Consider the following 57,671-nt stretch of genomic DNA (forward strand, 5'->3'; position numbering starts at 1 on the left):
CCCACATCAGAGTGGGATGCCGGCTGGCTGTATATATATCTATTGTATAAGGGGAGACTTCTAGGCTAGACGATCAGTTGCCTCAAACAGGCAGCTAGGAGCCGAACATCACGAAGCCCCTTCTGGTGAAAGCGAATATGTACCTCGGGCTGATGCAGGTAAAGGTAGCCGAAGAGTTCGCTGAGCTTCGGATACATAGCCTCCCCCGAACTGCTTCGCTTGAAGCCCAAGACACGACCACGCTCCATCGTGCAGAGCTGAGGGAGCTTCTCTAGCGAAGTCGAAGGAAGCCCCACAGCTTCCAGCTCCGAGAGGAGAAGCGTCCTATGAAAACGAACGTTGTGCGCTACGAGCACCTTCACCTCACGGACTACCCGAAGGAAGCGCTCAAGGACAAGGCGAAGATCTTCCCCCTCAGCCTCCATCTCTTCGGTAGAGATCCCGTGCAGGCTTGTAGCCTCCGCTGTGATCGGCGAAGTGCGACGAATGAGGTGCGTCTCCTCCGAGAGACAGGCACCCGCAGCATCCAGCACCTGCCACGAGAGCAGGATCAGAGGTGAGAGCGTCATCTCCTCTCCTACCTCTTCTCCGTGGAGTACATCCTGCGTCTCCGTATCGAGGACGAGGTAGTGAGGCTGTGCTCCCTCTGGCGCTGGAGAGTCAAAGAGCGGGGAAGAATCGACATCGACCTCTACGACGACAGGTGTCTCCTGTCGCCGTAGAGGTCGATAGCTATGTGCCGAGCGGAGAAGCTCCGTACGGCGCTGAAGTCCCCACCTCAGCAAGAGCTGCACCAACACCAGCACTAGGGGAAGGAGCAGAAGAAGAAGTGGGGCAAGACGCATGGTCGAGCTTACTTCTTAGGGAAGAGGAAGGCTCGGCTACGCTCAGCACCTTCCTTCGCCCAGTCTTCGGGCAGGATACGCCAGTTCTTGGGATCCACGGGACGTACCGATCCGTGGCGACGGAAGAATTCCGCTAGGTAGTATGTCTGGTCGTGCGAAGTAGCTCCGACGATGCGCTTCGGAAGGTCTTCCTTGGGGATGCCAGCTCCTTGCGTAAGCATACCGCCTGCACCACCTGCTCGGTAGGAATTGACGGCTACACGATACTTGCGATCAAGATCAAAGGGTTCGCTGTGCCCGGTGAGACGCAGGATGGTCACACGCTGACCTTCGGGCTTCGTCAGATCCACGACATAGTCGATCCCTTGAGCCGCACTGTAGTTGTAGGGCGGGACGAAGGTCTTGTACTTATCCGTGACCTTAGCTCCTGGACGAAGACGGATCAGGGGATCTTCCGAAGAAGTCATCCCGTTCATCCAGCCGGCATAGGAGTGCTCCAGATAGCCACGTAGCTCGTGCCCCGTCAGCTCCATCGCATAGATGAAGTTGGAGAAGGGACAGAACTTGAAGAGGTCACGTATGTAGACCTTCCCAGCAGGGAGCACCGCCGAAGGCTTCAGCGGAGCAGCTAGCGAGACTTCGGCATTGATCGCCTCTAGCTGCATCCGATGGATGACATCCATATAGGGGCTCGTACCAAAGAGAGCGTCTTGACCACGCACTTCTCCCTCCAGCGAACCTACTTCACTCGAGACGTATTCCTTCACCGCAGCTTCCTCACGAGCAAAGTGACGGAGGAAGGCAGGGTCTGGCTCTACCCCATCCAGTGAGATGAACGAAGGAGAAAGGCTCTTCTCGATGACCTTATCCCCTTGCTTACGCACCGTAATCTTGATATCGGCGACACGCTCAAGGTGGTTGGCAGGGTTGATCAGCAGGACGGAGTCTGTACGCCCCTCGGGACGGATCCACTCCAGCTCCTGACGATGGTCATGCCCAATCAAGAGCAGGTCAATACCTAAGGGACGATTTGCCAGTGCCCGACCTGCATTCTCTAGATAATCGGGATTGTCATTCTCCAGCCCCGAGTGCATCAGGACGACGAGCAGATCTGGCTTCTCCTTCTGCTGGATGAAGGGCACCCAGTAGTCGGCAGACTTCAGAATATCATCGAAGCGCAGTCCTTCCCAGAGATGAGCGGGCACCCACTGAGGGATAGCCGGTGTAGTGAACCCAAGGACAGCCACACGAAGTCCCGCACGAGTGAAGACATGGTAAGGCTTGAAGTACGGCTGTCCCGTCTTCTCGGAGAGGATATTAGCTGCGATAAGGGGGAACTTACATTCCTTAGCCCACTTATCGAAGACGCTGTGCCCAGGCTCGATGTCGTGATTGCCCATGGCTACGGCATCATAGCCAAGGTAGTTCATCGCTGAGGAGATGATGTGTGGCGAGAGCGTATCTACATAGTTGTAGTAGTAGGCAGGTGGCTCTCCCTGCAGCAGGTCACCCGCATCCAGCAGCAGTGTCTCGGGATCGGTACGACGCACCTCACGCAGCACGGTCGATAGACGAGACATGCTCCCCGTCCCAGCTCGGTCATTGAGGAAGTCATAGGGGAAGATATTCCCATGGACATCGGTCGTATGCAGGATACGCAGGTGATGCTGGGTCGTGGGCGGCACCTTCTTCTCAGCGTGGAGCGTGGTGCCTGCAAGCGCAAAAAGAAGCATCCCCACCCACATGATGGGGCGGAGGATGCCTATAACTTGAGTATGATTCATAGTGAAGCTAGAGAGGTTACTTGACTTCGCTCCCTGGGGCGACTGGCCCTGCGGGAGAGATGACACGTAGCTGACCTGTAGCAAGGTCTTCAGCCGAGAGGATCATCCCCTGCGACTCGATCCCACGGAGCTTGCGGGGAGGAAGGTTAGCGATAAAGCAGACCTGCTTACCGACAAGTTCCTCTGGAGCGTAGTGCTGAGCGATCCCCGAGAGGATGGTGCGCCCACCAAGGCCATCATCCAGACGGAACTGCAGGAGCTTATCTGCCTTGGGCACCTTCGTGCACTCTAGGACGGTACCCACACGGATATCGAGCTTCGTGAAGTCCTCGAAGGCAATGTCGGGAGCTACGGCAGCAGCCTTCGCTTCTGCAGCCTCGGCGGCTTCGTTAGCTTCCTTCGTAGCTTGCAGCTTAGCGATCTGTGCTTCGATGACTTCGTCCTCGATCTTCTCGAAGAGGAGGCTAGACTCACCCAGCTGATGCCCTACGGCGAGCAGGTCGGAGCGACCCAGATCCGACCAAGCGGGCAGAGCGATCTGAAGCATCCCGAGGAGCTTGTCGCTGCTCTGTGGGAGGAAGGGTGCGAAGGCAATAGCGAGGTTGGCAGTGATCTGCAGGGAAAGGTTGAGGATCGTAGCCACACGGGGCATATCCGTCTTGGCGAGCTTCCAAGGCTCAGTGTCTGCGAGGTACTTATTCCCCAGACGAGCCAGATTCATCGCTTCCTTCAGAGCTTCACGGAAGTGGAAGTTATCCAGCTCCTTCTCGATCGAAGCTCGCACTACGCTGAGTTCAGCCAGCGTCTCCCGATCGAAGTCCGTCAGTTCACCAAGGGCAGGCACCTTACCATCGAAGTACTTCTCGGTAAGGACAAGCGCACGATTGACGAAGTTCCCGAAGACAGCGACGAGCTCATTGTTATTGCGTGCTTGGAAGTCCTTCCACGTAAAGTCATTGTCCTTGGTCTCGGGAGCATTGGCCGTGAGGACATAGCGAAGGACATCCTGCTTACCGGGGAGATCCTCAAGGTATTCATTGAGCCAGACCGCCCAGTTGCGGGAGGTAGAGATCTTGTCACCTTCGAGGTTGAGGAACTCATTAGCGGGGACATTCTCGGGCAGGATGTACGAACCTTCGGCACGAAGCATCGCAGGGAAGACGATGCAGTGGAAGACGATGTTGTCCTTGCCGATGAAGTGCAGCAGACGGGTATCTTCGCTCTTCCACCACTTCTCCCAGCTATCGGGGAGCAGCTCCTTCGTATTGGAGATGTAGCCAATAGGCGCATCGAACCACACATAGAGCACCTTGCCCTCTGCTCCCTCTACAGGGACGGGGATCCCCCAGTCGAGGTCACGGCTCACGGCACGAGGCTGGAGCCCTCCGTCGAGCCAGCTCTTACACTGACCATAGACATTGGTCTTCCATTCCTTGTGCCCCTCGAGGATCCATTCACGCAGGAAGGCTTCGTGCTTGTCAAGCGGGAGGTACCAGTGCTTCGTCTTGCGAAGCTCTGGTGTTGCTCCAGAGATAGCACTCTTGGGGTGGATGAGGTCGGTAGGATTGAGCGTCGATCCGCAGTGCTCACACTGGTCGCCATAGGCATGCTCGTGCTGACAGCGGGGGCAAGTACCCGTGATATAGCGGTCAGCGAGGAACTGCTTTGCCTCGGGGTCATAGTACTGCTCGCTCTCCTCCTCGATGAAGCCCCCCTTGTCATAGATCGTACGGAAGATCGCAGAGGCATGCTCACGATGCGTCTGGCTCGTCGTACGTCCGTAGGTATCGAAGGTGATCCCGAAGTCTGCGAAGGACTTGCGGATGATGGCATCGTAGCGGTCTACGACATCCTGAGGGGTAATACCCTCCTTCTTAGCCTTGATCGTGACGGGGACACCATGCTCATCGCTCCCGCAGACGAAGAGCACCTCTTCGCCCTTGAGGCGCAGGTAGCGAGCATAGATATCGGAGGGTATGTAGACACCAGCCAAGTGTCCGATATGCACGGGTCCGTTGGCATAGGGCAGGGCGGCGGTGATGAGGGTACGTTTGAAGTTCTTCTTCATCCAGTCTTTCTATATCTAATAATGAAAGGGAAGGGTAAGGCTAGATGCCCTACCCCTCTCCTTACTTGGTAGTGTTACTTATCCTTCTTGATGAGGTACTGCTGCCAAGCCCAAGCCGAGCGCAGGGTATCGGCCAGCGACTCCTTAGCCTCCCAGCCTAGGACGGTATTGGCCTTGGTAGGATCAGCCCAGACCTTCTCGATGTCCCCTTCTCGGCGACCGACGATCTTGTGGGGCACCTTCACTCCAGTGACAGCCTCGAAGGTACGGATGAGCTCCAGCACGCTGACACCACGACCTGTACCGATGTTGAAGGTCTCCATAGGTTCGGCACCAGACTTCTCATCGAGCATACGCTCGATCGCTACGACGTGTGCCTTCGCTAGGTCTACGACATTGATGTAGTCACGGATGCAAGAGCCGTCGGGGGTGTTGTAGTCATCACCGAAGACACTTAGCTGCTGGCGTAGGCCTGCGGCGGTCTGCGTCAGATAGGGGATGAGGTTCTGAGGCACACCATTGGGCAGCTCACCGATGAGGGCTGATGGGTGTGCACCGATGGGGTTGAAGTAGCGCAGGCGAATGACCTTGTAGGGGACACCGGCATAGACCACGTCGCTGAGGATCTCTTCGTTGATCTGCTTGGTATTGCCGTAGGGAGAGAGGGCGACCTGAATAGGAGCCTCTTCGGTGACGGGCAAGATCTCTGGCTGACCGTAGACGGTGCAGGAGGAAGAGAAGACGATCCCCTTCGTACCGTGACGCTGCATGGCCTCTAGGAGGACGATGAGCGAGAGGATATTATTCTTGTAGTAGTGCAGAGGCTTGTGTACGGACTCACCTACGGCCTTGCTTGCTGCGAAGTGAATGACCCCCTTGATCCCAGGGTGCGTCTTGAAGATGTGCTCGATGACCGCTTCGTCATTGCAGTCTGCTTCGTAGAAGATCGGGCGAATACCCGTAATTGCCTCGATCCCGTCGAGGACTTCGATGTTGGAGTTGGAGAGGTTATCGATGCTGATGACTTGGTAGCCTGCCTGGATAAGCTCTACCGTGGTATGGGAGCCGATGTAGCCCGTCCCACCTGTTACGAGAATGATTCCTTTCATGATCTTCTTCGAGTGATCTATTATAGGGTAGTATTAATGCCTTCGATGTAGCTAAGCAGTTCGTCCCGCCCGAGCTGTTGCTCCGAGGAGGTGACGAAGATCGGGGGGAGCTCCTCCCATTCCTCGAGGAGGCGAGCTTTATAGGCTTCGAGGTTAGAAGCCAAACGCCCCTTGGTGAGCTTGTCCGCCTTGGTGAAGACGAGGGCAAAGGGTACACCCTCTTCGCCCAGCCATTGGATGAACTCCAAGTCGATCTTCTGTGGCTCGTGACGGGAGTCAACGAGTACAAAGAGACAGATGAGCTCCTTGCGCTCCAGCGTATAGTCCTCGATCATCTTCTTGAGCTTCTCCCTGCCGTCCTTACTCAGGCGGGCATAGCCGTAGCCTGGCAGGTCCACTAGGTACCAAGCATCGTTGATGATGAAGTGATTGATGAGCTGGGTCTTCCCTGGCTTCTGCGAAGTCATCGCCAGTCCTTTCTTCCCCGTGAGCATATTGATCAAGGAGGACTTCCCCACATTGGAGCGCCCGATGAAGGCATACTCAGGTAGACCCGTCGTGGGGCACTTACTGACCTGACTATTGCTGATGACGAACTCTGCCGATTTGATGACCATAAGCTACTGACTATACGATAGGATGAGCACAAAGATAAGGCTTCGGAGGCAAATAGCCACCGAAGCCTTTTTTGATACGCTACTGACGCATGGATAGCGACCTATGGTAGGTCGTCTCAGAGACCTACTGTGGGTCGTCCTTGCGACCTACCGTGGGTCGGTTCGCCGACCTACAGTAGGTTTTTCTTGTCCCCTGCAGTGGACCTTACTTGGAGGCCTTTCGGACGACCTCGAGACGATCACCCGCCTTCAGCTGGGGAAGGTGCAGGCGACCCGCACGAAGGAGCTTCTTCGGAGCGAGCACTCGACCATTGAGGCGAAGCTCATAGCCTCGCCCCTCGCTGGGGAGGAGAAGCACATGGCGGTAAGGGCTACCAGCTACGAGCTCGAGGTGCTCCAGCTGGCCTGCTCGCCAAGCGAGGGAGCAGACAGCATTCCCCACGACACGTAGGCCTTCGATCTGCCCCGTCTGCCAAGCCTTCGGCAGGGCAGGTAGCGGATGAAGGACACCCGCTTCGCTACTGAGGAGCATCTCCATGATCCCCGAAGCTCCACCGAAGTTACCATCGATCTGGAAGGGAGGATGCGAACTGAAGAGGTTGGGATGCGTCCCACTACCATAGGGGTGGCTGGTCTTCGGATCGATCGCACCCACAGGACGAAGGAGCATATTCAGCACCTCATACGCCCCTGCTGCATCACCGAGACGAGCATGGAAGTTCACCTTCCAGCCCATTGACCAGCTGGTACTGCTCGAGCCACGTGCCTCAAGCGTCTTCCTTGCCCCTTCAGCGAGCTCGGGTGTTTCACCCGGTGTGATCTCGCTGGCGGGGAAGAGCCCATAGAGATGGGAGACATGACGGTGGTGCGGATCGACTTCCTTGAAGTCCTCCATCCACTCCATGATACGGCCGTCGGGGCCCAGCGTCGTAGGCTTCAGCCAGCGAAGCGCCGTAGAGAGGCTATCGACGAAGGTGCGGTCTCGCTTGAGCAGGAGCGCTGCCGCACGGGTATTCGTGAAGAGCTCACGGAGGATCTGATTATCCATCGTCGAGCCTGCAGCGACAGCTACCTCCTGCCCCTCGGGGGTGTAGTAGCTATTCTCGGGCGAAGTAGTCGGTACGTTGACGAGGTAGTTCGTCTTCGGATCTCGGACAAGGGTCGTGAGGAAGAAGCGAGCAGCACCCTGCATCACGGGATAGATCCGCTCGAGATAAGAGCGATCTTGGCTGTAGCGATAATGATTGAAGAGATGCTCACAGAGCCAAGCGGCGGAGGTATTCGTAGCGCCCCAACTGGGGTGCTCCCCTGGGGCGGTGAACTGCCACACATTGCCCAACACGTGCGTCACCCAGCCCTCAGCGCCGTAGAAGGTGCGGGCGGTCTTCTCTCCCGAAGGGACGATACTCTCGACCCAATCGGTCAGCGGACTGACGGTCTCAGAGAGGGCTCCCTTCTCTGCGGGCCAATAGTTCATCTGCAGATTGATATTCAGATGATAGTCGCCATTCCACGGAGCTTGGATCGTCTCTGTCCAGAGACCTTGCAGGTTGGGAGGCAGAGCTCCTGGACGGGTGCTGGAGATGAGGAGGTAGCGCCCCAGCTGGAGGTAGAGACTCGCTAAGGCAGGATCCGCCTCGGGGTGCTCGTGGTAGGCCGTGAGGCGCTGATCGATGGGTAGCACACTGCGAGAGGCATCCCCGCCATCTAGACGCATCTGCACCCGATCCATACGGCTGGAGAACTGACGCTTATGCGCCTCATAGATCTTCTCCTCGCCCTGAGCTTCGGCCTCGAGCAGCTGCTCTACGCCAAGGGCTACGAGCGCAGCCCGCTTATTATAGTAGTTGGTATTGTGTGTGATGTAGAGGTTCACCTTGGGTGCATCGACGATGAGCAGTTCGCCCTCACGAGTGATGAGCTTCCCCCCTTGGGGTAGGACGGGGCGCACGACGATGGCATAGCGAAGTCCCTTGCCCCCACGACCATCGGGGAGCTGACCGGAGAGCATCAGATAGCCCGCTCCTACCCGACACTGCCCGTGCTCAGGACGGCTAAGGGTGAGGCGGAGGGTATCACGTCTGGACTCCTCGCTGTGATTGGTGAGGCTCACGACCTGCACATCCCGTCCGAAGGCGCTGTAAAGGCGCTTGGAGCGGTAGGGGCGATCAGCGACTTCAAAGGTCTCCTTACTCACCCCTTCGCTGAGGCTGAGGCTTCGGCGATAACGGCTAGGGGAAGGTGCCTGTCCCCACGTGAGGTGGAGGAAGCCCCCGACTTGGTAGCTCCCATAGGGGACATTCGCCCCATTACCTCGGCCACTCCCCTCTCCTCCACAGACGAAGGTGCGGTAGATAAGATCTTCAGCCTCCTTAGCCTTCCCCGCAAGGAGAAGCTCACGAATGGCGGGCAGATGCTTGACAGCTTCGGGATTCCAAGCGGTCGAATCCACCGACCCACTCCACATCGAGCTCTCATTGAGCGTGATCTTTTGGGTCTGGATACCGCCATCGGAGAGCATCCCGAGGCGCCCATTGCCCAAGGGGAGCTCCTCCATCATATCCCGAGCGGGACGATCGAAGAAGTATGTGAGCGCCCGTCGGTAGCTGCTATCGGGACGAAGAGTGGGCTTCGTCCGAAGGGCTGAAGTAGGGCTAGCGAGCAGTTCGCCACTCATCAGAAGCGCCACGGGCAGAGCCCAGCGCAAGAAAGTCATAAATCGCATCTCAATAGCTTAATACGTACATGGATATACGACCACCACGTACGGGGGCAAAGATACGGCAATTCATGTGCCCCGCCGAAGGAGGATCAGCCCCCCTCGAAATATGCGGTAGCGATAGGTCGCAGGGAAGGGGAAAATAAAACCTACGGTAGGTCGCCTTACCGACCCACGGTAGGTCGTTGATGCGACCCACAGTAGGTTCCAAGAGCGACCTACCGTGGGTCGTTTTTGCCCCCCACTGCGAGCTTGGCGAAAACACAGCTGGGAGGCAGGTTTTTGACGGGTCGAAGGGCTAGATAGAAAAGTAGCAGAAGCCCCGACATCCGCAGACGGATATCGGGGCTTCTGTAGATGGATAGGAAAAGGAGGGAGACGCTACTTCATCAGCAGGTCGTAGAGGCGACGCATCCCTTCGGTCGCACCCGTCTCGAAGTGGATGAGATCGGGGCGGTAACTACTTCGCACGGGCTTGGGGTCGATGCAGTAGACGGGCGCACGATGAGGCACATAGCCTAGGAGCCCCGCAGCTGGATAGACCTCCAGCGAAGTACCGATGACCAAGAAGAGATCCGCCCGCTCCGTAGCTTCGATTGCGGGGATCATCTCGGGGACTTCTTCACCAAACCACACGATGAAGGGACGGAGCTGATAGCCGTCGGGGGCTAAGTCCCCCACATGAAGCTCCAGCGTCGCTCCCTCGGCGGGATAGGTCACACGAGCATTGTGCACGGAGCGATTCTTCATCAGCTCGCCGTGCAGGTGGATGACGTGGGTACTTCCCGCCCGCTCATGTAGATCGTCCACATTCTGCGTCACGATGGTTACCCGATAGCGTTGCTCCAGCTGGGCCAGAAGGCGATGCCCTTCGTTGGGCTGAGCCCCGACGAACTCCCGACGGCGCATGTTGTAGAAGTCCAACACCCGCTGGGGATCTTGCTCCCAGCCCTCGATGCTGGCGACCTCCTGCACATTGTGCCCAGCCCAGAGGCCGTCACTGTCACGGAAGGTCGAGAGCCCACTCTCGGCACTCATCCCCGCCCCCGAGAGGACGACGAGATGAGGGCGCTGATCCTGAGAGGCGTTCATCGCCGTGAGACGAGCGAGAGCTCGTCGATGAGGCGAGGACACTCACCGAGCTGGTCGATGAGCAGGAGCACGTAGCGGATATCACAGATGATGCTACGCTGATAGGAGGGCAGATACTGGATGTCGCCACCGACACCTTCCCAGTTGCGGTCGAAATTGATCCCGATGAGATCACCGTACTTATTGAAGACGGGACTACCGGAGTTTCCACCCGTAGTGTGGGTAGTAGCGGCGAAGTTCACGGGCATCTCATAGGCACCAGCAGCGTTCTTGAAGGCCCAGCGCTGGCCAGCACCATAGAGCTGCTTAGCGTAGATCTCCTTGAGGCGGGCAGGAACGGCAAACTCCCAAGAAGTAGGATCTTCCTTCTCCATCACCCCACGGAGCGTCGTGGGCACTTGGTATTCCACCCCATCGACGGGCGAATAGCCACGGACATTACCGAAGGTGAAGCGCAGGGTGCTATTGGCATCGGGCCAGAGGTTCTCTGCACCACGCTGTGCAAGGACTCCACCGACATAGGTCCGACGAGCCAGATCAATAGGATTGTCGAAGGCACGTAGCGCCTTGGTGAGCTGCTCCCGCTTGGTGCGCACCGAAGCGGCGAAGCGGGACATCAGATCCGTGGTGAGGACGACCTGCTGCTCCTTAGGACTGAGCTTCTTGAATGCCTCGAAGCCTTCGGGGGTGGTGAAGGTAGACTGAGCGAACATCACATCGACATAGGACTCGACCGAACCGAACTGATCGATCCCTTCGGCGATCGCTTCAGGCCAGTCCTTACGATCGATCTGACGGGTATATTCGGCGAGCTCTGCCTTAGCGATCTTGGCATCGAGGGCGGGGAGGTAGTCCTTGTTGTTGTAGGCGACGAAGGCACGATCCGTAGCGGTCAGAGGATCATCTGCCCCTGGAGCTCGAGTTGCTTCGATGGCCTGCCACAGACCTTCATCCAGATACCAGAACTGACGGCGCATATCCCTGCGTCCAGCGATCGCCTTGTCGATGGTAGCGATGGCATCTGCATAGGATCGGTAGGACTTAGGAGCGTTCGTCTTGGTCCATTCGAGTAGCGACTCCATCTCCTGCTGCTTAGTAGCCTTGAAGTTGTTCTTCTCGATACCGAAGTTCGCTCCGATCGCACGCTTGTAGGCGTTCTGCGAGCGGGCGTACTTAGCAGCATACATGATGTTCACCTTGGGATCAGCTAGCATATCCTTGAGCATAACCTCCTGACGGATCTGACGCATGCGGATGCGGATATCGTTGTCGATCGTCTTCCATTCCTCAACTTCCGATGGGAGGAAGAAGTGGTTCGTGCGCCCAGGGAAGCCCATGATCATCGCTAGGTCTTCCTTCTGGACACCATCAGTAGAGATGTTGAACCAGCGCTTAGGCTTCAGAGGCACATTGCTCTTGGAGTAGGGCGCAGGATTGCCGTTGGCATCGGCATAGATGCGGAAGATGGAGATGTCCCCTGCATGACGCGGATACTTCCAGTTGTCCGTGTCAGCGCCGAACTTACCCACGGCACTGGGAGGAGCACCTACAAAGCGGATATCCGAGTAGACCTTGTTGGTGAACATCAGATACTTATTGCCATTGTAGAAGGGGCGGATCTCTACGCTCGTCCCTGGGTGTGCCTTGAGATAAGCCTCCCCGACACGCTTGCGAGCAAGGTCATCGAGGTAGTGGCGGGAGAGGTATTCCATGCCCGTACCCTTACGGATCTTCTTCAGTTCGGCCTGGACATAAGCCGTGACATCTTCGATCTTATCTACGAAGGTCACGACGACCCCTTCGGCAGGAAGCTCTTCGGCGAAGCTCTTCGCCCAATAGCCGTCCTCGAGGTAGTTGTGCTCGACACTGCTGAGCTTCTGGATGGCATCATAGCCACAGTGGTGGTTGGTCAAGACAAGTCCTTGCGAGGAGATCACCTCACCCGTACAGCCTCCGTCGAAGTGTACGACGGCATCCTTGAGCGAAGTGCCGTTGGGATTGTAGAGATCATACTCCTGCATCGCGAGCCCACGCTTGACGAGCTCGGGGTACTTCTTGGAGAGTTGCTCTAGGAGCCACATCCCTTCGTCAGCTCGAGCTAGGGGGCTTACCCCAAGCGCCACGAGAAGGGCAAAGAGAGACTTACGCATAGTCATTGGTCTATTTAGAATGATTAGTTAGGATCATGAAGGGTCTTGTATCGAGGCTATCCAAGGTGAGGTGCACAAGGATGCGTCCCGTAGGTGAAGAGGTAGTCCGAGCGAAGCTGATAGCCGAGGCTTAGCTGAGCACCTCCCTCGGCATAGTCTAGGACTAGCTCGTCAGCACTAAGCTGTGCGACGGTGAAGCCCAAGAGAGATGCATCCGAAGGGTTGAAGATCTTGTAGGCTGTCTCCTTGGCTGACCAGAGGAGTGAGCGCAGCTGTAGCTCCTCAAGCGAAGAGGTAGCATGCACCCGATCCCATTCCTCAGCATGGAGGTAGCGTGAGGTGATATCGTAGAGCTGCGGGCGGTAGGTCTCGATATCTACCCCTGGCACTCTGTCAGCCGAAGGAGTAAGGAGCACTGCTGCATGCCCCTCCGCATGGCTGACACTAAGCGATCGGTCTGGATGATCCAGCAGGATCGGTCTCCCAAGTGCATCATAGCCTCGCCGAGGCTTCGACTCCCCTAGGAGCTCCGAGAGGATCAGCTCTACAGCCTTCTGCTCTACACTCCTGCGCTCCGTGCGAGAAGCAGGCGGGAAGTGACAAAGACAAAGGGCTACCCCAAGGGGCAACCCTTCGATATGCTCAAGTATCATACTGCGCTATCCATAGACGAGGCAGGAGGTGTGACCTTCACCTCGGTGATGCGGAACTTCTCCAGCCCCGTAACTCGGAAGCTCCAACCGCCAGCCGTGACGACATCCCCTTTACGAGGTAGGTCTTGCTTGAGCTCGAGGACAAGACCTCCGAGGGTATCTACTTGATCCTCGACCTTGCCGAAGATCCCCGAATCAAGGTCCAGAGCTCGGAGGACATCATTCAGAGGTGTCCCTCCCTCGAAGAGATAACTCCCGTCGGGCAGGCGCTTGTAGGGCAGTTCTTCTTCATCATATTCGTCCGAGATCTCCCCGACGATCTCCTCAAGGAGATCTTCCATGGTGACGATCCCGCTAGTACCGCCATATTCATCGACGACGACAGCGATGTGCTTCTTCGTGCTACGGAACTCCTCGAGGAGGTCATCCAACGGTTTATTCTCGGGGATGAAGAGCGCTTCACGGATCAGCTTCTTCCAGTCAAAGTCTGCTCCCTCGTCCTTATAGGGGATGAGGTCCTTGAGGTAAAGGATACCTCGGATATTGTCCTCCGAATCTTCGTAGACGGGGATACGCGAATAGCCCGAGTCCAAAGCAAAGTGGAGCATCCGATGGAAGTCCCACGAGATGTCTATATCGACCATGTCCACTCGAGGCACCATGATCTCGGAGGCCGTCTTGCTGTGGAAGTTGATGATATCTTCGAAGAGCTCCTTCTCTTCAGGTTCGTGCCCCTCAAGGAGATCGACGGCCTGCGACAGCTCATCGACCGAGAGGTCATAGCGCTTCGGCTGCATGCGCCGCGTCAGTAGACTTGTCGAGCGCATGAGGAAGGAGGAGAAAGGATGAAGGACACTCGAGACGAGACGCATCTTACCCGCCGAGAAGCGACTAAAGGCAAGTGGGCGAGCTTGGGCATAGACCTTCGGAATGATCTCACCGAAGAGAAGCAGAAGGAGCGTCAGGATGACCGTCTGCGTGAGGAAGCCTAGTACGGGCGACGAAGAGAAGTCGAAGATCAGAGTGAAGGCGTAGCCCGTAAGGATGACGATAGCGACATTGACGAGGTTATTACCAATGAGGATCGTCGCCAGCAGTCGCTCTGAATCCTTGAGAAGCTCAAGGAGGGCATTGTCCGCAGGGTGCTCCTCCTCCTTGATCGCATCAATATCCGAAGGAGACAAAGAGAAGAAGGCGACCTCCGATGAAGACATGAAGGCCGAAAGGATGAGCAGGACGGCGGAGACAGCAAGGGCTATCCATGCTGCCCAAGGGATCACTTCCCTGATGACCTGACTAAATGATTCCAAGTAGAGTGAGGATTAAGTAGGGAGGGAGTTAGCGTACGCCTGCGTGGCGACGTACAGCATTGAGGAGGTCGCGGTACTGCTTAGTCTTCTCACGGACGGAGACTTCGAGGAGCAGGATCTCGCTGCGCAGCTCACTGCGCACGGAAGCATCACCCTCTTTCCAGCGAGTACGGAGCACACGGAGGCGGAGCTCTTCACGAGCGAGGGAGATGCGCAAAGCCTCAGCTTCGGCGACGGCACGACGGCCAGCTTCGCTCTCGAACTTCGGCCAGTTGTGGTAGACTTTCGAGCCATGGAGGTGGAAGGTCAGCTCGGGGTACTCCGTAATCACTTCCTCATGCTGCATGGCTAGGGCCTTACCCTCATAGAGGACACCCGAGAGCGTCGCACGACGGTAAGCCTCTTCAGGCTCAAGCTCCGTCGTCTCACCACCCTGACGACCGGAGAGGAAGGCTGGGCGACCGGTGAAGCGATATACGTGGACCTGCCCCCGAGGCGCAAAGCGGTCACTGATGAGTATCCCCCAGTCTTCGCTCTCGTGATAGGCGAGCAGATAGTCGTTGTAGGGGGAGTTGTACGGCATACCGAGGAGCGTAGGCTCAAAGAAGCTATTACCCTGCTCGGTGAGACGCGTCATATAGAGGTCATAGCCACCGAGGCCTGCGGGAGAGCGACGAGCAAAGAAGAGCGTCATGCCATCCTCGAGGAGGAAGGGCGAGCGGATAGGCGCATCGGACTCCAGCGCCTTGGTAGCTATGCCCTGACGCTCCCAGCTATAATCCCCCACCATAGCGAACCAAGCGAGGGTACGGCCATCGGGGATAATGCTATTGCGCCTCAGAGCATCGACGAAGCCGAAGATAGGGAAGACGGGAGACGCTGGGTGCAGGCTGTCGCCTAGTGCGGGTGTCTCCACGGGGAGGAGGGAGCGGATCTCTTTGGGGAGCAGCCCAGCAGGGAGGAAGCGCCGACTAATCTGGGGAAGGAGCTCAGTGAGGTGATCCATACGCACCAGAGTGCTATCCACTACGTGAAGGGCATCTGCCGAGGCGTACATCCGTTCGGCTCGAGAGATCTGAGCCTCGAGCATCTTAGCGCTATCGGGGACAGCTTGATGCTTGCGCTGCAGGGCGGCGAAGTACTTCTCTAGCGCCGTCGTAGCCTGCTCGAACTGATAGGCATGATAAGCCGTGATCGCCTCCTGCAGAAGTTGCTCGGGGGCGACGGCTGGAGCCTTGGGCTTGACGACCTTCGCCTCACCCCAGAGCGGGATCAGGACGAGGACGGAGAGGAGAATCGATCGTAAACGCATGAATAGCAGATCTGCGGAGAGACGTAAGCTGGGATCAGAAGACGAACTGAGCACGGAGCTGTAGCGTATGGTAGTCTAGCCCCTTGCCATTCTTCGAGCGAAGTCGACCAAGGGCAGTAGCATCATCGGATAGTCCGGTGAAGGTATAGCTCAAGCCAAGCATCATCGCCGTGTTGGGGTACCAATTAAGCGCTCCGACGAGCTCATACCCCTGCCCCACGAGAGGCTCGGCATCAAGGACACTTGCACCTGCCATGAGCTCGAGATTGCCTCCAGGCTCTGGGGCGCAATTGACATTGGAGAAGGCAGCACTCCCGTTGGAATAGCTGCGCTGCTTACCACGAAGCATATACGAACCGACGAGATAAGCCCCCCAGAAGGAGGTACTCTTGTCGCCACTGATATTGAGTGAGCGGGACCCGTTGGTGAGGACTGCTCCTCCTGCACCAGCGACGAAGGACGAGTGCAAGGCTTCGGCTTGGATGAAGAAGTAATCGTTGCGGTAAGCAGCCTCTAAGCCATAGATCGTATAGTAGTCGATCCCGCTGAATCGGCCAGCCATGAAGGCACGGTTCTCTACGGCAGAGCCCGAGCCACCTCCAAGGGCAACAATCCCCTCATCAGAGGTCACACGCTCGGGTGTACGAGCTACGGCAGAGAAGCCGAGGTGCAGGGTGCGCTTGTCGTTGTTGATGGGGCGGTAGACGGCACGCATGGAGACACCATAGCCTTCGCCCATGTGATTCTCACGAGCATTGACACGCTCGCTACTGCCCCCAAAGAAGCCTGCTCCGAGCCAGTACTTATCCCCCCAATGGGTCCCTGCGAGCCCCCAGTGACGTGTGTAGGGGATGAGGAAGTCCAGAGGCATCGGCGTGGTGACGGAGCCGTGGCGGGTAGAGGTATTCATCCCGAGACTCATGGGCTCAAGCTGATGCCCGAGGACGAGTCGAGTACGGGGATTGAATGCGTATGCCGCATAGATATCGCAGAAGGTGACCCGCTGTCCACGATAGTTGACATCCACACGACCTGACCAGTTGCCATAGCTCGAGAAGACACCGAGGCGGGCCTGTGTGATCGAGTGACCCGCTGCCATACGGAAGGGTTCTTCGACGGCTGCCCCTGCAGGCAGATAGGTGAAGTTGGACTTATTGACGGGAGAGAAGGCTGCCATATCCAGCGTGATGCGACCATCGACACCGAGGGTGACTTCCTCGGGCTGACCGAGGCGCAGACCTATACCCGTCTGGGCTGCTACATCTGTGGAGGAGAGGGAGCTAACCCCTAGGGTAGCCAAAGTAATAAGCGAGTAGATCTTGCTTCTATTCGACGATATCATTTAGAGAATACGTATTTGTTTACTAGCATAGGCAAAGATAGCCTTTTCGCAGTACAAAGGCGGTAAGACATGCAGTGTCCCCACGGGCAAGGAAGATAGCTAAGCTACCTAACCTTGCCCGTGGGGACACTATATATTAAGGTGTGAGCGCTAGAGTTCGATCGTGAAGGAGATCACTTCACCCGTCTGTGGATAGAAGCCACGCACGAGGAGGGGAGCACGGCGTGAGCGGGTCTGACTGCCTGCCTTGTCGAGGGTAGCGACTACCTGATTGAGGTCACGCAGGGAGCGCAGCGGGGTGTTGTTAGCCGTGAGGAGGATGAAGCCTTCACGCACCCCAGCCTTCTTCAGCGCACCTGCACGGAGCGACTCGACGACGAGGCCGTAGGAGAGACCATAGGCACGAAGATCGCCTGCGCTTAGCTCCTTGAGGGTAGCCCCGAGGCGGCTATCGGCTGCATTGGGGGACTGCTTGAGGAGCTTAGCACCACCCTCTTGGTTGCGGAGGGTGACCTTGTAAGTCTTCTCAGAGCCCTTACGGTTCACCGTCACAGAGATAGCATCGCCAGGACGGAAGCGAGAGATCTGCTCCTGTAGCTGAGCGAACGAGGTGATGCGATGACCTTCAATGGCAGTGATGACATCGCCCTTCTCCAGACCAGCAGCCAGAGCAGCGCTGATCTCGGCAAAGTCAGCGATGTAGAAGCCTTCGTTGACCTTCAGACCTTCCTTCTGCACCAGCTCGCTGGAGACATCTGCCCCGACGACACCGAGCATCCCACGCTGTACGGTGCCGTACTTCTTGATGTCGGAGACGACCTTAGCGGCGATATTGATGGGTACGGCGAAGGAGTAGCCGGCATAGTTCCCCGTCTGCGAATAGATCATCGTATTGATCCCCACGAGCTCACCCGAAGCATTGACTAGTGCTCCACCACTATTACCAGGGTTGACAGCGGCATCGGTCTGGATGAAAGCCCCTACACCGAGCTGGTCACCCGTAGCGGCAGCACGTGACTTAGCGCTGACGATACCAGCAGTGACGGTGCTAGTGAGGTTGAAGGGGTTCCCAACAGCCAGCACCCATTCGCCGAGACGGAGGTTCTCCGAGTTGCCGAAGGGGATCGTGGGCAGATCCTTGGCTTCGATCTTGATCAGAGCGATGTCGCTGGAGGGGTCGGATCCGATAAGCTTCGCCTTGAACGTGCGGTTATCATTGAGCGTCACAGAGAGCTCATCCCCTCCGTCGACGACGTGATTATTGGTCATGATGTAGCCATCATTGCTGATGATGACTCCCGAGCCGTAGCCCATGACGGGCTCACTACGACGGCTCCCTCGTGGATCTCCCCCGAAGAAGAATTCAAAGGGATCCATCATCTGCTGCTCACGCACCTGTTGCGTCTTCTTCACCTTGATATGGACGACTGCCTTGACCGAACTTTCAGCAGCAGGCGTTAGGTCGGGGGCATTACCTAGCTGGCGAGAGCCGACAGCGTAGGCTGTGTTTTGGAATCCATATTCGCTGGCCGAGGTGACACCCTCGGGTTCGTAGCTCGAGCCATAGGCCACGGGAGCCTTGCCACTGCGAGCCATCAGATGCACCGTCGTAGCCGAAGCGACGACACTCACTGCTACCAAACCTAGGATAGCCATGGATTTCTTCAATACCTTGCTCATAAGTCTTTAAGTATATAGCTTTAATTCTGTTGGTCCGAGCCTCACCGCCCCCATCTTCGGAAGGCGGAGCTCGGCTCGGTGTGCCTCGTAATGAACGAGGAGGGAGCGTCGACCCATATACACGAGTCCTCTCCCTCTGCTAAATAAGAGGCAAAAGGGATGCCATGGTTTAAGTCTGGACTAATTCCTTCGTTTTTCATGACAAAATGTACCATCACCGACCTACAGCTACACCCCAAAGGAAACCTACTGTAGGTCGGTCGACCGACCCACGGTAGGTCGTCGAGGCGACCCACGGTAGGTCGTCGAGGCGACCCACAGTAGGTTTTTTCGACGACCTACCGTAGGTTTCTTTTCACCCCCTCTAGAGACCGCTCCACAAGCGACTTCTACGAGGGGGCATTTTCCCGCCCCGAGGCGAAGGGACAGAGCTGGCATCTTCCCCGAAGGCAATAGCCCTCATGAAGCTCGAGAAGGGCCTGCGACTCCAGAGCAGTCTCTAGGGGAAGTCCTGCACGGGTGAAGAGGCGGGTGATGTGGTTCTCTTCGGCGGGGAGCGTCTCGATCAGCTGGCGGGGCAAAGACTCCTCCTTGGGCTCTTGGTAGGCCATGCGCCACGCTCGGCGATAGGGCAAGAGCACGTTGATCGCGAGGCTCGCACACGCAGCTTGGCTCAGACCTCCATCCCCTCGCCACTTCCCTCCACACCAAGCCTCATCTAGAGGATGATGTAGGAGGCGGTGAAGCTCCCCAAGGGTAGATACCTGCTGGAGCGTCTCTCCCAAGAGATCGACCTGGGTAAGGAGGGCAGCAAGCTGGAGCAGGCGAAATTCGGGGAGGTTCGTTGGGCGGGTGCGAGCCCGACGGAATGAGCCTGCAGGCAGAGGCTCTAGGCTATACTTATGCTGGAGGAAGGCGAACTCTTCCTCACAGCGTGTCCGTCGCTCGCCCTCGGGAAGGAAGCCTAAAAGGCCTGCCGTCCCCACGAGGAGCGCCTCGAGCTGGAGGCGCTGATCCCGATGCTTCAGCAGGAGGTGAAGGGGCAAGCGGAAGGCAAGGCGCTCCATCGCTTCATTGTTGAGCCCAAAGCCCAGATGCCTCAGCAAAAGGGCATAGAGCGCTTGCCCCCAGTCACCCGAAGAGCGGGCACGAAGGCGATCGACCTCCTCAGCCTTGCGCCCCAGACGAGCACGATAGAGGCAGGAGAGCCACGTGTGGCGCAGGTCTTCCGAGACCAGCCTTAGCCCCTCGGCACATGGGAGCATCATCTCCCCCGAATAGCCTAAGCTAGGTGGCTCTGGGAGCACTTCGGGCACCATCAAGAGGCAGGTGGGCATCTCCCCGCCCGCAGGGTGCTGGACGGCACGATTATCCAGCTCCACGACATGCAGGATCACCGAGCGGTAGGCCGGATCTTCGTCGTGCCCGTGCTGGTACCACTGGCTCGAGGCATGATGGATCTCCACACAGCCGACCCACAGCAGGTCATCGATCTGGATCTTTGCCCCGAAGAAGTCGGGACCCGCATGATGATTGAGCACCCCAGGGTCGATGACCTCGATGCGAGCATCTCGGAGACCACCCATAGGGATGAGACGAGCCCACAGACGACGGGCCCAGATATAGTGAAGGAAGGCTTCCATGGTAGACGAGGGGAAGGGCTTGGGGTGTAGAGCACCACAAGCCTAGGACTCAGAGCCGAGCGATCAGCCCGTGACTAGCTCCGAGTAAGCGGGGAACTGGGGGAGGAAGGTGTAGGACATCGCCTCGTAGTCGATCTGACAGACCAGATGTTCGATGCCGTTACTCAGGACAAGGTAGGGGACACGAAGCACATAGTTGTAGCGGACGATCTGCTGCAGCACCGTCTCCGAGAGCGGGATATGCGGAGCCTTGTACTCGAGGATCATCTGCGGACGTAGTGCCCGATCATATAGTAGGGTATCACAGCGCTTGGTGGTCGCTCCGAGCTGAAGGGCTACTTCATTCTGCATCAGCTGCTGGGGATAGCCCCCCTCGTCCAGCAGGAAGTGAACGAAGTGCTGACGCACCCACTCCTCTGGGGTGAGACGGACGAACTTACGACGCAGCTCATCATAGATGTAGGGCTTCCCATCACGACGGGTCAGACGTGCGGGATACCTCGGGAGATTTAGCTCGATCATGACTATCTTTGTACCTAGGTCTTCGTGGGTACAAACCCCTACGAAGGTACATATTTATCGTAGAGATGCCCACGTACGACGACATTATCCGAGCCCTCAAGCAACGACGACCTAAGCGCGTCTACCTCCTGACGGGCGACGAACCCCTCTTCATCGATCAGATCGCTTCCTTCGCCTCGAGCCACCTCATCCCCGAGGAGGAGCGAGACTTCAACCAAAGCATCCTCTACGGAGGCGATGTCTCTGCTCGGGATATTCTCCTCGAGGCACTGCGCTTCCCGATGATGGGGAGCCAAGTGCTCGTGCTCGTACGTGAAGCCCAGCAGGTACGTGATCTGGATCAGCTCGCCCCTCACCTCTCGGAGCTCCCCGAATCCACCTGCCTCATCCTCTGCTACAAGAAGAAGGCAGACAAGCGCAAGGCCCTCTACAAAGCCGCCAGTGCCCTAGATGCCGTCTACGAGTCGCCACGCATGTACGACTCGAAGATCCCCGACTTCATCATCAAGAGCTTCGCCGCTTGTCAGCTGACGATCGACCCTCGTACGGCGCACCTCATGGCCGATGCTACGGGCAATGACCTAGAGAAGATCCTCCAAGAGATCGACAAGATCTCGATCGCCATCTCAGGTAAGACCCGCACCATCACCCCAGAGCTCATCGAGTACTATGTCGGCATCAGTAAGGAGTACAACAACTTCGAGCTCCTCTCCGCTCTGCTGCGCCGAGACTCGGGGCGAGCCTACCGCATCGCCTTCTACTTCGCTGCCAATGAGCGCACTCATCCCATACAGATGACCCTCTCCACGCTCTTCGGCTTCTTCTCGAACCTGATGGCCGTCTATTACCTCCCCAACCCTCAGGAGCAAAGCATCGCTACCCTGCTGGGGGTGCAGGCCTTCGTAGCCCGAGACTATGATCTGGCTCGACGGAACTACACCGCAGCTCAGACCTTTGCCATCATCCACCACCTACGGCTGATCGATGCCTATTCCAAGGGGGTAGATGCCTCTATCCCTAGCTCGGAGCTCTACTCCGAACTCATATCCCGTATCCTATCGGCCTAGCCATGCAGCGCAAGCAATACGTCCAGGACTTCATCGCCCATACCCGACGCAACATCTTCCTCACCGGCAAGGCGGGCACGGGGAAGACCACCCTGCTCCACTACATCCGAGAGCATACCTACAAGAGCTGTATCATCGCTGCTCCGACGGGCATCGCTGCCCTGAATGCGGGAGGGACGACCCTGCACTCCCTCTTCCAGCTACCCATAGGCTCCTTCATCCCCGACTCGATGGCTCAGCTCCCATCGACCCCATCCCAGCTCTTCGTCACCCCGAGGGACTTCCGTCGTCATGTACATCTGCAGGAGCGTAAGATCCGCCTACTCCAAGCGCTGGAGCTCCTAGTCATCGACGAGGTGAGTATGCTTCGTGCCGACACGCTGGACCTCGTAGATCTTGTGCTGAGGAGTGTGCGCCGTAGCCCCCTACCCTTCGGTGGGGTGCAGGTGCTCTTCATCGGGGATCTCCTCCAGCTCCCACCCGTGGTGAAGCCTCAGGAGTGGAGCGTGCTCAGCCAGTATTACCCCAGTCTCTTTTTCTTCCACGCACAGGTACTGCAGAGATACCCGCCCCTCTACATCGAGCTGACGCACGTCTATCGCCAAGAGGATGAGCGCTTCATCGGTCTGCTGAATCACCTGCGCTACAGCCAGCTCACGGGCGACGATCTCTTTTGGCTGAAGAGTCGGGTACGTCCCACCTTCGACCCCATCAAGAGCGAAGGCTATGTGACCCTGACGACGCACAATGCCCGAGCCGATGAGATCAACCGCAAGGCACTCGAAGCCCTCCCCGGAGCCTACCAAGACTATCATGCTCGTATCGCTGGGGACTTCCCCGAGCACCTCTATCCTCTGGAGCCCATGCTCCGCCTGAAGATCGGGGCTCGGGTGATGATGATCAAGAACGATACCCAGCAACCCCGACGCTTCTACAACGGTATGCTTGGCACCGTCGAAGAGATGACGGACAAGAAGCTCTTCGTACGGCTGGAGGACGGCGAACTCCTAGATGTTCCCCTCTACTCCTGGGAGAATGCCCGCTACCAACTCAACGAGCAGACAGGCGACACCGAGCCCGACATCCAAGGGGTCTTCAAGCACTTCCCCGTTCGTCTAGCTTGGGCCATCACCATCCACAAGAGCCAAGGTCTGACCTTCGACCGTGCAGCCATCGACCTCGAGGCGGCCTTTGCTTCGGGGCAGGCCTATGTAGCTCTCTCCCGCTTGCGTAGCCCCGAGGGATTAGTACTCCTCTCCCCGCTCAGCTCTGACACCCTTGCGGTACCCAGCCTCATCACCGACTACGAGAAGACGCAGTCCAGCGACACGGAGCTTGAGCAAATCCTCTCGAGCGACAAGCTCAGCTACTGGGAGGCGGAGACAATCGAAGCCTTCAACTGGGCTCCCCTCTCCGACCTCTACCGCCAGCATGCGTACAGCTATCGTATCGAGAGCGAGCGCAGCAAGAAGAGCTCCTTCGGGGACTGGGCGCTGGAGCAGTCAGCGCTGATGGATGAGCTACGAGGGATAGCGGACAAGTTCATCCTCCAGCTCCGCTCCCTCTATGCAGGGGGCGAGGCGGCTCTCCCGCAGATCGCTCGGCGTGTCGAGGAGGCTACCCGCTACTTCCTCCCTCGCTGGAGAAGGCTCTTCTCCAGTCTGATGGAGACGCAGCACCAAGTGCGAGGCATGAAGAAGGTGAAGGAATTCATTGCCGAGCTCGATCTCCTCTACGGGCAGACCGTCCGTCAGGTGCGAGCCCTTCTGCGTATCGAGGGGAGCATGCAGACCCTCTCCTCGGGGCTCTATCCCGACCGACAGACCATCCAGATCGAAGAGCGTCTAGAGGCTTGGATGCGGATGGCGAAGGCTGAGGTCAAGATCCCCTACATCGTCCCCAACCAAGAGAGCTCGACGAGCAAGAAGACCGCCAAGGAGAAGAAGGCGAAAGAGCCCCGCATCTCCACACAGGAGAAGACGCTTGAGCTCCTCCGAGCGGGCAAGACTCCGCTGGAGGTGGCGGGCGAGCGATCACTCAGCATCGGCACGATCTACGCCCACATCGCCCAGCTCCTCGAGCAGGGACGGATCAGCGATGAGGAAGCGCTCATCTCACCCGAGAAGCTCCAAGAGCTCGCCCCCTACTTCGCCGAGATGGACGAAGCTGCGGGTCTCAAGCCTATCTACGAAGCGACCTCGGGGCGCTACGACTACCACGAGCTTCGCCTCTACCTCTCGGCCTATCGTCACCGACGAGGGAGATAAGCTCCTCCAAAAGGTCAGGGCTGGCGCTTCAAAAAGCGTCAGCCCTGACTGCATAAATACAGGCCTTGGGAAGGCTCGAAATAAAACCCACTGTGGGTCGCCGAAAAAACCTACTGTAGGTCGGTCGACCGACCCACGGTAGGTCGTCGAGGCGACCTACCGTGGGTCGTTTTTCACCCCCTCCCAAGCACCTTCCACAAAGGGCTAGAAGAAGCCACCCAATCCGAGATATGCGAATTAGCCTTTTTCATTATCTTTGGTAGGCGCTATATACCTCACATCTCAAGGCGCTTTGACTATTATGAAGCCGTTCAGCCAACTAGCCATCCGCATCTTCAAGGAGGCCATACATGAGTACGAGCTCAGGGGCAGTGTCGATACCCCTTGCTCGGGCAATCCTTACCCAGCACACACCATCGAGCACGACCTCTTCCGCAAGAACTGGATCGACAATGCCCAGTGGTGCCTCGAGGACATCATCCGAGATCCTGAGATCGACCCCGTCGAAGCGCTGAAGATCAAGCGTCGTATCGACCGAAGCAATCAGGAGCGCACGGATCTGGTGGAGCTCATCGATAGCTTCTTCTTCACACAGTTCGCCGACGTGAAGCCTCTCCCCGAAGCCAAGATCAACACCGAGAGCCCTGCTTGGGCCATCGACCGACTCTCCATCCTCGAGCTGAAGATCTACAACATGGACAAGGCGGTCAAGAGTGCAGGCTCTGACGAAGCTCTTCGTGAGAAGTGCAGCACCAAGCTACAAGTCCTCCTCGAGCAAGAGCGAGATCTCTCCACCGCTATCGACGAACTCCTAGAGGATATCACCGCCGGACGTAAGTACATGAAGGTCTACAAGCAGATGAAGATGTACAACGACCCCGAGCTCAACCCCATGCTCAAGGGTCAGACGCTCTAGCCTCCCCCCCCTCCCAGTCCCTAGCTAACCTCTCCAAGTGGCTCGATACCTCATCATCCGCCTCTCGGCCATGGGCGATGTAGCGATGCTCGTCCAGCTCCTCTATGCCGTGGCACGAGCCAACGAGCAGCATGAGTTCATCCTGCTCACTCAGCCCTTCCTGACGGAGCTCCTCCTAGATGCCCCAGACAATGTGGAGGCCATGGCCATAGACATTCGCCGTGAGGAGCATAGCCTCCTCGGGCTCGTACGCTATGCCCAGCGTCTGAGACGAGAGCACTTCGATGCGGTACTGGACCTACATGATGTACTGAGGACGAAGCTTCTCCGTGGCTTACTTCGTCTGACGGGTGTCCCCACCCAGCATCTAGTGAAGCCTCGCCAAGCGCGCAGACGACTCGTGGCCGATGACCCGAAGAAGGACCTTACGCCCCTACCCCCGATGTGGAGCCTCTATCAGCAGGTCTTCCGCTTGGCTGGACTCACCGTCCCCGAGAGCATCCCACCCGTAGTCATCCACCCATCGATACTGGCTACCTTCGAACGACTTCACCCCGAGCTCCTTACCCGTGGGAGCGAACGCATCCGCCTCGGAGTAGCACCCTTCGCCTCCACCCCCGCTAAGACCTACGACCTCAAGCGTATGCTCGAGGTGATCCGTCAGCTAGAGGAGACCGAGCGCTTCGAGATCTTCCTCTTCGGAGGACGAGGCAGAGAGCAAGCCACCCTCGAGGAATGGGCTCTAGGCCGCCAGCATCTACGCTCGGTCGCAGGACAACTCGACCTCTCGAACGAGCTCATCCTCATGGCCTCCCTCCGAGCAATGATCTCGATGGATAGTGCCAACATGCACCTAGCCTCTCTCGTCGGCACCCGTGTCTTCTCCGTCTGGTGCTGTACCCACCCCGCAGCGGGCTTCCTAGGTATCGGTCAGCGCTGGGAAGACTGCCTCCAACCCGAGGATGCTCCACGTAGACCGTGTAGCATCTTCGGTAACAACAAGCGCTGCCACACCGGTGAGAACTTCGCCTGCTCCCGAGCCTTAGCTCCCGAGCGCATCGTCCAGGCGGTGACTTCACTCCTAGAGGACTAGGGGGATCCTCTTCTAAGCTCCTGCCCCTGCCCCATCCGCATTTTATCTACGAATGAAACTAAGAATCAACAAGCTCATCAGCGATGCAGGCTTAGGCTCGCGTCGTGATGTCGAGGAGTACATCCGCAAGGGTCGTGTCAAGATCAATGGACGACGTGCCCAGCTCTCCGACCTTGTCTCGGAGACGGATACAGTCTTCTTCGACGAAGTAGACCTTCCTGTCAAGGAGCTCCTCCAAGAGCATGCTGCCGAGGAGAAGCTCCAGAGCAAGCTCAAGAAGGATAGTGAGCGCCCCCGCTCCAAAGACCGCCGTAGTGAGCGTGCCGAGAGTCAGCGCCTACAAGCAGCCCCCAAGAGTGCTGCCCTGCGTAAGACCAGCAAGAACAACCCCGAGAACAAGCGTCAGCACCAAGCTCGTCTCGCTGGCTGGAGCGATGAGGAAGACACCTTCGATGAGCGACTCCTGCGCCATCACAATAGCGGTCGCCGAGGTAGTGCTCGCACCGAGCGCCCCAAGCACCGTCCTCAGGGTCGCTTCCGCTCCTACGATGATGAAGACTAACGTGCCACACCCCACCGATGAAAGCCTATATCGTACGCCACACCTCTGTCCTCTGGGACGGCAATGAGACCTGCTATGGGGAGACCGACATCGATGTGCGTCCTACCTTCGCCGAGGAAGCCGAGGTGACACTCCGAGCACTCCAAGGGCTCTCCTTCGATGCTGTCTTCTCCTCCCCCCTACAGCGAGCACGCAAGCTCGCCTCCTTCTGTGGTCACCCCGAGGCCCTACTCGACGACCGCCTCAAGGAGATGAACTTCGGGCTCTGGGAAGGAAGACCTTGGGCAGAGATCATCCGTGATGAGCCCGTCGACGAGTTCTTCGCTCGCTACATCGAGCAGCCTGCCCCCGAGGGCGAATCTCTGGTGATGCAGTACAGCCGTGTCGAGGACTTCATCCGTGAGAAGCGCCGTGAGGGGCTCGAGCAGATCCTCGTCTTCTGCCACGGAGGTGTGATCAACTGCGCTCGGGCACTCGCTGGTACGACCCGACTGGTGGATGCCTTTGCTACCCTTCCCGACTTCGGCTCGGTCACCGAGCTGGACTTCTCCAAGCTTTGACTCCGAGGCATTTGTTCAGACCGTGCTGAACAACTCCATGCCTTTTCGCTTTCTCTATATATGTAAGGGGGGATCTCCCTCAAGGAACTCCTCCCCTTACTTCTAGATCACGGTTCACTATTTTATCACGATTATCAAGATCAAAGAGCTCTTATGAAGTTCACTGAAAGAATGCAATCTGCCATCAACGAGCAGATCAACTTCGAGATGTTCTCCGCGAACACCTACCTCTCTATGTCTGCCTACTTCGCTCAGCAGGGCCTCGACGGCTTCGCTCACTGGTTCTTCCAGCAGTACCGCGAAGAGCTGGAGCATGCTGAAGACATGATGCGCTACATCATCACCCGTGGCGGACGTGTTGAGATCAAGGCTGTCGATGCCGTAGAGACCAACTTCTCCTCTGCACTCGAAGTCGCTGAGAAGACCTATGCGCACGAATGCCTCGTCTCTGAGAAGATCGAAGCGCTCGTTCGCCTCGCCTCCGAAGAGAAGGACATGCCTTCTCAGGACTTCTTCTGGAAGTACATCCGTGAGCAGGTCGAAGAAGAAGCTAACGCTACGACACTCATCGACCGCATCCGCCTCAGCGAAGGCCATTCGCTCCTCTTCCTGGATAAGGAACTGGGAGAGCGCAAGTAGTCCCCTGGGCCTAGCCCCAAAGACCTCGAGCTACCAAGCTACCCCGTCGCTGGGGTGCTTGGTAGCTCGTTCTGTTTCCTCATAGGTGCTTAGCCTCTAATTTCCACCCTTTACTCGGTGGGAACCCCACCCTTGGTATCATATTTGCACACCCGATATAGGTTCCTCCCCTCCTCTAGAAGAGGCAGAGGATCCCCAGCCTACCTACGCACGCTCTAGAGCGCAGGTAAGCTCTCTGTATTAAGCAAATAACAATCCATAATATGAGTGAAGAAATCAAAGATCCACAGCTAGTAGAAGAGACGCAGCTCCCCGAAGAGGAGACAAATTGTCAGTCAAATACCTCCACGACCGCTGAGGGTGAAGAATTGGCGGACGCTACCCCCAATGAACTCTCCGCAGAAGAGCAGCTTCAGAGCGAACTCGATAAGCTCAAGGACACGCACCTGCGCCTCGTAGCCGAATATGACAACTACCGCAAGCGCACCCTCAAGGAGAAGAGCGAACTGATCCGTAGCGGGGGCGAAAAGGCACTCACCGACCTGCTCCCCGTCGTCGATGACCTCGACATCGCCCTACAGAACCTCGACAAGGCATCCGACCTCGAGGCACTCAAGGAAGGCATGCACCTCATCTACGCTAAGTTCGCAGACTATCTGAGCCGTCAAGGGATCACCCCCATCACCACGGAGGATGCTCCCTTCGATGAAGAACTTCACGAAGCCATCGCTACCTTCCCCGCCCCCAGCGACGAACTCAAGGGGAAGATCATCGACTGCGTAAAGAAGGGCTACAAGCTCCATGACAAGGTCCTTCGCCATGCCTCCGTCGTCGTCGGACAGTAATAGCTAAGCGAAATTGATCTATGGCACAGAAAAGAGATTACTATGAAGTACTAGGCGTAGCGAAGGGCGCTTCAGCCGATGAGCTGAAGAAGGCCTATCGCAAGCTCGCTATACAATATCACCCCGACAAGAACCCTGGGGACAAGGAGGCCGAAGAGAAGTTCAAGGAACTAGCCGAGGCCTACGATGTACTCAGCGATCCCGAGAAGCGCCAGCGCTATGACCAGTTCGGTCACGCGGGTGTCGGCGGTAGTGCTGCTAGTGGCGGTGGCTTCAGCGGTGGAGGCATGTCCATGGAGGATATCTTCAGCCGCTTCGGTGACCTCTTCGGTGGAGGAGGCTTCGGTGGATTTGGAGGCTTCGGTGGCTTCGGTGGTGGCGGAGGCCGTCAGGTACTCCGTGGCTCCGACCTCAGAGCACGTGTCCGCCTCACCCTCGAGGAGATCGACAAGGGCATGGAGAAGAAGCTCAAGGTCAAGAAGCAAGTACCCTGCTCCCACTGTCATGGCGATGGTACGATGGAGCCCAGTGGCAAGCAACAGTGCTCGACCTGTCATGGCTCGGGTGTGGTCATCTCCTCCCAGCGTAGCATCTTCGGTATGATGCAGACGCAGTCCGTCTGCCCTACGTGTGAGGGTACGGGCGAAGTGATCACCAAGCCTTGCTCCTACTGTAAGGGTAAGGGTACGCAGATCGGTGAAGAAGTGGTCTCCTTCCACATCCCTGCTGGGGTAGCCGAAGGCATGCAGTTCAGCATCCAAGGTAAGGGGAACGCCGCTCCCCGAGGTGGTGTCCCTGGCGACCTGCAGGTCGTCATCCACGAGGAAGAAGATCCTAACCTCATCCGCAATGGCAACGACCTCATCTACAACCTCCTCATCTCGGTGGCTACAGCTGCCCAAGGCGGTACGGTCGAAGTACCCACCATCGGCGGGAAGGCTCGTGTGAATATCGCCGCAGGCACCCAGCCAGGCAAGGTCCTTCGCCTACGTGGTAAGGGCTTGCCTTCGGTCAATGGTTACGGCAAGGGTGACCTTCTGGTCAATGTCAATGTCTTCATCCCTAAGCTCAGCGAGCAGGAGCATGAAGATCTCTTGAAGGGGATGTCCTCCGATGTCTTCCAGCCCACCGAAGAGGCTCGTCGGGAGATCGACAAGCACTATCGCCAGATGCTTCGATAGCACGAAAGCAAATACAAATAAAGTCCACCCGAGCACCCCATGTGGGTACTCGGGCGGACTCTTTTATGCCCTGAGAGATGGGAGGGAGGTACTAGCTCGCCGAGAGGAATAGCACTTTTCCCCTACTGTGCACCATCCAATCAGATAGCACCCTAAGATAGCCACCCAATATACCCCATTCATGGGTCGCAAGAGAACCCCATGAATGGGTCACCCGAGCGACCCATCATGGGTAGCTGGAGGGTGCTATGATGGGGAGCTCTTTCTCCCCATCAGAGAGGACATTCCACCCGCACCTTGGAGGAAGAAAGAAGTCCGCCCGACTTCCCACGAGGGAGGTCGGGCGGACTCTATTTAGCTAGTGTGAGCCTTAGGGCTTACTTCGACTGCTCAAGAGCGAGTGTGCGTGAAGGCTGGTCGCAGAGCTCGGGATCACCGTAGAACTGGATAGGACCAGGGTAGATGAAGCAGGTGTCCTTAGCCCACTCTGCACGGTGTGCAGCGAAGAAGGCGAAGGGCTTGCCCTGAAGGTCGACAAGAGCCTTCTGGATGACAGGCTTCATCTCACCATGACGGCGCTCCATGTTCATCATCATCGTCGTGGGGATACCACCAGCGATCCATTCAGCAGCAGGAGCCGTAAGGTTCTGCACGGAGCTCATGTAGCCGGTGACACCCGCAGCGATGAGCTGAGCAGCCGTACGGCCTAGTGCGTAGCAGTAGTCAGCATCGAAGTTCGAAGGCATAGCACAGCGACCTTCGTAGCCGAAGAAGTGTGTCAGAGGAGAGAACTTACCAGCGTAGCGACCTTCTTCCTTCCAAGCAGCGAGCTTGGTAGCGACCATCTCTGCAAGGAGCTTTTCCGTCTCGATGAGCGACACCTGGACGTTGCCGTGAGGGTCACGGTCGAGCGTCAGCTGGCGAGCTACCGTAGCAGGGAGGCTAGCGTAGAGAGCAGAGTTAGCAGCGCTGAGGTGCTCAGCGATATAGGCACGCTGCTCATCAGCAGGGACTGCACGAAACTCTGCCTCATGGTGAGCGAGGTAGTCATTGAGTTCAGCAATCAGCGCCTTGAAGGCAGGGATGAACTCGATGAGCCCTTCGGGGATGAGGACCGTACCGAAGTTCTCACCCTTGGCCGCACGAGCAGCTACGACCTCAGCGATATAGGTGATGACATCGTCGAGGGTCTGGTTCTTAGCTTCTACTTCTTCGCTGATGATAGCGACGTTGGGCTGTACCTGCAGGGCGCACTCAAGGGCGATGTGCGAAGCCGAGCGACCCATGAGCTTGATGAAGTGCCAGTACTTGCGGGCAGAGTTACAGTCACGCTGGATGTTACCGATGACTTCAGCGTAGACCTTAGTAGCGGTATCGAAGCCGAAGGAGGTCTCGATCTGCTCGTTCTTCAAGTCGCCGTCGATGGTCTTAGGGCAACCGATGACCTGAACGGGAGCACCGATGCTCTTGTAGTATTCAGCGAGGACTGCAGCGTTGGTGTTGGAGTCGTCACCACCGATGATCACGAGCGCACGGATATCGAGCTGCTTGAGGATCTCAAGACCCTTGTCGAACTGCTCCTTCTCTTCGAGCTTGGTACGACCCGAACCGATGATATCGAAACCACCGGTGTTGCGGTATTCGTCGATGATGTCAGCGGTCAGCTCGATGTAGTTGTGCTGGACGAGACCATCAGGACCCATGAGGAAGCCATAGAGGCGACCATCAGCGTGGATCTTCTTCACGCCGTCGAAGATACCTGCGATGACGTTGTGCCCGCCAGGAGCCTGACCACCCGAGAGGATAACACCGACATTGATAGGCTGGCTAGCTACTGCTTCGGAGGTTGCTTCGAAGGTCAGCTTAGGCAGACCGTAAGTATTGGGGAAGAGGGCGGCGATAGCTTCCTGATCGCTAACGCTCTTAGTAGCCTCGCCGAGGACGGCCTTGACATTCCCCTCGAGAGCCTTGGGGAGCTTAGGAGCGTACTTGCTACGCGCCTGCTGGAGTGCACTTTTATTCATATAGTCTACTTGATATTATAATAACGCGGATGGATTTACCTTACAAAGATCTTAAAATTTATTCGAAACGTTCCCTCCCGACCTATGAGAAGGTAGAGAATGCCTCGAGATACCTTCCGCCAAGACGGGTTATCCGTGAGGTTCTCCCGCCTTCGTCCTTCTCTATGAGTCATCCCTACCCCAAGCAAGGAGCAGGACCCAGCCTCGTAAATCAAAGACTTAGGAACACCCGAAAAACGACCTACCGTAGGTCGCCAATAAAACCCACTGTGGGTCGTCTCACCGACCTACCGTGGGTCGCAAGGACGACCTACCGTAGGTTTTCTGAGAGGGCTATGCAGAAGCCTCTCGAAACCCGCTCACAGAGCGCCCGCTAAAGGGGTCTGTGAATGGGATCAATTGGGCGGAAAAAGAGGAAGGGAATATCCCCGAGAGAGGCGAGCCTAATGGCTCGTGCTACCCGCCTCGGCCTTCTCGGCCTCCAGCAGCGCAGCCACCTCTTCGAGCTGGGTGTAGAACTCCTCCCCGAAGGCTCTCACGAGCGGGTCACGGAGGAAGCGGTAGACGGGTACTTGTAGCTTGCGCCCTAGCTTGAGAGCGCACTTGCAGATCGACCACTTGTGATAGTTCACAGCGGTGAAGCTGGGGTACTTCGTCAGGCGGATGGGATAGAGCTGACAGCTGATGGGCTTGATGAAGTCGGTCTTACCCTCACGGTAGACCTTCTCCAGAGCGCAGGCACAGCGTCCCTGCTCATCATAGGTAGTGAAGACACAGTCCTTGCCGTGGACGATCGAGGTCACTTCATCCCCGTCTTCGTCGAAGTAGCTGACCCCCTGCTCCTCGATGATCTCTAGAGCAGCAGGTGAGAGTAGGTGGCGAACTTCTGGGAGACAGCGTCTCAAAGCATCGGACTCGCCAGGATCAAGGGGAGCTCCACTCTCTCCCTCGACACAGCAGATCCCCTTGCACGTATCATAGTCGCAGACAAAGAGCACATCGAAGATGTCTTGGCTGACGATCTTATCATCTATCTGGATCACGTGTCGCTGGGGCTATCTGATCTTGAGCGTGACGATGGTCATCACCGCTAGGATGATACCGATGAGCCAGAAGCGCATGGTGAGCTTAGCCTCGGGGATCTTAGCCACAGGGCGCTTCAGCAGGCTATCCGTCGCCGCTCCCCCAGGGAGCTGGAAGTGATGGTGCAGGGGAGCCATCTTGAAGACACGTACCCCCTTACCCGTACGCATGCGGGTGAACTTGAAGTAGAAGCGCTGGATGAAGGACGAGGTGAACTCGGCGATGAAGATCCCGCAGAGGATGGGCAGTAGGAGCTCCTTGCGGATGAGGATAGCAAAGACCCCGATGATCCCGCCCAGAGCCAGACTACCCGTGTCGCCCATGAAGACCTGAGCTGGATAAGAATTGTACCAGAGGAAACCAGCCGTTGCCCCGACCAGCGTCGCAGCGAAGATCACCAGCTCTTCGGCACCGGGGATGAACATCGTATTGAGATAGCCCGCCATATCGTGGTGCGACGACACATAGGCCAGGATCCCCAGCACCACCCCGACGATGGCTGACGATCCCGAGGCTAAGCCATCGACCCCATCGGTGAGGTTCACCCCATTAGAGAGGAGCATCACGACCACGACCGTCATCATGATGAAGATGGTCACACCGAGGATCTTCTTGACAGCAGGATCACCCACGGGGATGATCTCCGAGTAGTCAAGGTTATTGTTCTTGATGAAGGGGATGGAAGTAGCAAGGCTCTTCGTATCTGTCGTCTCGAAGCGGATCTCACGAGCACCGCCTTCACGCACCACTTCGCTATTGCGCTTGATGACGACCGAAGGGCTTAGGTAGAGCGTCACCCCGACGATAAGGCCGAGGAAGACTTGGCCTAGGATCTTGTAGTGCTCCTTGAGCCCGTTCTTATCCTTCTTGAAGACCTTGATGTAGTCATCGGCAAAGCCTAAGAGCCCCATGAGCACCGTCGTGACGATCATCAAGAGGATATAGATATTGTCAAGTCGAGCGAAAAGGAGCGTGGGGATCAGGATCGCCATGATGATGATGATCCCACCCATCGTGGGAGTTCCTTTCTTCGTCTGCTCCCCTTCGAGACCGAGGTCACGGACGAGCTCGCCGATCTGCTTGCGCTGAAGGAGGTTGATGATGCGCCCACCCCAGATCGTGCTGATCAGAAGGGCGAGGATGACCCCCATCCCTACTCGGAAGGAGACGTAGGTGAAGAGTCGAGAGAATGGTAAAGCGATACCCTGACGCGTCAGGTAGTCAAAGAGGTGATAAATCATTATGGTGTGGAGAAAAACTATACTTCGTGGGCAAACTGCTCCAGCAGGATCTCTCGGTCATCGAAGTGATGACGTACCCCTGCGATCTCTTGGTAGGTCTCGTGACCCTTACCAGCGACGAGGATGATATCCCCAGCCTTAGCTAGCATCGTAGCCGTGCGAATGGCTTCAGCCCGATCCGTGATGGAGAGCGTACGAGCGAGCTCGTCGGGAGTAAGACCAGCCTTCATCTCTTCGATGATCGTCCGAGGGTCTTCCGAGCGAGGATTATCTGAGGTGAGGATGACGCGATCCGACCGACGCACAGCTTCCTGAGCCATGATCGGACGCTTACCTCGGTCTCTATCGCCACCACAGCCGACGACGCAGAGGACCTCAGCCTTGCGACCCTTCAGTTCTTGAATCGTCTCAAGGACATTCGCCAGCGCATCTGGTGTGTGCGCATAGTCGACGATAGCCACATAGCCACGCTTCTCAGAGATGAAGCTCTGGAAGCGTCCATCGACAGCCGTCAGCTGACTGAGCTGGATGAGGACATCCTCCTTAGGCACTCCCAGCAGAAGTGCCGTCGCATAGACGGCTAGGAGATTGTAGATATTGAACTCACCGACCAGACGCACCAGCACTTCCTTCCCTCCGATACGTATCTGCGTGCCGTAAGGGTACTGCTCGAGGATCTCCGCCCGATAGTCCGCAGCCGAACGTAGGGCATAGCTGTGCTTCTCTGCTCGGGTATTCTGGAGCATCACGAGCCCGTTCTTGTCATCGACATTGGTCAGTGCGAAGGCTTCCTTCCCGAGCCCATCGAAGAAGCTCTTCTTAGCACGCAGATACTCCTGCACCGAGCCATGATAGTCGAGGTGATCTCGGGTGAGGTTGGTGAAGATCCCCCCACGGAAGTGCACCCCAGCGACACGATGCTGTGCCAAGGCATGAGAGCTCGCTTCCATGAAGACATGCGTACAGCCTGCATCACGCATCCTGCCGAGTAGCGCTTGTAGATCAGGAGCAGAAGGGGTGGTGTGCGTAGCGCTGATGGCTTCGTCCTCGATGTAGTTGCAGACCGTACTCAGCAGACCACAGCGGTAGCCGAGTGCACGGAAGAGACGGAAAAGCAGTGTGGCGATCGTCGTCTTGCCATTCGTACCCGTGACCCCGACGACCGTAAGCTGTCGGGAGGGATGTCCATGGAGGGCTGAGCTCAAAAGGCCCAGCACTTCGGACGACGAAGGCACGACGATGTAGGCAACACCCTCCTGTAGCTCTTCGGGGAGCGTCTCTAGGACAATAGCACGGCTTCCCGCTTGGATCGCCGAAGGGATGAAGCGGTGGCCATCGGCCTGCGTGCCTCGTAGGGCAACGAAGAGAGTACCTGCTGTGACAGCTCGAGAGTCTTCGGTGATCTTCGTGATCTCCAGCAGCTCAAGTAGAGACTTATCAGAGGGGGTGGTATAGGATATTCCTTGAAGGAGTTGGATCAGTGTCATCGTAGCGATGCGGATAAAAGATAGAATGGCTTAGTTCGGATAGCCAAGCTCTAAGGTGATCTCTGTCCCAGCTGCAGCGGCAGTGCCTGCTGGGATGGATTGCCCGAGCACATTACCTGCGCCCTTGAGGCGAGGCTGGTAGCCCATACGTCTGAGGAGATAGGCTGCATCCATAGCACTCATACCGATGACCGAAGGGATACGCCCTGCGGGTTGGCGGTACGAGGTAGCACGCAGAGCCGTATCGACCTGCACGTAGACGGCGGCATCCTTAGGCATGCGAGGGGCGGGAAGGCCCAGCTGGCTCATCATAGCGAGGACCGACGAAGCTCGCCCAGAGGCTATCTGCTTCGTATAGGCCTTCGGTGAGGAAGAGACATGGAGGGAGTCCAGAGGAATAGGAGCTTCGAGAGCAAGGAGGCTCTCTGCGATGCGTCGGATGATCGGAGCGGCCATCACCCCACCACCTGCACTGAACTGGCTAGAGGGCTTACGGATCACTGCGATACATGAATACTTAGGAGCTTCGGAGGGGAAGTAGGCGCAGAAGGACACCTGATGGCGGACATGCCCCGTGGAGTCCACATAGCCCCCACGGCCGGAGGAGAGCTGAGCCGTACCACTCTTCCCGCTAATCGCCACGAAGGGGGAACGGGCTTTCTTCCCTGTCCCTTCGGTCACGACACGGCGAAGCATCTCTTGGATAGCCTGAAGGGTCTCGGGCTTACAGATCTGCTCCTTGATGACCCGAGGCTCGAAGGTCTTGAGGATCTCATCACGGCGACGGATCTCGGTGACGAAGTAGGGGCGCATGTAGCGACCACCATTGGCGATCGCATTGAAGAAGGCAAGCGTATAGATCGGAGGTATCTGTGTCTCGTAGCCGTAAGACATCCAAGCCAAGGTCGTATTGAACCATCGGTTCGGATCATCCGAACGCTTGCGAATGCGTGCTCGTGCATAGCCTTCGATCTCCAGCTCTAGGTCGTAACCGAAGCCGAGCTCTCGTAGCTTCTGCACGTACTCATCGGGGCGATTCTCATAGGCCTTGGTGATGATCTTGGCGACACCGACATTACTTGACTTGACGATGGTCTGCGCTGCGGAGAGCCTACCATAGCCTCCGTGATGGGCATTGTGGTCACGCACCGTCCTGCCCTTGTAGGACCAGAGCCCGTTGCCCACGTCGATGGTATCGTTGGGATGGATCACTCCATCATCAAGGGCTACGACCATAGAGGCCACCTTGAAGGTAGAGCCTGGTTCGCTAAGGTCTGCCACTGCCATGTTCGTCGTCTCACGGTAGACCCCAGGGGTAGCACGCTGGAGGTTCGAGATCGCCACGACCTTACCTGTCTTCACTTCCATCAGGACGACCGTGCCGCTCTCTGCCTCGAGCTGGGAGAGCTGCTCACGCAGGTTACGCTCCACGATGCTCTGGATGTTCATATCGAGCGTGGTGTAGACGCTAGCTCCGTCGACGGCGGGCTGGCGGACGATGTGCTCGTACTTCCCCATATTATAGAAGTAGAGGCTTCGGCCGAGCTCACCACGAAGGAAGTTATTGTAGCGGAGCTCTAGACCCGACTTGGGTTCGGTGAGTCCTTCCTTCGTGCGGTCGTAGAGCTGACCGATGGTGCGGTAAGCGAGCGAACCGAAGGGATAGATGCGGCGGGTCTCATTCTCCGTGTAGACCAGCTTGGAGAAGAGGCTGGTGCGTGTACCGCCTTTCTTGGTCTTGACGGGAGCGAAGGGAGCTGCATTCCCGAAGGCCTTGTACTGTACGTAGGTCACGTCCGCTGGGTAGACGGCACAGTGGCGGTCACCCGAAGCGAAGGCTCGACGCCAACGCTCCTTGAGCTTCGACTTGGTCAGCTTGCGAGCAGAGAGGTCGAAGGTCGTAGCCATCAGTTCCGCTAGGGAGTCGAGGCCTGCATCGAACTCTGTCCGTAACTCCAACACCTTAGCTCGCTGGAGGGAATCCTTCTTACTCCTCCCTCGTGGAGGAAGGGGCTTACGCAGAGGGGCTAGAGCCTCAGCCTTGAAGTCGATGAACAGACGATAGATGGGGGAGGTAACTGCGATCGGGCGACCATCACGTGCGTGGATCGAGCCACGCATAGGCTCCTCACGCACCTGACGAGGAGGGTTGACGGAGGCTGCTCGTCGGGCATACTCCGCCCCATCGGGACTGAGGATGAAGAGGACAATGCGGATCATCACCAAGATCATCACCAGCGTCACTAGGGCGACAATCCAGGGGAAGCGGTCGTGAGTCAGACGGTGCCATTCGACTCCTCTATTAGACTTGCTGATGAGTCCGAGAGCGAGGGTGCGTATCCCAGAGAAGAAGGCCTTAAACATGCGATCGAGTACGTGAAGTCATGAGAGCTCAGAGGGGAAGGAACTACAGAGCGAGATCAGTGAGGGCGAGCCAGCGGGTACTGCCCAGAGTCGACGAGGAGGTAGGGAGGTTGGGTCGCAGGGACCAGCTGGAGCTGGTACTGATCGACCTTGTCCACGATGTTGTTGATACGCTCGTACTCGATGAGTGCGGCGGAGGTATAGAGCGACTTGTAGCGTATATCCTTGAGCTTCTCCTCCAGAGAAGTGATCTCTCGCAGGCTCCCTTGGTAGAAGTAGGGCCAAGCGATGGCGATTGCCCCGAGGAAGAGGCAGAAGAGGATGAAGCGGCGGTTATTACGCAGGACGGGAAGTCCCCAGAGGTCATTCTCTACCCATTCGAGGAGATTGCGATCATACTCCTCTTCTTCGCCGATCGGTTCTTGGGGAGAAGACGGCTCGTTAGCCCAAGGCTGAGTCTGGAGCTCCTGATCGGGATATTGCTGCTGGTCTGTCGTCATCTGGATCGAGTAAACTAAGTCTAAGGATGGGAGCTAGGGGCAAGCGTCAGAGCAATTCGGCGATGCGGAGCTTGGCGCTACGGGCACGAGGATTGCGGGCGATCTCCTCGGCAGAAGGCGTGATGGGCTTGCGTGTGACGAGCCTCCATGAGGCGGAGGAAGCCCCATAGATACGGGCATCGTCGGTGTCGTCGCCCTGACGAAGGAAGTTCTTCACGAGGCGATCCTCCAGAGAGTGGTAGGTCATGATGACGAGTCGTCCCCCAGGGCGAAGGACTCGCTTAGTCCCCTCTAGGAGTTCCTCTAGGGCATTCAGCTCGCCATTGACTTCGATGCGTAGGGCTTGGAAGATGCAGGAGAGTTGCTTCTTCTCCTGATCAGGGCGCACAAGGGGGCGAACGACCGAGGTTAGATCCCCCACACGCTGCAGAGGAGCTGCCGAGCGTGCCTGGACGATACGGCGAGCGATCTGGCGGCTCTGCTTCAGCTCGCCGTAGCGGTAGAAGATATCTGCTAGCATCGCTTCGTCGTACTCATTGAGTATATCCCGAGCCGAGCGGCCTGCTCGATTATTCATGCGCATATCCAGCAGAGGGGCTTCGTCTCTGAAGCTAAAGCCACGCTCCATATCATCGAAGTGATGGGACGAGACCCCGAGGTCTGCCAAGAGGGCATCTACCCGTCCGAGGCATCCATAGTAGTCCATGAAGCGCTCGAGGTGCCGGAAGTTCGAAGCGATAAAGGTGAACTGCTCACTCGCCAGAGCTCGGGAGGCAGCATCTGGATCTTGGTCGAAGGAGTACAGATGCCCCCCCGCCGAGAGTCGCTCAAGTATCGCACGCGAATGACCTCCGCCACCGAAGGTCACATCGACATAGCACCCCTCTGGGCTAAGTTCCATTCCCTCGAGGCATTCCTGTAGCATGACAGGCACATGATAGTCTTCAGCTTGTACGATACTCATATTATTCACACAATATCGGGCAAAGGTACGGAATATAGCGCAAACGACCCGAGTTTCACCCCGTCTTCGGAGGCTCTTCTCAGCACGAAATTTATCCCCGCCACAAAGCCTGCTGCGGAGCGCCTTCTGAAGGGGTCAAAAAAAACCTACTGTAGGTCGCCTTGACGACCCACGGTAGGTCGCATCGACGACCCACAGTAGGTTTTTCCGACGACCTACCGTAGGGTCCTTTTTGGGGGTACGCCATCCTTACAGCTAGACCTTTAGGAGCATGGCCTTTGCGCTCTGTGGACAACGTCCGCAAAATCACTAACTTTGCCTTCGGGAGATCCCCACATTTATGGTTGTAGAAGAGCAAGCTATGAGCAAACATCCCTTTCGTGGTATGGGCGTGGCACTGGTCACCCCCTTCACCGAGCAAGAAGAGGTAGACTACAAGAGCCTTGAGCGGCTCATCGAGCACCTCCTGCGTGACCAAGCCACAGACTTCATCGTCATCCACGGCACGACAGGCGAATCGCCTTGCCTTACCCGCCAGGAGCGGAATCAGGTCATCCAGCACATCATCCAGCAGGTCGCAGGGCGCTGCCCTCTGATGGTCGGGCTCGGAGGGAATAATACCCGAGAGATCGGCGAACGCATCAGCGAGCTTGACCCTACGGGACTCTCGGGCGTGCTCTCCGTCGTCCCCTACTACAACAAGCCCTCCCAAGAAGGCATGTACCGCCACTTCGCCCACCTAGCGGAGCGAAGCCCACTGCCGATCGTCCTCTACAACGTCCCTGGGCGTGTCGGTGTCAATATGGCTCCCAGCACGGCAGTGCGTCTGGCACGTGACTTCGACAACATCATCGGGATCAAGGAAGCTTCGGGCTTCCCCCAACAGGCAGAGCAAATCACCTCCTGCGAACTCCCCGAAGACTTCGTCGTCCTCTCGGGCGATGATGCCCTCACCGTGCCCTTCATCCAGAACGGTGCTCAGGGAGTCATCTCTGTCGTGGGCAACGCTTACCCCCGCCTCTTCTCCCACCTCACCCATCTAGCGATGGACGGACGACTCAACGAGGCAGACATGATCCAGACTGAGATGCGTCAGATCAATACGCAGCTCTTCCAAGAAGGAAACCCCGTCGGGATCAAGGCACTGCTCTACCTCATGCGTCTGATCGACAGCAACCAGCTTCGCCTGCCGCTTGTCCCTGCTAGTCCCGAACTCATGGAGCGCCTCGACGCTACACGCAAGGCACTAGATGCCTACGCAGCCCACCTCTTCGCTTAGCCCGCTTAGCCCGACAAGACTTGAGCACAACGAGAGCTAACGAAGCCGAGGAGACACAATCCGACAGCTATTGGACCCTTGCCGCGCCCTCCGAAGGCGAGTATTCGGAGAAGCGGAGTAAGTTCCTTGCCTTTGCCTACCCCGTCACCACAGAGGAGGAGGCGATGGCTCGTGTGGCAGAGCTACGTGCCAAATACTATGATGCTCGGCATGTCTGCTGGGCTTATCGCCTAGGGCCTACGGGAGAACCCTACCGTGCCAACGATGACGGAGAGCCCTCGGGCACCGCAGGGAAACCTATCCACGGGATCCTTGTCTCCCTCGGCTTGACCGAGGTCATCGTCCTCGTGGTACGCTACTTCGGAGGAGTCAAGCTCGGGACGAGCGGACTCATCGAAGCCTACCGCGAAGCAGCCCTCGCCGCCCTAGAAGAAGCGCCCCGCAAAGAATGTATCTTGCAGGAGCGTCTCAGCGTCTCCTTCCCCTATGATCTGATGGGCCCCATCATGCGTCAAGTCAAGGAGACCGAAGCCAAAGTCCTCGTCCAAGACTTCAGAGAGTCCTGCCTCCTCCAGCTGGAGATACGAGCAGGTCGTCTCGACGAACTCTTCACTCGCCTAGAGCGCATCTACGGGGTAGAACTCAAAAAAGAATAGAATGGAAGAAATGGAAGATAACGAGCAGAAACCTCAAGAACGCCTCGGTGAAATCCCCGAGGATATAGCTACACTCAAAGGAAAATCGGTCTCAGGCTTCGGCTGGGCTACCGCCCAGCAACTCCTAGGCCGTCTGACGACCTTCTCTGTCAACCTTGTCCTAGCACGTCTCCTCGTCCCCGAGGACTTCGGTGTCGTAGCTGTACTCAACATCTTCATCGCTATATCCATGGCTCTCGCTGATGCTGGCTTTGCCTCCTCATTAGCACGAACTGAGCATCTAGATGAAAAAGACACTTCTACGGTCTTCTACTTCACAGCGACAATGGGGCTCATCCTCTATGGGATATTCTTCACAGCAGCTCCTTGGATCGCCGACTACTTCCACAACCCCCTCTTGACCGATGTATTAAGGGTCCTAGCATTAAGCTTCGTCATCTACGCTCCGGGAAACGTCCCTGGTATCCTAATCTGGCGAAAGATGAAATTCCGCCAAGAGGTCTATATCCAGATAATACAAGGTCTAATCAGTGGTAGCGTAGGCATTATCATGGCACTGTGTGGCTTCCGCTATTGGTCCTTAGTAGCTCTTGCTATTGTAAATGCCGCCGTACGGGTAGCCCTACTCTTCTACTTCTCGGGGTGGTATCCTAAGCTCGTCTTCTGCAAAGAGCGCCTTAAGCTTCATTTTGCCTTTGGATCACGGATGGCCATCTCTAAGATCATTGTTTCAGCCTACGACAATCTCACCTTAGCTGTCATCGGGCGCAACTTCTCAACTCGCACCCTAGGGCTATACAACAACGCCAATTCGCTCTATGTCGTTCCTGTCGCAACTATGGCGGATCCGATCTATAAGGTGACCTACCCCATCCTAGTAAAGATGCAGAAGGACCCCGACAGACTCAGAGCTGGATATCGTCGTATGATCCGTTTACTCTTCCAGCTTTCATGCCCCGTAATGAGTCTTCTCATCGCCCTTTCTTCCCCTCTATACCACTTTCTCTATGGAGACAAATGGATGGAAGCTGCTCCATTCTTCCAAATCCTTTGTATCTGTGGAATACTCTATCCAATCAACTCGTATAATTCAAATATCCTCGAAGTAACTGGTCGCAGTGACCTACACCTACGCCTCGAGATAGCACGTCGCACCATCGGTATCATAGCCATCTTCACTGGACTACTCTTTGGAGTCTACGGACTCCTATGGAGCTCCGTAATTACCCAGGTGATTTATTTATACATCAACACATACTATTCGGGACGAATCATCAGCTATCCACTAATACAACAGCTGGGCGAGCTCCTCCCATTTGCTCTGATGGCAGGGATAGCAGGTGGGGCTGTCTGGGTCATAGACAACATGCTATTATCTAATTTTGCCGACTTCTTCCGTTTATCCTTGGGGAGCTTAGTGATGGGGATAGTATATCTCCTCCTGGCCTATCTCTTCACTCGTGAAGATCTACTCTATGTGTGGAGACTCGTGCTCCACCATGTCCTGCGCCGTCCCGCTCACCAGTCCTAATTATTTGTTACCTTTGTAGATAATAGACTACATTGGATCACGTCCATAATCACAGAAATAGAATTATGAAGAAGATTATCTTGGCCTCTTTTGCCCTGATCGCAGCTGTATCACTGAGCTCCTGCGGATCGAAGAAGAAGAGTGCTTACCGCAAGGCCTATGAGCAGGCCAAGCAGCGTGAGATCGCTACCCAAGACTCCAAGACCACGGTACAGTATGAAGCTCCCGTCGCCACTGCTCAGGAAAGACCTGCCGTCCCTGTGACTGTGCGCAAGGAGCGTGTCACCACCTATCAGGGCGAAGATGCTACCCGCCTCAAGCGCTTCAGCGTCGTCGTCGGGAGCTTCCAGAATCCTACCAATGCCCGCAACCTCAAGGAGCGCATGGTACAGGCTGGCTACAACGCTGTCCTAGCGACTAACGAAGTAGGTATGCTGCGCGTCATCGTATCCAGCTTCGACACCAGAGCAGAAGCTGCAGCTAGCCGCGAAGCTATCAAGGCTCGCTTTGCTCCTGACTTCAAGGATGCTTGGCTCCTAGAGAACGACAACTAAGAGAAGGAGCCCCACTCGGGCTACACCATATCCAAATATGGAGATACTACAGAACTACTCGCTACGCACACTCAATACCTTCGGCATCGATGCCCAAGCAGACTGGTTCATCCCATTCACTAGCATCGAAGACCTGCAGCTCCTGAGCCGTGATGAGTACTTCCAAGAGTGTCGCTGTATCACCATTGGCGAGGGGAGCAATCTGCTCTTCCTCGCCAATTTTCATGGGATAGTCCTGCACTCCAAGATCCTCGGTCGGCAAGTCATCGCCGAGACAGAGGAGACTGTGGACATGCTCGTGGGCTCAGGTGTACACTGGGACGACTTCGTCGCAGAGATGGTCGACCTTGGGCTGTATGGTGTGGAGAACCTCTCCCTCATCCCTGGACAAGTAGGAGCCGCTGCCATCCAGAACATCGGAGCCTACGGAGCAGAGGTAAGCCAAGTCATCCAAGAGGTGCACACTGTGAATCGTCGTAGCGGTGAGGTGCGTCACTTCTCTCAGCACGAGTGCAACTACAGCTACCGACACAGCATCTTCAAGGAACCCGAATGGGCAGACTACATCGTCACGCATGTCGTCCTTCGTCTCTCGAAGAAGCCTGCTCTTCACCTCGACTATGCAGATCTTCGTGAGCGTGTCACCTCACACACCGCCGAGCCGACGGCTGCTGACGTAAGAAGAGAAGTCATCCGTATTCGCCAAGAGAAGCTACCCGACCCTGCGACGCTTGGCAATGCAGGAAGCTTCTTCATGAATCCCATCATCTCTCCCGAAGCCTTTGCTGAGCTTCTGAAGGCACACCCCAATGCTCCCCACTATCTCCTAGAGGATGGTCGAGTCAAAGTCCCTGCGGGCTGGCTCATCGACCGCTGTGGGCTCAAGGGTTATCGCCTCGGGCATGCAGGAGTCTATGAGAAACAAGCCCTTGTCCTAGTTAATGCCGATGGTGAGGCTACGGGACAAGACATAGCTCGCCTAGCCGAATATATTCAGGAGCAAGTCCAGCAGCACTTCGGGATACGCATCGAGCCTGAGGTAAGGTACATCTCCTAAGCGCATAGCGAGGAAGGTCTCCTAGTGTGCGATCTTCCAGCTTGCAAGTGAGAGGCATGTGCCTTAGCTATTAGTAGCTACTAGCTCATAGGCACCCTCCCCTTCCCCATAGGACGATCCTCTCATTTAGCTTGAGAGCTAAACCTCATGCTCTAGGCTCTCACCCTTCTCCTTGATGCCTATTCTCCCTCATTATCTTCTACTCATCCCTAGGCTTAGCATCGTGAGACGCTAAGCTCATTGGGAAGAGCTCCCCACATCACTTATGAAGGTTATACTTCTCGGCACGGGCACCAGCACGGGCATTCCTGAAGTTGGCTGTGGCTGTCCTGTCTGTCACAGTGCTGACCCTCGTGACCGCCGTCTACGCACCTCTGCTCTGGTCATCACCGATTCGGGGCATCGGATCCTCATCGACTGCGGTCCTGACTTCCACTATCAAGCGACACGTCTTGGCATCGATCGGATCGATGCGATCTTGCTGACGCACGAGCACTACGATCACACGTTTGGGCTGGATGATGTCCGCACCATCGCTTGGAGGGAAGACATTCCTATCTACGGGCAGCAACGAGTCCTTGACTCGGTGAAGGCACGCATGCACTATGTCTTCAGCCCCAACCCTTACCCAGGCACTCCTCGCTTCAAGCTCCATCCCATAGAGGAGGGGGCTGATACTTCATTTGAACTCTTCGGAGAGCAAGTGACACCGATTTCGCTGGCTCACGGAGCGCTGCCCATCGTCGGCTATCGCATCGGTTCGCTGAGCTACATCACGGACATGAAGAGCATCGAACTAGAGGAATGGGCTAAGGTAAGTGGCTCACAGCTCCTGGTCATCAATGCTCTGCGCTACCAGCGTCCGCATCCCAGCCATCAGTCGATCCAAGATGTTGAGCGTCTCCTCCCCCGCCTATCGGAGCGTCCCGAGCTGACGCTACTGACGCACCTTTCTCACCATGCCCCTTCGCACGCACAGATCTCCAGCCTTCTGCCCGAAGATCTCCAGCCCGCCTATGACTTCGAGTATATCGAAGTAGACAAGGCGGGCGTGCATGTCCTCCCTCTACCTGCCTATCAAGAGCCCTACACCTATCGGGATCTCGGACGCATCGCCTATGCAGAAGCTTGGGCGAAGCAGAAGGAGCTCTTCGAAGCACAGCTTGAGGCGAAGCACGAAGGTCGCCCAACGGAGAGCTACCTCCTCTTCTGCGAGCACAATCCGGTCTTCACCATGGGTAAGCACGCCAACGTGGCGAACATGCTGATGAGCGAAGACTTCCTCCGAGATCATGGCTATGACTACTTCACCGTCGAGCGTGGAGGGGATGTGACCTACCATGGTCCAGGGCAGATCACGGGCTATCCGATCCTTGACTTGGAGCGTTTCGGACTTGGGCTCAAGGCCTACATTGACCTTCTGGAGCAATCGGTCATCGAGCTACTACGCTTCTACCGCATCGAGTCTACGCTCAAGGCGGGTGCTACGGGTGTCTGGCTGGATGTCGGTGACCCAGTGAAGGAGCGCAAGATCTGCGCCATCGGAGTCAAGAGCAGCCGCTATGTGACGATGCACGGCTTCGCACTGAATGTCAACACCGACCTTTCGCCCTTCCATCTGATCAACCCTTGTGGCTTCAAGGATGGCAAGGTGACCTCGATCGCCGAGGAGCTAGGTAAGGAAGTGGACATGACGGTAGCCAAGCACATGCTCGCCTCGATCCTGCACCGTCGTCTGTCGGCGCTCCTACCTCCTCGCTTTTAGTTTTTCTTTAGTTTGACCCCTATCATTGATCATATCTTATGACAGTAATGACTGAGCTTAATCTGACGACGCCGTCTCTTCTTTTCTCGGCGATCTCGTTGATCCTGCTCGCCTACACCAACCGCTTCCTCTCCTACGCTTCGATTGTCCGCAATCTGCAGGAGCGCTACGAGAACAACCCCGACGCTGAGAGCACTTCACTCAAGCAGATCGAAAATCTCTACCTCCGCCTCAAGCTCATCCGTGCGATGCAGATCCTCGGCGCAGGCAGTCTCTTGGCATGTCTGACGGCGATGTTCCTCTTCTACATCGTGTGGGACATCCTTGCGGGCATTGTCTTTGGCTTCGGGATGATCCTGCTGGCGCTCTCCCTCTGCGTCTGCATCTGGGAGATCCAGATCTCGGTCAAGGCCCTGAACCTCAATCTCCATTCGCTGCGTCGGGAGTATGGCAGTTCGCTCCGTCAGCGTCCTGACGAAGAGACCCTCCTGAGAGAGAAGTCCAAGAGCAAGAAAAAGAAGAAGAAGGACAAAGACAAGGATACATCCGAACAAACAGCTACACCTGCTCCTACTCCAGCACAGCCCCAGCAGTCTCGCCAGTCTCAGGGGCAGAACCAAGGGCAAGGACAGGGCCGTCAGCGCTCTAATGCTCCTACAGAAGCTCCTGCCGACAAGACGGGAGAGGACAGGTCTCGCCAGCAGCGTCAGCAGCCCCGAGGAGGAGAGCGTCCCGCCCAGCGTGAGGACCGTGCTTCCCGCGGCGAAGAAGCACGCACGCAGTCGCAGCGAGACGAGCGCACCGACCGCCAGCCTAGAGGCGAGCGTTCGGCTCAAGATCAGCGCTCTCAGGAAGGTCGTGAACAAGGCTCACGCAACAACCCTCGCCGTCAGCGCCCCGAGCGTAGCGAAGAAGCTACCGCTAGCACTACCGAAGCAGCGACTGCAGAAGCTCCAGCTCAGCAGCGTGCTCCTCGCCCTGAGTCAGGTCAAGAGCGCCGTCAGCGCCCCGAGCGCACGGAGCGTGGTGAAGCTCGACGCACCGCAGAGCCTTCGCCTAGTCCTGCTCGCAGCGAAGAGCGTCCTGAGCGGGAAGCTCTTCCTCAGCCCACCCAGAGCCCAGTTAGCCGTCCAGCCGAGCCTACGACGGAGCCAGCACAGCGTACCGAACTACCTGCCGTCCGCATCAGCCAGCCTACAAGCACGGCAGAAAGTCGCCCCGCTCGCCCCATGAGCTACGAAGAAGCCGTCGCTCGTCAGCGTGAAGCTCAGGAGCATGCCAATCAGTCTGCCCCTAGCTCCTACGAGCACAGCGACGACGCTCACGAATAGGCTACACCACAGGCCGATAGCATCGGTCTCGACCTCTAGCGAGGCTCCTCTATCCTACGGGGTAGAGGGGCCTCGCTTGTTTTGGGTCGGAAGGGGCTTCTCAGAGTCCGCATAAACAGAGGGTTTGAGAGACCCCCTTAGGACCCTACCGTGGATCGCCTTGACGACCCACGGTAGGTCGTCGAGGCGACCCACAGTAGGTTTCAAGGACGACCTACCGTAGGTCTCTTTGGCGCTCATCCGAGGAGTTTCGTCCGATCGCCTCATATCCTGCGGTTTTTCAGCGTAAAAAGACTAACTTTGATACGAGGAAACAATGATGAACAAATGAAAGACCTACCCCTTTTCTATGCCCCTCACCTTCGCGACGACCTCCAGCTCCCCGAGGGTGAGGCGCAGCATGCCCTACGCGTCCTACGCGCGCAGGTGGGTGATGAGTTTCTTGTCACCGATGGGCGGGGTACACTCTTCGAGACCCGAGTCACGGGTGTAGATCGTCGGCATTGTCTCCTGAGCATCCTTCACGAAGAGCCTTGGCAGAAGTACTGGCGAGGCACTTGGAGCGTAGCCATCGCTCCGACGAAGAATCTTGACCGCATCGAATGGATGCTGGAGAAGATGGTCGAGGTAGGTCTCGATGAGATCTTCCTCATCAAGACAAAGCACTCCGAGCGCAAGCATACCAGCGCCGACCGCCTAGAGCGTATCCTTCAGAGTGCCATGAAGCAGTCACACAAGGCTCTCCTGCCTAAGCTTACCACAGACCTTCCTTTCCCCGCCCTCCTCGAGGCGACCTCCGACTACGATCTTCGCCTCATGGCGCACTGTCGTGAGGGACTAGCCCCCGAGCGGACAACCATCGACCGAGTCTTCCGCCCCGAGGCGAAGATCCTTCTGATGATCGGGCCCGAAGGAGACTTCTCCGTCGAAGAGATCCAGAGCGCAGTAGCTGCTCAGTGCCAGCCCATCACGCTTGGCTCGAGCCGACTACGCACCGAGACCGCAGGGCTCATCGGTCTGCAGTGGCTGCACACTCTGGACATGATCGGCCACGGCTCTTCCTTCGCTAAGCAACCAACAAAATAAGTACCCTCATTCAATCACTCACTCTTATGGAACAGAGAGAAATCAAACTAAGCCTTATCTACCGAGATATGTGGCAGTCTTCGGGGAAGTACCAGCCCCGTAAGGATCAGCTTGAGCGTATCGCCCCCGTCTTAGTCGAGATGGGTTGCTTTGCCCGTGTTGAGACCAATGGTGGTGCCTTCGAGCAGGTAAACCTCCTCTACGGCGAGAACCCCAACAAGGCCGTACGTGCCTTCACCAAGCCCCTCAACGAAGCTGGCATCCAGACCCACATGCTCGACCGTGGGCTCAATGGGCTGCGCATGTTCCCCGTGCCTGCCGACGTACGTCGTCTGATGTACAAGGTCAAGAAGGCGCAGGGTGTCGACATCACGCGTATCTTCGACGGGCTCAATGACCCCCGCAACGTCATCCCCTCCATCCACTACGCCAAGGAAGCAGGGATGATCCCTCAGGCTACCCTCTGTATCACACACTCCCCTGTACACACGGTCGAGTACTACGCTGATCTGGCTGACCAGTTCATCGCTGCTGGTGCACCCGAAATCTGTCTCAAGGACATGGCTGGTATCGGTCGTCCTCGCTTCCTCGGTCGTCTGGTCAAGGCCATCAAGACCAAGCACCCCGAAGTCATCATCGAGTACCACGGTCACTCAGGCCCAGGCTTCTCTGTAGCCTCCATGCTCGAGGTCTGCGACAACGGTGCAGATGTCATCGACGTAGCTATGGAGCCCCTCTCTTGGGGTAAGATCCACCCAGACGTCATCACCATTCGTGAGATGCTCGTAGACGCTGGCTACAAGGTGGCAGAGATCAACATGGACGCTTACATGAAGGCTCGTGCACTCACGCAGGAGTTCATCGATGACTTCCTCGGCTACTTCATCAACCCCTCCAACATGCTGACCTCTTCGCTCCTCGTAGGTTGCGGTCTGCCTGGTGGTATGATGGGCTCGATGATGGCTGACCTCAAGGGCGTACACGCTGGGATCAACATGCACCTGCGCAAGAAGGGAGAAGCCGAACTGAGCGTCGATGATCTGCTCGTTCGCCTCTTCGACGAAGTGGCCTACGTATGGCCTCGCCTGGGTTATCCCCCTCTCGTCACCCCCTTCAGCCAGTATGTGAAGAACGTAGCTCTGATGAATGTCTACAACCTCACCATCGGGAAGGGTCGCTGGGAAGCGATTGACAACAACACTTGGGGTATGATCCTCGGGAAGTCTGGTCGTCTGCCCGGTAAGCTCGATCAGGAGATCATTGATCTAGCTAAGGAGAAGGGCTTCGAATTCACCACCGAAGACCCACAGCTCAACTACCCCGATGCGCTGGATAAGTTCCGTGCAGAGATGAAGGAGAACGACTGGGAGCTCGGCGAAGACGACGAAGAACTCTTCGAATTCGCCATGCACGAAGCTCAGTACCGTGACTACAAGAGCGGTGCAGCTAAGGAACGCTTCCAGGCTGAGCTTGACAAGGCTAAGACCGAAGCTCTTGTGAAGAAGGGTTACAGCGCAGAAGATGCTCAGAAGATCAAGCGCCAAGGCACCGAACCCATTCAGGCTCCTGCCTCTGGACAGATCATCTGGGAAGTCGATCCCGAAGACTACTCTACCGCTCCCGCTGTCGGCACCGCAGTCAAGACGGGCGAACCTCTCTGCTACATCCAGACTACAGCTGGCTACTTCGAACCCGTGATCTCCAACTTCACTGGTCGCCTCGCTGAAGTCGTCGCTCAGGGTGCTAACATCCGCAAGGGCGAAGCTCTGGCTTATGTCCGCCCAGCAGACAAGGAAGAGCTCTTCGTCGAAGATGAGCCCGCACGCCTACGCCGTGTAGAGCGCCTCGAAGAAGTGCGCCACGTCCTCCGTGCTCGCCGCGAAAAGAAGTAAGCTCGCACACCTAGGGACGCTCTAAAGTCCCCACAGCTATGCCACGAGGGCTACACTCGGAGTCAAACCACTCCAGTGTAGCCCTCGCTGCATTGGCCTCTACCTTATCTAATAGCTCCGCACGGCTCGATCTCCTAGTTCCGCACAGCCCTGTCTTCCCTCTCGTCCCTCTTGAACTGATACCTCCATCTCCATAAGATAAGCTCTATTCCCTCCAGCAAGCCCCCAGTTGCTCTCCAAGCTCGCGCATAGGTATTCCCCCAGAGAGACCAGCGTAGAGCTCCCCTAGCGCCCCAGCGTAGTGCACGGGGATAGCGACAGCGAAGTATCGTTAAGGGACAATTGAGGAGCATTGGGTTACCCGCCCACGTGCGTGCGAATACCTTTGTATCGCAGCCCCAACGCAGGGGCTACCCCTCTCCCCCGAGTGAGGGTATTTACTTCTTATATATTGTATATGATCATGCGCACGAGACAGCTTATCCACCAGGGCTTCACTTGTGCTCTCCTACTCAGCCCCTGCCTCAGCTGTGGCTCCAGCCACCGACAGCAAGCACGAGTAGAGCACACCGAGCAAAGCTCCCATCATCAAGCCGACACCCGCACCTATCGCACCTTTGCGCTCGACTCGATCGAGCTTGAGGTAAGTGAAGAACTTCGCCTCATCCCCCTTACCTGCGATAGCCTTCCCTCTACTCCACTTCGATCGCTCCTCCCCGCAGAGAAGGGCTGGAGCCTCCGCTACCATAGCAGGCAAGTTGCACGGCACCAAGGCTCCCGACAGGAGGCTTCAGACGAGCTCCAGCAAACGGAGCAAGCCAAGCATCAAGAGCAACTAGATCACTCCTCCAAGAGCTCTAAGAGCGGTCTCAGGCAACTCCTGCTCGAGCTTACCCTATTCCTTTGCCTTCTCCTCGGAGCAGGCTACATCTATCGGAGGATACAGCGATGAGAGCCCAAGATATCCGCTACATCGTCCTGCATTGTAGCGCCACACGATCCGATCGGCCCTATTCTCCCGAAGCCCTTGAGCGGGACCATCGTGCACGAGGCTTCCACGGGGCAGGCTACCACTTCTATATCCGCCAGTCAGGCGAACTTATTCCCCTCCGCCCCTTGCATCAGATAGGTGCGCACGCCAAGGGGTACAATAGCTGTAGCTGGGGCATCTGCTATGAGGGCGGGCTCGACACCAACGGGAAGGGCACGGACACCCGAACCGAAGCACAGAAGGCGACCCTTCGCCAGCTCCTTCTTCGTCTCAAAGGTCTAGCACCCCAAGCCGAGATCTTAGGACATCGTGACCTCAGCCCCGACCGCAATGGAGATGGGCGCATTGATCCCTCTGAATGGATCAAGCTCTGCCCCTGCTTCGATGCACGCACAGAGTACAAGCACCTCACCTCAACAAGCATCTCTCATGGATAGTAAAAGCCCCAAGGCGACCCTACAGCTTTGGATCGCCTCCGTCCTCTGCCTCTTTGGGCTCATCCTGCTAGGCGTAGCCTTCTTCACTCCTCCACCAGGAGAGATTCACTCCAGTGTCCTTGTGGCCTACGGAGAGGTGATGACCTTCGCTGGAGCTCTCTTCGGCATCGACTACCACTATCGCCATTGACCCACCCACAATGCCCCACTTTAGATCCCCTCCTCAGATCTCTTCCTTAGCTCCCCCTTAGAGCTTCCCTTAGCTCCTCCTTAGCTCTCCCTCCTTCTCTAAGCCTAGTCCACTCCTTCCCTAAGCCTACCCCACTCTCTCCTACCTTCCCGATAGCTCTATCCCCATCTCCAAGCACTCTCTTCTACCTTATTCAGACATCTCCTCAAGCTTCTCTCTACAGCCTTCACTTCGGCTCTATTCCCGCTCTCCAATCACCCTCTTCTTCCTTCTTCAAGCATCGTCCCAGAGGCTCACTCTGCAAGCTTCATAGGGCTAGCCCTCACCCTCCATCAATCCTCGCCCTATCAACTCCTCTCTCTAGCTTAGCTCTCCTCTCGAGCTAAGCAGGAGAGAAGGACGAGGAAAGCTCTCGCTGAATAGCTTGGACTTCCCTCGTTCATAATTAGTAAGAGTCTTGTACTACTTTCCCTACCGACACCTTACTTGTGGAAATCTTTTACCCTGGCACCACAGATAGACTATTTATCAAACACTTAGCAAACCATAGCCCTGTGTATAAGTCTGTGAGTAACCTTGTGCATACTCCTCAGAAGCTCTGATTTATAAGTGCTTAGGATAGCCCCCCTTGGGAGCCCTTTGGGAGGATAGTATAAGCCTCTGATAACAAAAGGCATACAGAAGGAACGAGAAAAGCAAACCTTTTCCCGTTTTTTTTTCTCCTAATAATTGGCAAACTTTGCATCAGAAAAGAGATCCCAAGGACACCATCAAGGCATGGCTACCTTACTGCAATATAAAGAGTTAGCCTCCTTCTTGCTTGTGGATAAGCTCTTCAAATCCATCAGAAACGTAGCCCGGCACGCACGGATGCTTCCCCTAGCACCCGAACCCCTCTAGGCTCTATAATAAGTATAATGCTCTTGGCTCACGATTACGCGAGGCATACACTCATGCATACCCCCATCCAACAGGACGGGGAGCAGCTCTGGAAGCAATGCCTCCAGATCATCGCTCGCTCCTGCGATCCTCAGACACTGCAGCGCTGGTTCGCTCCCATCCGCCCCCTCGGGATAGAAACTCGAGAGGACGAGGGGGGATCCTTCGAGGCACTTGTCCTAGAGGTGCCATCGAAGAGCTTCTATGAAGAGCTTCTTCGGGCGCATGAGACCCAGCTCATCCGGGCGCAGCAGGAGGTGCTCACCCCACGTGGGTTAGAGATCTACCTTGCCCCTGCACAAGCAGCTCCTGCCCCCTCTCCCGCTAAGATCGCTCGGACGCAGGACTACACCTCACATCTGAGTGCAGATCTTCGCTTCGAAACCTTCTATGAGAGTGCGTGTAACCGCGAAGCACTTCGCATCGCAGAGGCTACAGCTGCTCGTCCTGGACAAGCACCCCTGAACTTCATCTTCATCTATGGTCCCAGCGGTGTGGGGAAGACCCACCTCTGCCAAGCCATCGGTCAGCGAGCTATGGAGCTTCATCCGACGATGCGTGTATGCTATGTGTCGAGCTCTAAGTTCGAGACGCAGTTCATCCGGGACAGTCTGATGCGTGGGACAGAGCGGGGCATGTTCATCGACTTCTACCAGCAGATGGACATCCTCATCATCGATGACATCCAAGGGCTCATCGGGAAGACCAAGACCCAACAAGCCTTCTTCGATATCTTCAATCACCTCTACCTCCTCGGCAAGCAGATCATCGTCACTTGTGATGTCCCTCCCGTGGACCTCAAGGGCATGGAAGCTCGTATCATGACGCGCATCCAGAGTGCGATGATGCTCCGCATTGATCGTCCTGACCTTGAGCTACGAAGGAAGATCCTTCAGCGTCGTGTCGCAGACAGCGGAGTTGAGCTCGGAGAAGAATGCGTTGAGTTCATCGCCGAGAACATGCAGGACAACGTTCGCCAGCTCGAAGGCGCCATCCGCACGATCGTCACGCACTCGAAGTTCTCGGATCTCGGTGCGGTAGACATCGACATGACCCGCCGCATCGTCGGAGGCACGGTCTCCATCGAGCGCAAGGAGGTGACCCCCGAACTAGTGCTTGACACGGTATGTAAGGTCTTCGGCGTCGAAAAGGAACAGCTTCGCACGCCTTCCCGCAAGTCAGTTCTTGCCCTCCCTCGCCAAGTGACGATGTACCTTGTGAAGAAGCACACCAGCGCTTCGTACAATACCATCGCCCAACTCCTCAACCGCAGCGACCACACGACCATCATGCACGGCTGCAAGGCGATCGAAGGGCGCATCAACATCGAGCCCTCCTTGAAGGAGCGCATTCAACAAGTTGAAGCCAGCTTCTTCGCTTAAAGATACCGATACATAAAAGTAGTGATCCCCACCTCGATATCGAAGTGGGGATCACTGCTTTTTAGCTTCAGCAACAAGTACTCGCTTTACATCAATAAGTACAGCTGATTAGATCCTGGTGCCCGATAATAAGCAAAGCCATCCTAGGCTTAACTAAGAAGGAAGAGTCAGCGACGGGAGGGACTACAGATACCGCAGCGGCCACCGTCCTTAGCACAATGCTTGCAGTAACGGCAGTTCTTGCAAGCCGTGCAGTACTTCTTGCCCGTACAGCGACCACCTTCGGTAGCATGCGAAGAGCTACAGGAGAGGGTCGAAACAGCAAGGAGGGAGAAGGTAAATAGAGAGAGAAGTAATCGACGCTTCATAGTGGGAGATGAATAATTAGGTGATGACACTAAGAGGTGGTGCTATAGTAGGTCAGCAATTCTATATAGGATCCTAGTCGAAGCTATATAGCATTCTTTCAGAAGCAATATTACTACTAACAAAAGTAATATAAGATCCCAATAGAAATAATATTACATTCCAAGCGAAGCTATGCGGACAGCGCAGGAAGCAATAACTTCACACCGCCATTCAGCTGTCATTTCCGAAGTGCTACACGAGCAGATCAGCTACAAAGGAGCAGCAGAAGGACTTCGAACAAAAAGAAGAAGGAGACCGTACACTTGGTACAGTCTCCTTCTTTAGGATTGGTTAGCTAAGAGCTTACCAGCTAGCCTTCTTGACCCCAGGGATGAGGCCGGCAGAAGCCATCTCACGGAACTGAATACGAGAGATGCCGAACTGGCGCATGTAACCCTTAGGACGACCCGTCATGCTGCAGCGGTTGTGCAGACGTACGGGAGAAGCATTCTTAGGCAGAGCCTGGAGCGCTTCGTAGTTCCCTTCGGCCTTGAGCTGAGCACGCTTGGCAGCATACTTAGCGACGAGCTTCGCACGCTTTACTTCGCGTGCCTTCATTGATTCCTTTGCCATAGTATTTAGTTGCCTTTCTTAGCGTTCTTGAATGGGAGGCCGAACTCCTTGAGGAGTGCGTAACCTTCTTCGTCCGTCTGAGCCGAGGTAACGAACGTGATGTTCATACCGAGGATCTTCGTGATACCATCGAGGTTGATCTCAGGGAAGATGATCTGCTCGCTGATACCGAGGGTATAGTTTCCACGGCCATCGAACTTGCTTTCGATCCCCTTGAAGTCACGGATACGAGGAAGAGCGATACGGATCAGACGTTCGAGGAACTCGTACATCTGCTCACGACGCAGGGTAACCATGACACCGATAGGCATCTTCTTACGAAGCTTGAAGTTAGAGATGTCCTTCTTAGAGACCGTAGCTACAGCCTTCTGACCAGTGATGGCAGAAAGCTCAGCGATAGCGACATCGATGATCTTCTTATCGGCCGTAGCGATACCAAGACCCTGGTTGATGACGATCTTCTTGAGGACGGGCACCTGCATTCTGGACTTGTATCCGAACTGCTGAAGCAGGGCAGGAACGATGCGTTCCTTATATTCGTTCTTTAGACTTGCAGTATTGCTCATTACTTGATCTCCTCTCCTGACTTTTTGGAATAACGTACAAGCTTCCCTTCGTCATTGAGACGACGACCGATACGCGTAGCCTTACCCGTCGTAGGATCTAGGACGTTGAGCTTAGCGATATGGATAGGAGCTTCCTTCTTCTCGATACCCCCCTGAGGGTTCTTAGCGCTGGGCTTAGCATGCTTAGCGACGATGGCTACACCCTCGACGATCGCACGCTGCTTGTCGACGAGGACTTCGAGCACGCGTCCCGTCTTACCCTTGTCTACACCGCTGAGGACGACGACCTGGTCGCCCTTCTTGATATGTAACTTACTCATTTCTTCTTTCGTCTTTAAGGGTTAGAGGACTTCAGGCGCGAGAGAAACGATCTTCATATTCACGGCACGCAGCTCACGAGCCACAGGGCCGAAGATACGGCTACCACGCATATCGCCAGCAGCGTTGAGGAGTACGCAAGCGTTGTCATCGAAGCGGATGTAGGAGCCATCGGGACGACGGACTTCCTTCTTGGTACGCACGATGATCGCCTTGGAGACGACCCCCTTCTTCAGGTCAGAAGAAGGGATGACGCTCTTGACAGCAACGACGATGATATCACCGACAGAGGCATAGCGACGGCGAGTCCCGCCGAGGACACGGATACAAAGGGCTTCCTTAGCTCCGCTATTGTCTGCTACTACGAGTCTTGATTCTTGCTGGATCATATACTACTTAGCTCTTTCGATAATATTGACTAATCTCCATCTCTTGGTACGGCTCAAAGGGCGAGTCTCCATGATACGGACAGTATCACCGATGTTGCACTCGTTCTTCTCGTCGTGAGCATGGTACTTCTTCGTCTTGTTGACGAACTTACCATAGATAGGGTGCTTTTCCTTCCACTTGACAGCGACCGTGATGGTCTTGTCCATCTTATTGGAAGAAACGACGCCTACACGTTCTTTTCTTAATCTTCTCTGTTCCATCGGGCGGACACATTAATTGTTGTTGAGTTCACGCTCACGAAGAATAGTCTTCATCTGAGCGATCGTGCGACGCATGCGGCGGAGCTCAGCAGGAGAATCTGCTGGGGTGACTGCATGGTCAATGCGCTTCTTGTCGTAAGCTGCCTCTTCGGCTACCACACGCTCCTGTAGCTCAGGCGTAGTGAGCGCCTTAATCTCTGCTAGTTTCATCTCTTCTATTACAGGTTAGTGTTAGACATATCGTAGTCACGACGGACGACGAACTTGGTAGTGACGGGGAGCTTCTGCGCAGCAAGGCGGAGCGCTTCCTTAGCGATCTCGAAGGAAACACCTTCGATCTCGAAGAGCATACGACCTGGCGTAACGTTGGCTACGAAGCCTTCAGGAGAACCCTTACCCTTACCCATTCGGACGTCGGCAGGCTTCT

At 56.5% G+C, this 57,671-nt stretch carries 51 protein-coding genes and 1 pseudogene (1 of these 52 running past the window's edge); 22 read left to right on the forward strand and 30 right to left on the reverse strand.

All coding sequences use genetic code 11. From position 1 onward, the window contains the following. Nucleotides 1–65 precede the first annotated feature (65 nt). From Q0336_RS01995 to Q0336_RS02065, 15 genes are all read right to left on the reverse strand, one after another. Nucleotides 66–845, reverse strand: coding sequence for a 3'-5' exonuclease (locus tag Q0336_RS01995; protein WP_298525019.1), 780 nt, complete (start codon nucleotides 843–845; stop codon nucleotides 66–68). A gap of 8 nt (nucleotides 846–853) precedes the next feature. Continuing rightward, nucleotides 854–2,629 (reverse strand): 5'-nucleotidase C-terminal domain-containing protein, encoded by a 1,776-nt coding sequence (locus tag Q0336_RS02000; protein ID WP_298525020.1) that lies wholly within the window; start codon nucleotides 2,627–2,629, stop codon nucleotides 854–856. 16 nt (nucleotides 2,630–2,645) lie between these two features. Further along, nucleotides 2,646–4,697 (reverse strand): methionine--tRNA ligase, encoded by a 2,052-nt coding sequence (gene metG, locus Q0336_RS02005; protein WP_298525023.1) that lies wholly within the window; start codon nucleotides 4,695–4,697, stop codon nucleotides 2,646–2,648. Between the two features lie 74 nt (nucleotides 4,698–4,771). Further along, nucleotides 4,772–5,806: a UDP-glucose 4-epimerase GalE gene (gene galE, locus Q0336_RS02010; protein WP_298525026.1), complete on the reverse strand. Its 1,035-nt coding sequence runs from the start codon at nucleotides 5,804–5,806 to the stop codon at nucleotides 4,772–4,774. Nucleotides 5,807–5,826: 20 nt separating this feature from the next. Continuing rightward, nucleotides 5,827–6,423: a ribosome biogenesis GTP-binding protein YihA/YsxC gene (gene yihA / locus Q0336_RS02015; RefSeq protein ID WP_298525029.1), complete on the reverse strand. Its 597-nt coding sequence runs from the start codon at nucleotides 6,421–6,423 to the stop codon at nucleotides 5,827–5,829. A 205-nt stretch (nucleotides 6,424–6,628) separates the two neighbouring features. Further along, complete coding sequence (locus tag Q0336_RS02020; RefSeq protein WP_298525032.1) at nucleotides 6,629–9,139, reverse strand: glycoside hydrolase N-terminal domain-containing protein; 2,511 nt, start codon at nucleotides 9,137–9,139, stop codon at nucleotides 6,629–6,631. A 384-nt stretch (nucleotides 9,140–9,523) separates the two neighbouring features. Continuing rightward, nucleotides 9,524–10,234, reverse strand: a complete 711-nt coding sequence (locus Q0336_RS02025) for a Sir2 family NAD-dependent protein deacetylase (protein WP_298525035.1) — start codon at nucleotides 10,232–10,234, stop codon at nucleotides 9,524–9,526. After that, nucleotides 10,231–12,384 carry a S46 family peptidase gene (locus Q0336_RS02030; RefSeq protein WP_298525037.1) on the reverse strand — a complete coding sequence of 718 codons (2,154 nt, stop codon included), beginning with the start codon at nucleotides 12,382–12,384 and terminating at the stop codon, nucleotides 10,231–10,233. The genes Q0336_RS02025 and Q0336_RS02030 overlap by 4 nt, the downstream gene beginning before the upstream one ends. 56 nt (nucleotides 12,385–12,440) lie before the next feature. Then, nucleotides 12,441–13,037 (reverse strand): 4'-phosphopantetheinyl transferase family protein, encoded by a 597-nt coding sequence (locus Q0336_RS02035; protein ID WP_298525039.1) that lies wholly within the window; start codon nucleotides 13,035–13,037, stop codon nucleotides 12,441–12,443. Next, a complete protein-coding gene (gldE, locus tag Q0336_RS02040; RefSeq protein ID WP_298525042.1) occupies nucleotides 13,034–14,347 on the reverse strand; it encodes a gliding motility-associated protein GldE in 1,314 nt (437 codons plus the stop codon). The genes Q0336_RS02035 and gldE overlap by 4 nt, the downstream gene beginning before the upstream one ends. Nucleotides 14,348–14,375: 28 nt before the next feature. Further along, the gene (locus Q0336_RS02045; protein ID WP_298525044.1) at nucleotides 14,376–15,659 is read right to left on the reverse strand and encodes a hypothetical protein; all 1,284 of its coding nucleotides are present in this window, start codon (nucleotides 15,657–15,659) and stop codon (nucleotides 14,376–14,378) included. Between the two features lie 34 nt (nucleotides 15,660–15,693). Continuing rightward, nucleotides 15,694–17,001 (reverse strand): porin, encoded by a 1,308-nt coding sequence (locus Q0336_RS02050; RefSeq protein ID WP_298525047.1) that lies wholly within the window; start codon nucleotides 16,999–17,001, stop codon nucleotides 15,694–15,696. Nucleotides 17,002–17,151: 150 nt separating this feature from the next. Then, nucleotides 17,152–18,681 (reverse strand): Do family serine endopeptidase, encoded by a 1,530-nt coding sequence (locus Q0336_RS02055; RefSeq protein ID WP_298525050.1) that lies wholly within the window; start codon nucleotides 18,679–18,681, stop codon nucleotides 17,152–17,154. A 389-nt stretch (nucleotides 18,682–19,070) separates the two neighbouring features. Further along, nucleotides 19,071–20,324 carry a DUF2851 family protein gene (locus tag Q0336_RS02060; RefSeq protein ID WP_298525053.1) on the reverse strand — a complete coding sequence of 418 codons (1,254 nt, stop codon included), beginning with the start codon at nucleotides 20,322–20,324 and terminating at the stop codon, nucleotides 19,071–19,073. A gap of 63 nt (nucleotides 20,325–20,387) precedes the next feature. Continuing rightward, nucleotides 20,388–20,846: a type I restriction enzyme HsdR N-terminal domain-containing protein gene (locus tag Q0336_RS02065; protein ID WP_298525056.1), complete on the reverse strand. Its 459-nt coding sequence runs from the start codon at nucleotides 20,844–20,846 to the stop codon at nucleotides 20,388–20,390. 65 nt (nucleotides 20,847–20,911) lie between these two features. Between Q0336_RS02065 and holA the strand changes: the two genes are divergently transcribed. The 9 genes from holA to dnaJ all read left to right on the forward strand — a co-directional run bounded on the left by holA (nucleotide 20,912) and on the right by dnaJ (nucleotide 29,976). Next, on the forward strand, nucleotides 20,912–21,913 hold the full coding sequence (holA, locus tag Q0336_RS02070) for a DNA polymerase III subunit delta (RefSeq protein WP_298525058.1): 1,002 nt from the start codon (nucleotides 20,912–20,914) through the stop codon (nucleotides 21,911–21,913). Between the two features lie 2 nt (nucleotides 21,914–21,915). Then, nucleotides 21,916–24,180 (forward strand): helix-turn-helix domain-containing protein, encoded by a 2,265-nt coding sequence (locus Q0336_RS02075; protein ID WP_298525061.1) that lies wholly within the window; start codon nucleotides 21,916–21,918, stop codon nucleotides 24,178–24,180. 301 nt (nucleotides 24,181–24,481) lie between these two features. After that, nucleotides 24,482–25,096, forward strand: a complete 615-nt coding sequence (locus tag Q0336_RS02080; protein ID WP_298525063.1) for a DUF4254 domain-containing protein — start codon at nucleotides 24,482–24,484, stop codon at nucleotides 25,094–25,096. A 37-nt stretch (nucleotides 25,097–25,133) separates the two neighbouring features. Continuing rightward, on the forward strand, nucleotides 25,134–26,189 hold the full coding sequence (locus Q0336_RS02085; protein WP_298525065.1) for a glycosyltransferase family 9 protein: 1,056 nt from the start codon (nucleotides 25,134–25,136) through the stop codon (nucleotides 26,187–26,189). A gap of 52 nt (nucleotides 26,190–26,241) precedes the next feature. Next, on the forward strand, nucleotides 26,242–26,751 hold the full coding sequence (locus Q0336_RS02090) for a S4 domain-containing protein (protein WP_298525068.1): 510 nt from the start codon (nucleotides 26,242–26,244) through the stop codon (nucleotides 26,749–26,751). A gap of 17 nt (nucleotides 26,752–26,768) precedes the next feature. Then, a complete protein-coding gene (gene cobC / locus Q0336_RS02095; RefSeq protein WP_298525070.1) occupies nucleotides 26,769–27,311 on the forward strand; it encodes an alpha-ribazole phosphatase family protein in 543 nt (180 codons plus the stop codon). A 153-nt stretch (nucleotides 27,312–27,464) separates the two neighbouring features. Further along, on the forward strand, nucleotides 27,465–27,950 hold the full coding sequence (locus Q0336_RS02100) for a ferritin (RefSeq protein ID WP_298525073.1): 486 nt from the start codon (nucleotides 27,465–27,467) through the stop codon (nucleotides 27,948–27,950). Nucleotides 27,951–28,213: 263 nt separating this feature from the next. Next, nucleotides 28,214–28,795 (forward strand): nucleotide exchange factor GrpE, encoded by a 582-nt coding sequence (locus Q0336_RS02105; RefSeq protein WP_298525076.1) that lies wholly within the window; start codon nucleotides 28,214–28,216, stop codon nucleotides 28,793–28,795. A 20-nt stretch (nucleotides 28,796–28,815) separates the two neighbouring features. Then, complete coding sequence (gene dnaJ / locus Q0336_RS02110; RefSeq protein WP_298525078.1) at nucleotides 28,816–29,976, forward strand: molecular chaperone DnaJ; 1,161 nt, start codon at nucleotides 28,816–28,818, stop codon at nucleotides 29,974–29,976. Between the two features lie 377 nt (nucleotides 29,977–30,353). Here dnaJ and Q0336_RS02115 read toward each other — a convergent pair whose 3' ends face one another. From Q0336_RS02115 to rsmH, 7 genes are all read right to left on the reverse strand, one after another. Beyond that, the gene (locus Q0336_RS02115) at nucleotides 30,354–32,000 is read right to left on the reverse strand and encodes a diphosphate--fructose-6-phosphate 1-phosphotransferase (protein ID WP_298525081.1); all 1,647 of its coding nucleotides are present in this window, start codon (nucleotides 31,998–32,000) and stop codon (nucleotides 30,354–30,356) included. A 443-nt stretch (nucleotides 32,001–32,443) separates the two neighbouring features. Further along, nucleotides 32,444–33,043, reverse strand: a complete 600-nt coding sequence (locus tag Q0336_RS02120) for a DUF3109 family protein (protein WP_298525084.1) — start codon at nucleotides 33,041–33,043, stop codon at nucleotides 32,444–32,446. Nucleotides 33,044–33,055: 12 nt separating this feature from the next. After that, a complete protein-coding gene (gene mraY, locus Q0336_RS02125) occupies nucleotides 33,056–34,324 on the reverse strand; it encodes a phospho-N-acetylmuramoyl-pentapeptide-transferase (RefSeq protein ID WP_298525086.1) in 1,269 nt (422 codons plus the stop codon). 17 nt (nucleotides 34,325–34,341) lie between these two features. Then, entirely contained in the window at nucleotides 34,342–35,811 is a 1,470-nt protein-coding gene (locus Q0336_RS02130; protein WP_298525089.1) for a UDP-N-acetylmuramoyl-L-alanyl-D-glutamate--2,6-diaminopimelate ligase, read from the reverse strand. A gap of 30 nt (nucleotides 35,812–35,841) precedes the next feature. Continuing rightward, the gene (locus Q0336_RS02135) at nucleotides 35,842–38,175 is read right to left on the reverse strand and encodes a penicillin-binding transpeptidase domain-containing protein (RefSeq protein WP_298525092.1); all 2,334 of its coding nucleotides are present in this window, start codon (nucleotides 38,173–38,175) and stop codon (nucleotides 35,842–35,844) included. Nucleotides 38,176–38,231: 56 nt separating this feature from the next. Continuing rightward, nucleotides 38,232–38,675 (reverse strand): FtsL-like putative cell division protein, encoded by a 444-nt coding sequence (locus tag Q0336_RS02140; RefSeq protein WP_298525095.1) that lies wholly within the window; start codon nucleotides 38,673–38,675, stop codon nucleotides 38,232–38,234. 46 nt (nucleotides 38,676–38,721) lie between these two features. Then, nucleotides 38,722–39,639: a 16S rRNA (cytosine(1402)-N(4))-methyltransferase RsmH gene (gene rsmH / locus Q0336_RS02145; RefSeq protein WP_298525098.1), complete on the reverse strand. Its 918-nt coding sequence runs from the start codon at nucleotides 39,637–39,639 to the stop codon at nucleotides 38,722–38,724. 361 nt (nucleotides 39,640–40,000) lie between these two features. On the opposite strand from rsmH, the gene dapA reads away from it, so the two are divergent. From dapA to dnaA, 13 genes and pseudogenes are all read left to right on the forward strand, one after another. Then, nucleotides 40,001–40,918 (forward strand): 4-hydroxy-tetrahydrodipicolinate synthase, encoded by a 918-nt coding sequence (gene dapA, locus Q0336_RS02150; protein ID WP_298525101.1) that lies wholly within the window; start codon nucleotides 40,001–40,003, stop codon nucleotides 40,916–40,918. 20 nt (nucleotides 40,919–40,938) lie between these two features. Further along, a complete protein-coding gene (locus tag Q0336_RS02155; RefSeq protein WP_298525104.1) occupies nucleotides 40,939–41,574 on the forward strand; it encodes a YigZ family protein in 636 nt (211 codons plus the stop codon). A 10-nt stretch (nucleotides 41,575–41,584) separates the two neighbouring features. Continuing rightward, entirely contained in the window at nucleotides 41,585–43,105 is a 1,521-nt protein-coding gene (locus tag Q0336_RS02160) for a lipopolysaccharide biosynthesis protein (RefSeq protein WP_298525109.1), read from the forward strand. A gap of 65 nt (nucleotides 43,106–43,170) precedes the next feature. Next, a complete protein-coding gene (locus tag Q0336_RS02165; RefSeq protein WP_298525112.1) occupies nucleotides 43,171–43,659 on the forward strand; it encodes an SPOR domain-containing protein in 489 nt (162 codons plus the stop codon). A gap of 37 nt (nucleotides 43,660–43,696) precedes the next feature. After that, on the forward strand, nucleotides 43,697–44,716 hold the full coding sequence (gene murB, locus Q0336_RS02170) for a UDP-N-acetylmuramate dehydrogenase (RefSeq protein WP_298525115.1): 1,020 nt from the start codon (nucleotides 43,697–43,699) through the stop codon (nucleotides 44,714–44,716). Between the two features lie 265 nt (nucleotides 44,717–44,981). Further along, nucleotides 44,982–46,481, forward strand: a complete 1,500-nt coding sequence (lipB, locus tag Q0336_RS02175; RefSeq protein ID WP_298525118.1) for a lipoyl(octanoyl) transferase LipB — start codon at nucleotides 44,982–44,984, stop codon at nucleotides 46,479–46,481. A gap of 47 nt (nucleotides 46,482–46,528) precedes the next feature. Next, nucleotides 46,529–46,909 (forward strand): annotated as a pseudogene (locus Q0336_RS02180) (DUF2721 domain-containing protein); the annotation flags it as partial. A gap of 1,230 nt (nucleotides 46,910–48,139) precedes the next feature. Further along, nucleotides 48,140–48,898 carry a 16S rRNA (uracil(1498)-N(3))-methyltransferase gene (locus Q0336_RS02185; RefSeq protein WP_298525121.1) on the forward strand — a complete coding sequence of 253 codons (759 nt, stop codon included), beginning with the start codon at nucleotides 48,140–48,142 and terminating at the stop codon, nucleotides 48,896–48,898. 26 nt (nucleotides 48,899–48,924) lie between these two features. Continuing rightward, a complete protein-coding gene (locus Q0336_RS02190; protein ID WP_298525124.1) occupies nucleotides 48,925–50,790 on the forward strand; it encodes an oxaloacetate decarboxylase in 1,866 nt (621 codons plus the stop codon). A gap of 463 nt (nucleotides 50,791–51,253) precedes the next feature. Further along, on the forward strand, nucleotides 51,254–51,742 hold the full coding sequence (locus tag Q0336_RS02195; protein ID WP_298525127.1) for a hypothetical protein: 489 nt from the start codon (nucleotides 51,254–51,256) through the stop codon (nucleotides 51,740–51,742). Next, complete coding sequence (locus Q0336_RS02200) at nucleotides 51,739–52,218, forward strand: N-acetylmuramoyl-L-alanine amidase (RefSeq protein WP_298525130.1); 480 nt, start codon at nucleotides 51,739–51,741, stop codon at nucleotides 52,216–52,218. Before Q0336_RS02195 ends, Q0336_RS02200 begins: the two co-directional genes overlap by 4 nt. Next, the gene (locus tag Q0336_RS02205; protein WP_298525133.1) at nucleotides 52,211–52,408 is read left to right on the forward strand and encodes a hypothetical protein; all 198 of its coding nucleotides are present in this window, start codon (nucleotides 52,211–52,213) and stop codon (nucleotides 52,406–52,408) included. The genes Q0336_RS02200 and Q0336_RS02205 overlap by 8 nt, the downstream gene beginning before the upstream one ends. Before the next feature lie 953 nt (nucleotides 52,409–53,361). Continuing rightward, the gene (dnaA, locus tag Q0336_RS02210; RefSeq protein ID WP_298525136.1) at nucleotides 53,362–54,729 is read left to right on the forward strand and encodes a chromosomal replication initiator protein DnaA; all 1,368 of its coding nucleotides are present in this window, start codon (nucleotides 53,362–53,364) and stop codon (nucleotides 54,727–54,729) included. A 167-nt stretch (nucleotides 54,730–54,896) separates the two neighbouring features. Here dnaA and Q0336_RS02215 read toward each other — a convergent pair whose 3' ends face one another. The 8 genes from Q0336_RS02215 to rplP form a co-directional block, all read right to left on the reverse strand. After that, nucleotides 54,897–55,097 (reverse strand): hypothetical protein, encoded by a 201-nt coding sequence (locus Q0336_RS02215; RefSeq protein WP_298525139.1) that lies wholly within the window; start codon nucleotides 55,095–55,097, stop codon nucleotides 54,897–54,899. Between the two features lie 343 nt (nucleotides 55,098–55,440). Continuing rightward, nucleotides 55,441–55,710 (reverse strand): 30S ribosomal protein S14, encoded by a 270-nt coding sequence (gene rpsN, locus Q0336_RS02220; protein ID WP_021667372.1) that lies wholly within the window; start codon nucleotides 55,708–55,710, stop codon nucleotides 55,441–55,443. A gap of 5 nt (nucleotides 55,711–55,715) precedes the next feature. Further along, complete coding sequence (gene rplE, locus Q0336_RS02225) at nucleotides 55,716–56,276, reverse strand: 50S ribosomal protein L5 (protein WP_021667373.1); 561 nt, start codon at nucleotides 56,274–56,276, stop codon at nucleotides 55,716–55,718. Then, nucleotides 56,276–56,596, reverse strand: coding sequence for a 50S ribosomal protein L24 (gene rplX / locus Q0336_RS02230; protein WP_297191561.1), 321 nt, complete (start codon nucleotides 56,594–56,596; stop codon nucleotides 56,276–56,278). The genes rplE and rplX overlap by 1 nt, the downstream gene beginning before the upstream one ends. A gap of 21 nt (nucleotides 56,597–56,617) precedes the next feature. Further along, the gene (rplN, locus tag Q0336_RS02235) at nucleotides 56,618–56,983 is read right to left on the reverse strand and encodes a 50S ribosomal protein L14 (RefSeq protein ID WP_009432249.1); all 366 of its coding nucleotides are present in this window, start codon (nucleotides 56,981–56,983) and stop codon (nucleotides 56,618–56,620) included. Between the two features lie 3 nt (nucleotides 56,984–56,986). Continuing rightward, nucleotides 56,987–57,244, reverse strand: coding sequence for a 30S ribosomal protein S17 (gene rpsQ, locus Q0336_RS02240; RefSeq protein WP_044114910.1), 258 nt, complete (start codon nucleotides 57,242–57,244; stop codon nucleotides 56,987–56,989). A gap of 12 nt (nucleotides 57,245–57,256) precedes the next feature. Further along, nucleotides 57,257–57,454, reverse strand: coding sequence for a 50S ribosomal protein L29 (gene rpmC, locus Q0336_RS02245; RefSeq protein ID WP_298525145.1), 198 nt, complete (start codon nucleotides 57,452–57,454; stop codon nucleotides 57,257–57,259). An 8-nt stretch (nucleotides 57,455–57,462) separates the two neighbouring features. Beyond that, nucleotides 57,463–57,671, reverse strand: the 3' portion of a protein-coding gene (gene rplP, locus Q0336_RS02250) for a 50S ribosomal protein L16 (RefSeq protein ID WP_009432248.1). 226 nt of this gene lie beyond the right edge of the window; only the last 209 of its 435 coding nucleotides appear in the window; its start codon lies beyond the right edge, outside the window; its stop codon occupies nucleotides 57,463–57,465.

The organism is uncultured Porphyromonas sp. (assembly GCF_938039215.1).
Classification (GTDB): domain Bacteria; phylum Bacteroidota; class Bacteroidia; order Bacteroidales; family Porphyromonadaceae; genus Porphyromonas.

Coding starts and splice junctions, on each gene's coding strand:
- Q0336_RS01995 (WP_298525019.1), bottom strand. CDS start 845: ATGCGTCTTGCCCCACTTCTTCTTCTGCTCCTTCCCCTAGTGCTGGTG.
- Q0336_RS02000 (WP_298525020.1), bottom strand. CDS start 2,629: ATGAATCATACTCAAGTTATAGGCATCCTCCGCCCCATCATGTGGGTG.
- metG (WP_298525023.1), bottom strand. CDS start 4,697: ATGAAGAAGAACTTCAAACGTACCCTCATCACCGCCGCCCTGCCCTAT.
- galE (WP_298525026.1), bottom strand. CDS start 5,806: ATGAAAGGAATCATTCTCGTAACAGGTGGGACGGGCTACATCGGCTCC.
- yihA (WP_298525029.1), bottom strand. CDS start 6,423: ATGGTCATCAAATCGGCAGAGTTCGTCATCAGCAATAGTCAGGTCAGT.
- Q0336_RS02020 (WP_298525032.1), bottom strand. CDS start 9,139: ATGACTTTCTTGCGCTGGGCTCTGCCCGTGGCGCTTCTGATGAGTGGC.
- Q0336_RS02025 (WP_298525035.1), bottom strand. CDS start 10,234: ATGAACGCCTCTCAGGATCAGCGCCCTCATCTCGTCGTCCTCTCGGGG.
- Q0336_RS02030 (WP_298525037.1), bottom strand. CDS start 12,384: ATGCGTAAGTCTCTCTTTGCCCTTCTCGTGGCGCTTGGGGTAAGCCCC.
- Q0336_RS02035 (WP_298525039.1), bottom strand. CDS start 13,037: ATGATACTTGAGCATATCGAAGGGTTGCCCCTTGGGGTAGCCCTTTGT.
- Q0336_RS02045 (WP_298525044.1), bottom strand. CDS start 15,659: ATGCGTTTACGATCGATTCTCCTCTCCGTCCTCGTCCTGATCCCGCTC.
- Q0336_RS02050 (WP_298525047.1), bottom strand. CDS start 17,001: ATGATATCGTCGAATAGAAGCAAGATCTACTCGCTTATTACTTTGGCT.
- Q0336_RS02055 (WP_298525050.1), bottom strand. CDS start 18,681: ATGAGCAAGGTATTGAAGAAATCCATGGCTATCCTAGGTTTGGTAGCA.
- Q0336_RS02060 (WP_298525053.1), bottom strand. CDS start 20,324: ATGGAAGCCTTCCTTCACTATATCTGGGCCCGTCGTCTGTGGGCTCGT.
- Q0336_RS02065 (WP_298525056.1), bottom strand. CDS start 20,846: ATGATCGAGCTAAATCTCCCGAGGTATCCCGCACGTCTGACCCGTCGT.
- holA (WP_298525058.1), top strand. CDS start 20,912: ATGCCCACGTACGACGACATTATCCGAGCCCTCAAGCAACGACGACCT.
- Q0336_RS02075 (WP_298525061.1), top strand. CDS start 21,916: ATGCAGCGCAAGCAATACGTCCAGGACTTCATCGCCCATACCCGACGC.
- Q0336_RS02080 (WP_298525063.1), top strand. CDS start 24,482: ATGAAGCCGTTCAGCCAACTAGCCATCCGCATCTTCAAGGAGGCCATA.
- Q0336_RS02090 (WP_298525068.1), top strand. CDS start 26,242: ATGAAACTAAGAATCAACAAGCTCATCAGCGATGCAGGCTTAGGCTCG.
- cobC (WP_298525070.1), top strand. CDS start 26,769: ATGAAAGCCTATATCGTACGCCACACCTCTGTCCTCTGGGACGGCAAT.
- Q0336_RS02100 (WP_298525073.1), top strand. CDS start 27,465: ATGAAGTTCACTGAAAGAATGCAATCTGCCATCAACGAGCAGATCAAC.
- Q0336_RS02105 (WP_298525076.1), top strand. CDS start 28,214: ATGAGTGAAGAAATCAAAGATCCACAGCTAGTAGAAGAGACGCAGCTC.
- dnaJ (WP_298525078.1), top strand. CDS start 28,816: ATGGCACAGAAAAGAGATTACTATGAAGTACTAGGCGTAGCGAAGGGC.
- Q0336_RS02115 (WP_298525081.1), bottom strand. CDS start 32,000: ATGAATAAAAGTGCACTCCAGCAGGCGCGTAGCAAGTACGCTCCTAAG.
- mraY (WP_298525086.1), bottom strand. CDS start 34,324: ATGATTTATCACCTCTTTGACTACCTGACGCGTCAGGGTATCGCTTTA.
- Q0336_RS02130 (WP_298525089.1), bottom strand. CDS start 35,811: ATGACACTGATCCAACTCCTTCAAGGAATATCCTATACCACCCCCTCT.
- Q0336_RS02135 (WP_298525092.1), bottom strand. CDS start 38,175: ATGTTTAAGGCCTTCTTCTCTGGGATACGCACCCTCGCTCTCGGACTC.
- Q0336_RS02140 (WP_298525095.1), bottom strand. CDS start 38,675: ATGACGACAGACCAGCAGCAATATCCCGATCAGGAGCTCCAGACTCAG.
- rsmH (WP_298525098.1), bottom strand. CDS start 39,639: ATGAGTATCGTACAAGCTGAAGACTATCATGTGCCTGTCATGCTACAG.
- dapA (WP_298525101.1), top strand. CDS start 40,001: ATGAGCAAACATCCCTTTCGTGGTATGGGCGTGGCACTGGTCACCCCC.
- Q0336_RS02160 (WP_298525109.1), top strand. CDS start 41,585: ATGGAAGATAACGAGCAGAAACCTCAAGAACGCCTCGGTGAAATCCCC.
- Q0336_RS02165 (WP_298525112.1), top strand. CDS start 43,171: ATGAAGAAGATTATCTTGGCCTCTTTTGCCCTGATCGCAGCTGTATCA.
- murB (WP_298525115.1), top strand. CDS start 43,697: ATGGAGATACTACAGAACTACTCGCTACGCACACTCAATACCTTCGGC.
- lipB (WP_298525118.1), top strand. CDS start 44,982: ATGAAGGTTATACTTCTCGGCACGGGCACCAGCACGGGCATTCCTGAA.
- Q0336_RS02185 (WP_298525121.1), top strand. CDS start 48,140: ATGAAAGACCTACCCCTTTTCTATGCCCCTCACCTTCGCGACGACCTC.
- Q0336_RS02190 (WP_298525124.1), top strand. CDS start 48,925: ATGGAACAGAGAGAAATCAAACTAAGCCTTATCTACCGAGATATGTGG.
- Q0336_RS02195 (WP_298525127.1), top strand. CDS start 51,254: ATGCGCACGAGACAGCTTATCCACCAGGGCTTCACTTGTGCTCTCCTA.
- Q0336_RS02200 (WP_298525130.1), top strand. CDS start 51,739: ATGAGAGCCCAAGATATCCGCTACATCGTCCTGCATTGTAGCGCCACA.
- Q0336_RS02205 (WP_298525133.1), top strand. CDS start 52,211: ATGGATAGTAAAAGCCCCAAGGCGACCCTACAGCTTTGGATCGCCTCC.
- dnaA (WP_298525136.1), top strand. CDS start 53,362: ATGCATACCCCCATCCAACAGGACGGGGAGCAGCTCTGGAAGCAATGC.
- Q0336_RS02215 (WP_298525139.1), bottom strand. CDS start 55,097: ATGAAGCGTCGATTACTTCTCTCTCTATTTACCTTCTCCCTCCTTGCT.
- rpsN (WP_021667372.1), bottom strand. CDS start 55,710: ATGGCAAAGGAATCAATGAAGGCACGCGAAGTAAAGCGTGCGAAGCTC.
- rplE (WP_021667373.1), bottom strand. CDS start 56,276: ATGAGCAATACTGCAAGTCTAAAGAACGAATATAAGGAACGCATCGTT.
- rplX (WP_297191561.1), bottom strand. CDS start 56,596: ATGAGTAAGTTACATATCAAGAAGGGCGACCAGGTCGTCGTCCTCAGC.
- rplN (WP_009432249.1), bottom strand. CDS start 56,983: ATGATCCAGCAAGAATCAAGACTCGTAGTAGCAGACAATAGCGGAGCT.
- rpsQ (WP_044114910.1), bottom strand. CDS start 57,244: ATGGAACAGAGAAGATTAAGAAAAGAACGTGTAGGCGTCGTTTCTTCC.
- rpmC (WP_298525145.1), bottom strand. CDS start 57,454: ATGAAACTAGCAGAGATTAAGGCGCTCACTACGCCTGAGCTACAGGAG.